Origin of the sequence: Aquabacterium sp. (assembly GCF_016234775.1) — a bacterium.
GTDB lineage: Bacteria > Pseudomonadota > Gammaproteobacteria > Burkholderiales > Burkholderiaceae_C > Aquabacterium.
Window position 1 is genome coordinate 1 of the sequence record NZ_JACRAH010000056.1, and the last position, 57,671, is coordinate 57,671.

The 57,671-nt window shown below is 62.4% G+C and carries 46 protein-coding genes (1 of these 46 running past the window's edge); 29 read left to right on the forward strand and 17 right to left on the reverse strand.

Features of this window, described 5'->3' with window-relative positions; all coding sequences use genetic code 11:
* Positions 1–125, reverse strand: a 125-nt coding sequence (locus tag HY836_RS16915; protein WP_290678597.1) for a thioredoxin domain-containing protein, incomplete at its 3' end; no start/stop codon positions are given.
* A gap of 161 nt (positions 126–286) precedes the next feature.
* Between HY836_RS16915 and HY836_RS16920 the strand changes: the two genes are divergently transcribed.
* The 3 genes from HY836_RS16920 to HY836_RS16930 all read left to right on the forward strand — a co-directional run bounded on the left by HY836_RS16920 (position 287) and on the right by HY836_RS16930 (position 8,383).
* Positions 287–3,142, forward strand: coding sequence for a PD-(D/E)XK nuclease family protein (locus HY836_RS16920; RefSeq protein WP_290678461.1), 2,856 nt, complete (start codon positions 287–289; stop codon positions 3,140–3,142).
* Positions 3,139–6,462: an exodeoxyribonuclease V subunit beta gene (locus HY836_RS16925; protein WP_290678464.1), complete on the forward strand. Its 3,324-nt coding sequence runs from the start codon at positions 3,139–3,141 to the stop codon at positions 6,460–6,462. Before HY836_RS16920 ends, HY836_RS16925 begins: the two co-directional genes overlap by 4 nt.
* A gap of 151 nt (positions 6,463–6,613) precedes the next feature.
* Positions 6,614–8,383: an HDOD domain-containing protein gene (locus HY836_RS16930; protein ID WP_290678466.1), complete on the forward strand. Its 1,770-nt coding sequence runs from the start codon at positions 6,614–6,616 to the stop codon at positions 8,381–8,383.
* Here the strand turns inward: HY836_RS16930 and HY836_RS16935 are convergent.
* Positions 8,370–9,407, reverse strand: a complete 1,038-nt coding sequence (locus HY836_RS16935; protein WP_290678469.1) for a quinone-dependent dihydroorotate dehydrogenase — start codon at positions 9,405–9,407, stop codon at positions 8,370–8,372. The genes HY836_RS16930 and HY836_RS16935 overlap by 14 nt on opposite strands.
* Before the next feature lie 139 nt (positions 9,408–9,546).
* Here HY836_RS16935 and HY836_RS16940 point away from each other — a divergent pair, with 139 nt between their 5' ends.
* Complete coding sequence (locus tag HY836_RS16940) at positions 9,547–11,898, forward strand: Tex family protein (protein ID WP_290678472.1); 2,352 nt, start codon at positions 9,547–9,549, stop codon at positions 11,896–11,898.
* An 11-nt stretch (positions 11,899–11,909) separates the two neighbouring features.
* Here the strand turns inward: HY836_RS16940 and HY836_RS16945 are convergent, their stop codons facing one another.
* Positions 11,910–14,228, reverse strand: a complete 2,319-nt coding sequence (locus HY836_RS16945) for a heavy metal translocating P-type ATPase (protein ID WP_290678475.1) — start codon at positions 14,226–14,228, stop codon at positions 11,910–11,912.
* A gap of 135 nt (positions 14,229–14,363) precedes the next feature.
* On the opposite strand from HY836_RS16945, the gene HY836_RS16950 reads away from it, so the two are divergent.
* Together HY836_RS16950 and HY836_RS16955 are read left to right on the forward strand one after the other, a co-directional pair.
* Positions 14,364–15,434, forward strand: coding sequence for a phospholipase (locus HY836_RS16950; protein ID WP_290678478.1), 1,071 nt, complete (start codon positions 14,364–14,366; stop codon positions 15,432–15,434).
* A gap of 27 nt (positions 15,435–15,461) precedes the next feature.
* Positions 15,462–16,814 carry a hemolysin family protein gene (locus tag HY836_RS16955; RefSeq protein WP_290678481.1) on the forward strand — a complete coding sequence of 451 codons (1,353 nt, stop codon included), beginning with the start codon at positions 15,462–15,464 and terminating at the stop codon, positions 16,812–16,814.
* On the opposite strand, the gene HY836_RS16960 is transcribed toward HY836_RS16955, so the two are convergent.
* Positions 16,784–17,920: an iron-containing alcohol dehydrogenase gene (locus tag HY836_RS16960; protein WP_290678484.1), complete on the reverse strand. Its 1,137-nt coding sequence runs from the start codon at positions 17,918–17,920 to the stop codon at positions 16,784–16,786. The two genes, HY836_RS16955 and HY836_RS16960, sit on opposite strands and share 31 nt — an antisense overlap.
* A 370-nt stretch (positions 17,921–18,290) precedes the next feature.
* Here HY836_RS16960 and HY836_RS16965 point away from each other — a divergent pair, with 370 nt between their 5' ends.
* From HY836_RS16965 to HY836_RS16990, 6 genes are all read left to right on the forward strand, one after another.
* Positions 18,291–19,064, forward strand: coding sequence for a TetR/AcrR family transcriptional regulator (locus HY836_RS16965; RefSeq protein ID WP_290678487.1), 774 nt, complete (start codon positions 18,291–18,293; stop codon positions 19,062–19,064).
* A 181-nt stretch (positions 19,065–19,245) separates the two neighbouring features.
* On the forward strand, positions 19,246–20,655 hold the full coding sequence (locus tag HY836_RS16970) for a 3-oxoacyl-ACP reductase (RefSeq protein ID WP_290678490.1): 1,410 nt from the start codon (positions 19,246–19,248) through the stop codon (positions 20,653–20,655).
* Positions 20,656–20,675: 20 nt separating this feature from the next.
* Entirely contained in the window at positions 20,676–21,536 is an 861-nt protein-coding gene (locus tag HY836_RS16975; protein WP_290678493.1) for a MaoC/PaaZ C-terminal domain-containing protein, read from the forward strand.
* A gap of 63 nt (positions 21,537–21,599) precedes the next feature.
* Entirely contained in the window at positions 21,600–22,895 is a 1,296-nt protein-coding gene (locus tag HY836_RS16980; RefSeq protein WP_290678498.1) for an acetyl-CoA C-acetyltransferase, read from the forward strand.
* Positions 22,896–23,052: 157 nt separating this feature from the next.
* Positions 23,053–24,795 (forward strand): AMP-binding protein, encoded by a 1,743-nt coding sequence (locus HY836_RS16985; protein WP_290678503.1) that lies wholly within the window; start codon positions 23,053–23,055, stop codon positions 24,793–24,795.
* Between the two features lie 77 nt (positions 24,796–24,872).
* Positions 24,873–25,739 carry a YbgC/FadM family acyl-CoA thioesterase gene (locus HY836_RS16990; protein ID WP_290678506.1) on the forward strand — a complete coding sequence of 289 codons (867 nt, stop codon included), beginning with the start codon at positions 24,873–24,875 and terminating at the stop codon, positions 25,737–25,739.
* Here the strand turns inward: HY836_RS16990 and HY836_RS16995 are convergent.
* The 3 genes from HY836_RS16995 to HY836_RS17005 all read right to left on the reverse strand — a co-directional run bounded on the left by HY836_RS16995 (position 25,729) and on the right by HY836_RS17005 (position 28,143).
* Positions 25,729–26,727 (reverse strand): NRDE family protein, encoded by a 999-nt coding sequence (locus HY836_RS16995; RefSeq protein WP_290678509.1) that lies wholly within the window; start codon positions 26,725–26,727, stop codon positions 25,729–25,731. The genes HY836_RS16990 and HY836_RS16995 overlap by 11 nt on opposite strands.
* Before the next feature lie 11 nt (positions 26,728–26,738).
* Positions 26,739–27,077, reverse strand: a complete 339-nt coding sequence (locus HY836_RS17000) for a DUF4936 family protein (RefSeq protein ID WP_290678512.1) — start codon at positions 27,075–27,077, stop codon at positions 26,739–26,741.
* Between the two features lie 109 nt (positions 27,078–27,186).
* Positions 27,187–28,143, reverse strand: coding sequence for a folate-binding protein (locus HY836_RS17005; protein WP_290678515.1), 957 nt, complete (start codon positions 28,141–28,143; stop codon positions 27,187–27,189).
* A 25-nt stretch (positions 28,144–28,168) separates the two neighbouring features.
* Here HY836_RS17005 and mltG point away from each other — a divergent pair, with 25 nt between their 5' ends.
* The 6 genes from mltG to HY836_RS17035 all read left to right on the forward strand — a co-directional run bounded on the left by mltG (position 28,169) and on the right by HY836_RS17035 (position 32,701).
* Complete coding sequence (gene mltG / locus HY836_RS17010) at positions 28,169–29,233, forward strand: endolytic transglycosylase MltG (RefSeq protein WP_290678600.1); 1,065 nt, start codon at positions 28,169–28,171, stop codon at positions 29,231–29,233.
* Positions 29,230–29,853 carry a dTMP kinase gene (gene tmk / locus HY836_RS17015; protein WP_290678518.1) on the forward strand — a complete coding sequence of 208 codons (624 nt, stop codon included), beginning with the start codon at positions 29,230–29,232 and terminating at the stop codon, positions 29,851–29,853. Before mltG ends, tmk begins: the two co-directional genes overlap by 4 nt.
* Positions 29,850–30,908 carry a DNA polymerase III subunit delta' gene (gene holB, locus HY836_RS17020; protein ID WP_290678521.1) on the forward strand — a complete coding sequence of 353 codons (1,059 nt, stop codon included), beginning with the start codon at positions 29,850–29,852 and terminating at the stop codon, positions 30,906–30,908. Before tmk ends, holB begins: the two co-directional genes overlap by 4 nt.
* Positions 30,909–31,083: 175 nt before the next feature.
* Complete coding sequence (locus tag HY836_RS17025) at positions 31,084–31,464, forward strand: PilZ domain-containing protein (RefSeq protein ID WP_290641497.1); 381 nt, start codon at positions 31,084–31,086, stop codon at positions 31,462–31,464.
* Between the two features lie 81 nt (positions 31,465–31,545).
* Positions 31,546–32,331 carry a TatD family hydrolase gene (locus tag HY836_RS17030; RefSeq protein ID WP_290678523.1) on the forward strand — a complete coding sequence of 262 codons (786 nt, stop codon included), beginning with the start codon at positions 31,546–31,548 and terminating at the stop codon, positions 32,329–32,331.
* A 139-nt stretch (positions 32,332–32,470) separates the two neighbouring features.
* Entirely contained in the window at positions 32,471–32,701 is a 231-nt protein-coding gene (locus tag HY836_RS17035) for a hypothetical protein (protein ID WP_290678526.1), read from the forward strand.
* Positions 32,702–32,788: 87 nt separating this feature from the next.
* Here HY836_RS17035 and HY836_RS17040 read toward each other — a convergent pair whose 3' ends face one another.
* The 5 genes from HY836_RS17040 to HY836_RS17060 are packed head-to-tail and all read right to left on the reverse strand — an operon-like array spanning position 32,789 to position 36,689.
* Complete coding sequence (locus HY836_RS17040) at positions 32,789–33,838, reverse strand: amino acid ABC transporter permease (protein ID WP_290678529.1); 1,050 nt, start codon at positions 33,836–33,838, stop codon at positions 32,789–32,791.
* Positions 33,835–34,695 (reverse strand): ABC transporter permease subunit, encoded by an 861-nt coding sequence (locus tag HY836_RS17045; protein ID WP_290678532.1) that lies wholly within the window; start codon positions 34,693–34,695, stop codon positions 33,835–33,837. The genes HY836_RS17040 and HY836_RS17045 overlap by 4 nt, the downstream gene beginning before the upstream one ends.
* Before the next feature lie 45 nt (positions 34,696–34,740).
* On the reverse strand, positions 34,741–35,766 hold the full coding sequence (locus tag HY836_RS17050; protein ID WP_290678535.1) for an amino acid ABC transporter substrate-binding protein: 1,026 nt from the start codon (positions 35,764–35,766) through the stop codon (positions 34,741–34,743).
* A gap of 57 nt (positions 35,767–35,823) precedes the next feature.
* The gene (locus tag HY836_RS17055; RefSeq protein WP_290678538.1) at positions 35,824–36,240 is read right to left on the reverse strand and encodes a DUF6691 family protein; all 417 of its coding nucleotides are present in this window, start codon (positions 36,238–36,240) and stop codon (positions 35,824–35,826) included.
* Between the two features lie 11 nt (positions 36,241–36,251).
* Entirely contained in the window at positions 36,252–36,689 is a 438-nt protein-coding gene (locus HY836_RS17060) for a YeeE/YedE thiosulfate transporter family protein (protein ID WP_290678541.1), read from the reverse strand.
* Positions 36,690–36,847: 158 nt separating this feature from the next.
* Between HY836_RS17060 and HY836_RS17065 the strand changes: the two genes are divergently transcribed.
* From HY836_RS17065 to HY836_RS17075, 3 genes are all read left to right on the forward strand, one after another.
* Entirely contained in the window at positions 36,848–37,792 is a 945-nt protein-coding gene (locus tag HY836_RS17065) for a 3-hydroxyacyl-CoA dehydrogenase NAD-binding domain-containing protein (RefSeq protein ID WP_290678544.1), read from the forward strand.
* A gap of 3 nt (positions 37,793–37,795) precedes the next feature.
* Entirely contained in the window at positions 37,796–38,644 is an 849-nt protein-coding gene (locus HY836_RS17070) for an SDR family oxidoreductase (protein ID WP_290678547.1), read from the forward strand.
* A 1,035-nt stretch (positions 38,645–39,679) separates the two neighbouring features.
* Complete coding sequence (locus HY836_RS17075) at positions 39,680–41,032, forward strand: hypothetical protein (protein WP_290678550.1); 1,353 nt, start codon at positions 39,680–39,682, stop codon at positions 41,030–41,032.
* Between the two features lie 739 nt (positions 41,033–41,771).
* On the opposite strand, the gene HY836_RS17080 is transcribed toward HY836_RS17075, so the two are convergent.
* Genes HY836_RS17080 through HY836_RS17090 form a run of 3 tightly spaced genes read right to left on the reverse strand, consistent with a single transcriptional unit; the run spans position 41,772 to position 44,384 of the window.
* On the reverse strand, positions 41,772–42,440 hold the full coding sequence (locus HY836_RS17080) for a glutathione S-transferase family protein (RefSeq protein ID WP_290678553.1): 669 nt from the start codon (positions 42,438–42,440) through the stop codon (positions 41,772–41,774).
* Positions 42,441–42,463: 23 nt separating this feature from the next.
* Positions 42,464–43,585 (reverse strand): ABC transporter substrate-binding protein, encoded by a 1,122-nt coding sequence (locus HY836_RS17085; RefSeq protein WP_290678556.1) that lies wholly within the window; start codon positions 43,583–43,585, stop codon positions 42,464–42,466.
* Positions 43,586–43,598: 13 nt separating this feature from the next.
* Positions 43,599–44,384, reverse strand: a complete 786-nt coding sequence (locus tag HY836_RS17090; RefSeq protein ID WP_290678603.1) for a sulfite exporter TauE/SafE family protein — start codon at positions 44,382–44,384, stop codon at positions 43,599–43,601.
* A gap of 205 nt (positions 44,385–44,589) precedes the next feature.
* Here HY836_RS17090 and HY836_RS17095 point away from each other — a divergent pair, with 205 nt between their 5' ends.
* The 3 genes from HY836_RS17095 (at position 44,590) to HY836_RS17105 (ending at position 47,755) form a co-directional block, all read left to right on the forward strand.
* A complete protein-coding gene (locus HY836_RS17095; protein ID WP_290678559.1) occupies positions 44,590–44,904 on the forward strand; it encodes a hypothetical protein in 315 nt (104 codons plus the stop codon).
* A gap of 217 nt (positions 44,905–45,121) precedes the next feature.
* A complete protein-coding gene (locus HY836_RS17100; RefSeq protein ID WP_290678561.1) occupies positions 45,122–46,453 on the forward strand; it encodes a diguanylate cyclase in 1,332 nt (443 codons plus the stop codon).
* Between the two features lie 12 nt (positions 46,454–46,465).
* The gene (locus HY836_RS17105; protein ID WP_290678564.1) at positions 46,466–47,755 is read left to right on the forward strand and encodes a diguanylate cyclase; all 1,290 of its coding nucleotides are present in this window, start codon (positions 46,466–46,468) and stop codon (positions 47,753–47,755) included.
* On the opposite strand, the gene HY836_RS17110 is transcribed toward HY836_RS17105, so the two are convergent.
* Together HY836_RS17110 and ribA are read right to left on the reverse strand one after the other, a co-directional pair.
* Positions 47,744–48,658, reverse strand: a complete 915-nt coding sequence (locus tag HY836_RS17110; RefSeq protein WP_290678567.1) for a cation diffusion facilitator family transporter — start codon at positions 48,656–48,658, stop codon at positions 47,744–47,746. The two genes, HY836_RS17105 and HY836_RS17110, sit on opposite strands and share 12 nt — an antisense overlap.
* A 6-nt stretch (positions 48,659–48,664) precedes the next feature.
* Positions 48,665–49,315: a GTP cyclohydrolase II gene (gene ribA / locus HY836_RS17115; protein WP_290678569.1), complete on the reverse strand. Its 651-nt coding sequence runs from the start codon at positions 49,313–49,315 to the stop codon at positions 48,665–48,667.
* Between the two features lie 462 nt (positions 49,316–49,777).
* Here ribA and HY836_RS17120 point away from each other — a divergent pair, with 462 nt between their 5' ends.
* From HY836_RS17120 to HY836_RS17140, 5 genes are all read left to right on the forward strand, one after another.
* Positions 49,778–50,110, forward strand: a complete 333-nt coding sequence (locus tag HY836_RS17120; protein WP_290678571.1) for a transposase family protein — start codon at positions 49,778–49,780, stop codon at positions 50,108–50,110.
* A 103-nt stretch (positions 50,111–50,213) separates the two neighbouring features.
* Positions 50,214–51,050 carry a translesion DNA synthesis-associated protein ImuA gene (gene imuA, locus HY836_RS17125; RefSeq protein WP_290678574.1) on the forward strand — a complete coding sequence of 279 codons (837 nt, stop codon included), beginning with the start codon at positions 50,214–50,216 and terminating at the stop codon, positions 51,048–51,050.
* Positions 51,001–52,581, forward strand: a complete 1,581-nt coding sequence (locus HY836_RS17130) for a DNA polymerase Y family protein (RefSeq protein ID WP_290678577.1) — start codon at positions 51,001–51,003, stop codon at positions 52,579–52,581. The genes imuA and HY836_RS17130 overlap by 50 nt, the downstream gene beginning before the upstream one ends.
* A 12-nt stretch (positions 52,582–52,593) precedes the next feature.
* Positions 52,594–55,797 carry an error-prone DNA polymerase gene (locus tag HY836_RS17135; protein ID WP_290678579.1) on the forward strand — a complete coding sequence of 1,068 codons (3,204 nt, stop codon included), beginning with the start codon at positions 52,594–52,596 and terminating at the stop codon, positions 55,795–55,797.
* A gap of 112 nt (positions 55,798–55,909) precedes the next feature.
* Positions 55,910–57,671, forward strand: the 5' portion of a protein-coding gene (locus HY836_RS17140) for a hypothetical protein (RefSeq protein ID WP_290678582.1). 44 nt of this gene lie beyond the right edge of the window; 1,762 of the gene's 1,806 nt are visible here — the first part of the coding sequence; the start codon lies at positions 55,910–55,912; the stop codon falls past the right edge of the window.

Genomic DNA, 57,671 nt, shown 5'->3' on the forward strand with positions numbered 1-57,671 from the left:
GGGGCGATCATCTTGCAGGGGCCGCACCATTCGGCCCAATAATCCACCAGCACGGGCTGGGCAGATTGCAGGACGTCGGCATCGAAAGAGGCGTCGGAAATGTGTTTGATCAGGTCGCTGCTCATTTAACTATCCTTCAGTATGCTGGCGCGATGGCGACACCCTAGGGTGATTTCTCCAGCAGGAATGCAAAGATTCTGACACAGAAGATGTGGCCGTTCGGGCGCATTCCAAGAGACCTTCTTCAATGACCGCGATAGCCAGAACCTTTTTTGAATCCCGCAGCATGGCCATGGAGCCCCAGCACTGGCGCTGGGCGCCTCAGGACAGCGCAGAGACGTGCTGGCAGGCCTGGGCCATGGAAACGGCGGCGTGGTTGAAAGCCCAAGGGGCGGATCCTCGTGATGCGCTGATCGTGCTGCCCGTGGGCGCGGTGCTGTCGCCGGCGCGTCAGGCCTGGATGGTGGCAGTGGGGGGCTGGTTGCCCCGCATCGATACGATCGCGGCGGTGTCGGAAGGGCTTGTCTGGTCCTGGTCGCCAGACAGTTCGGCAGGCGAGGCGGGCTTGCCACCGGTCACCCTGGATGCCATCGTGGACCGCCTGCAGGCGGGGCGCAGCCTGGGCAGCGAGGCCTGGGGCAAGGCCTGGGCGCAGCGAGATCGGCGTGGATTTGAATTTGCCCTGGACCAGGTTGTTGCTGCGGCACACACCTGGGTGCGGCGCATGCAGTCCATTGCGCCCGCACAACGTGCCGCCTATCTGGAACTGGCTCGGGCGACGATGGGCGGCAGCGTCACGCAAGGCCCGGGTGGGCGAGAAAAGCTCCTGTTGGCCTGGGCACTGGAGTGGGCGGCATCCACCGTGGCCGGCGGGTTGCTTGTGGACCCCTTGTATGAACTGCGGCCATCCGCGCTGGTGGTGGTGACCGCGGGCGAGGCTGTCTCGCCAGGTACGGAAATCCACCTGACCCTGGGGTTGATGGCGCATCTGGCGGAGCAGGGCGTGCCCGTCTTGTGGCGCAGTGCCCTGGGCGGCGCCGAGCAAGTGGGGCAGAGCAGGGCGCGGCCACCTGTGGCCTGTGCGTGCCAGAACGCCGAAGAGGAGGCTCAGCAGGCCGCAGCCCAGGTGATCGCGGCGGTCAATGACGCCCGTCAGGGCAACTCGGGTCAAGTCGGTTTGCCCGTGGCCCTGATCGCACTGGATCGCAGCCTCATCCGCCGTGTGCGGGCCATGCTGGAAGGCGCCGGCATCCAGATGGCGGACGAGACGGGGTGGTTGCTGTCAACCACGCGCGCCTCTGCTGTGGTGACGCGCATGCTGCAGGCTTCGCATCCTCGTGCGTCCACGGATGATTTGCTGGATTGGTTGAAGTCCGGCTGGCTGGATTGGGTGAGTGGTGAAGGTGAACACGCCAGGCCCGATAGCGTGCAACTCAGCCGCGCCGTGGGTGAACTGGAAAGCTGGTGTCGCCGCCACGGGATGCTGGGTGCCTGGGGCTTGCAGGTGCCGCCTGCCAAAGATCAGGATCTGTCGGACGAGCTTGCCGCGCAAATCGTGCCAACCGGGCGCCAGGCCATGCCGCCCGCAGCCGTGCTGCTATGGCATTGGGCCGTGCACGTGGTGGCGCCCCTGCAAAGCCTGTGGTCGGGCAAACGCCCTTCGCTGAAGGAGTGGCTGCTGGGTTTGCTGGAGGCCTTGTCGCGCGCCGGAGCCTTGACGACCTTGCAAGGCGATGAAGCGGGCGAGCTGGCCTTGCAGTCCTTGCGCTTTGATAGCTTGAACGGCGCAGATCAGGCTGCGGGACTTTGGGCCGGACTGTCCAATCAGACCAGGCTGGACGGCCCTTCTTTCGTGCGCTGGGTGGGCACGGTGCTGGAGGCCACCACCTTTCGCCCGCCGGCCCCTGACGTGCCCGCCGATGTGGTGATCACCCCGATGGCGCGGGCCGTGTTGCGCCCCTTCCACGCGATCGTGCTGCCCGGTGCAGACGAGCGGCAACTGGGCGCCATGGGCAGTCAGTCCGGCTGGTTGAGCAGCAAGCTGTGCGAGGCCATGGATCTGGCCACGCCGGTGACGCAACGCGCAGCCCAATGGGATGCCTTCAACCTGCTGATGAGCCGCCCGGGCGTGGTGTGCCTGCACCGCCATGCTCAGGGCAGTGAGCCCCTGGAGCCCAGTGCCTGGCTGGAGCGCTGGTCGGCCCAGGAGGGTGTGCGCATCGAGCAGGTAGGTGATGTGCGCGAAGCCGCAGGCGTAGAGGTTCAATTCGTGCGCACGCCCTTGCCCACACTGCGCGATGCAGGCTGGGCTTTGCCCGAACAGGTCACGGCCACATCGTATGAGGCGCTGCGCCAGTGTCCCTATCGCTTTTTTGCGACCAGCGTACTGGGCTTGCGCGAACAGGACGAGCTCGAAGAAGGGCTGGACAGGTCGGACTTCGGCATCTGGTTGCACGAGGTCTTGCGCAACTTTCATGCTCAGCGCCAAGGCCAGCTCGCCATCAGCACGCCAGACGAAGACGTGCAAGCCTGGCTGGAATCTTCGCAACGTGTGATCAAGGAAATGGGGCTGGACAGAGACAGTCAGCGCCCGTACTTTTTGCCCTTTCAGGCTGATCTGGACAGACTCGCCCGCGCCTACGTGAGCTGGTTGCGTGAGCATGAAGAAGGCGGCTGGGCCATGCTGGATGCCGAGCGCATCGAGCAACGTGAACTGCAGATCAGCGATGACTTGAAGGTGCGCCTGTACGGGCAACTTGACCGCATCGATGTGCGTCATCACGAAGGCGCCAGGCAGCACCTCGTTCTGGATTACAAGACGGGCAGCCTGGATGGCCTCAAGCGCAAGATCGCCACGCCGCTGGAAGACACCCAACTGGCTTTCTATGCGGCCTTGTCCGACCCCCAATGGGCCGTACAAGCCTCCTACCTGCATCTGGATGTGCAGGACGTGAAGCAGCTGGATCATCCCGATGTGGAGCGCAGTGCGCAGGTACTGCTGGAGGGCCTGGCCAGAGACTGGACGCGGCTGCACGCCGGCGAGGCCATGCCCGCCTTGGGCGAGGGCATGGCGTGTGGCTTCTGCCAGGCGCGAGGGCTGTGCAGAAAAGACCACTGGACCATGCAGGAGGAGCAGGCATGAGCCAGGCCGCATACGAAGTCAATGGCCAGATCGTCGCCAGCGATCTGTTCTACCAGGTCGCGTGCGATCCGCATCGCAGCGTGGTGGTCGAAGCCTGTGCCGGCGCGGGCAAGACGTGGATGCTGGTGTCGCGCATCCTGCGTGCCCTGCTGGATGACGTGCCGCCCAACCAGATCCTGGCCATCACCTTCACCAAGAAGGCCGCCGGTGAGATGCGTGAGCGCCTGCATGGCTGGCTGCGTGACTTCGCGCTGGCCAGTGAAGAGCGGCGCGAGATGGAGTTGCGGATTCGCGGTGTCCAACCTGCTCAGATCGCCGCGATGGTGCCCAAGCTGCAGCAACTGTATGAGCGCTGGCTGGACGAAGGGCGGGGCGTGGACATCCACACCATCCACGGCTGGTTCTCCAGGCTGGTGAAGGCCGCGCCGCTGGACATCCTCAACGAACTGGGCCTGCCGCCTGAGTTGAACCTCGTCGAAGACACCAGTGAGCATTGGCCTGAGTTGTGGGGGCGCTTCCTGCGCCGGGTGGATGCGCAATCACCCGGCAAGCGCACCGGCGACGAAGCCGGCGGCGATTACCTGGCCTTCATGTCCATCGTGCGCGAGGTGGGCCGCTTCAATACCGAGGCCTGGTTGAGCACGGCCTTGAGCAACCGGCTGGAGTTGAGCCTGGCTGACAAGGCTGGGCATCTAATCGATGGCGTGGAGACGGCCGCCGACTGGTCTCTGCAATGGGCTGGGCTTGCACATCCGTGCGAGGCCTTGAGCCGTGCCAGCGTGCAGGATCAATTCTGGTCGCTGGCCAGGCAGCTTGCCACGGGCAAGACCGCCACGCAGCAAAAGGCCGGCGTGGCCATCGAGCAGGCCATGGGCCTGACCGATCTGCAGGCGCGCCACAAGGCTCTACGCAAAGTCTTGCTGACGGACAAGGGTGAGCCGCGCAAGAAGATGGGCGAGCTGGCGGATCTGGAGTGGGCGCAAGCCTGGCTGGTGGATCTGCAATTGGCCATCACACAGCAGGAAGGGCACGTGCTGCATGGGCACATGGTGAGTTTGTCCCGCCTGCTGTTCGAGGAATACGCGAAGTTCAAGACGGAGCGAGGCCTGGCAGACATGGTGGACCTGGAGTTGGCCGCCGCCCGTCTCCTGGGTGATCCCGAGCTGTCAGGCTGGGTGCAGGAGCGGCTGGACAGCCAGGTGCGCCAGTTGTTGATGGACGAGTTCCAGGACACCAGCCCTTTGCAATGGCAGACGCTCAAGTCATGGTTGTCCGCTTATGCCGGCGCGGGGGGCGGGCAGAGTGGTCGTCAGCCCATCAGCGTCTTCCTGGTGGGCGACCCCAAGCAAAGCATCTACCGATTCCGTCGCGCGGATCCGCGCGTGTTCAGCGCGGCCAAGGATTTCGTGCTGGAGGCGCTCGATGGCGACCTGCTGGCCTGCGATCACACGCGCCGCAACGCACCCGGCATCATCGACGCGCTCAACAAGGTCATGGGGCAGGCATGTGCGGAGGGCAGCTTTCCAGGCTTTCGGCCGCACACGACGACTTCCGAAGACGTGGCGACGATCCGTGTCCTGCCATCGGTCATGCGCACGACCGCTGCCAAGGACGAGCCCGAGGCGTCGTGGCGAGACAGCCTGATCACGCCGCGTGAGCAGGCGCACACCACCATCAAGGAAATCGAAGCCGAGCAAGTGGCGCAGGCGATTGCCGCCATGGTGTTCAACGATGGGCTGGCGCCCTCCGACATCTATGTGCTGAGCCGCAAGCGGGCCACGCTGAGCCTGGTGGCCCAGGCGCTCGACGAGCACGGGGTGCCCCACATCGCACCGGAGGATACGCGCCTGATCGACACGCCGGAGGTGCGCGATCTGGTCGCGGTGCTGGACGCGTTGGTGTCACCGCAACATGACCTGGCGCTGGCGCACGCACTCAAGAGCCCCTTGTTCGGGGCCAGCGATGCGGATCTCCTGGGCCTGGCCTGGCAGGTTCGGCAGGCAAAACGCAAGACCTCGTGGTGGGATGCCTTGATGCAATGGGGGGGGGATGAAGCTTGCCCCACCACCTTGGCGCGCGCTGCGACCTTGTTGCAGGCCTGGGCCGAGCTGGCGCGTGTGGCGCCGCCCCATGACTTGCTGGAGCGCATCGTCACCAATGGGGCTTACCGTGCACGATTGCTGAGCTGTGTGCCGGCCAGTCGGCGCGTGCAGGCCTTGTTCCATGTTGATGCGCTGCTGTCGCAAAGCCTGGAGATGGACGCGGGCCGTGACGCAACGCCCTACCGTTGGGTACGCGCGCTCAAGCGCCTGCCCTTGAACCTGCCGCCGCGCGCACAGGCCGATGCCGTGCAGTTGCTGACCATCCACGGTGCCAAGGGCCTGGAGGCCAAGGTGGTGTTCATGGTCGATACCGATCCAGAGCCCTCGCGCAAGGACAGCTATGCGTTGATGGTGGACTGGCCCGAGAGCGATGAGCGCCCCAGGCGTTGTGCCTTCATCCGCTCGCAGAGCAACCCGCCGCCCAGCCTGGCCCGCACTCTGGAAGAGGACCACGCGGCCAATCTGCGCGAGGAGTTGAACGCGCTTTATGTGGCCTTGACCCGTGCCCGCGAGCAACTGGTGTTCAGTCGCACGCAGCCGCGTGGCTCGCCAGAGGGCAGCTGGTGGCAGCGCCTGGTCAGCAGCGGGGCCATGGACCCCGAACAGGTCTGGCAACCTGCCACACCATTACGCCGCAGCGTGCCTGAAGATGAGGCATCAACCACGGTGCGGAGCCTGAATCTGCCCGCCTTGCAGCCTTTGACGTCTGCGCCCGACGAAACGAGGCGAGTGGTCGAAGAAAGCAGCGTCCAGCAGTTGCTGGGGCAGGTGGTTCACCGCACCCTGGAGTGGCTCACCCCTCTGCCGCTGCATGCGAGAACGGCCGAGCGCGTCGCAAAGGCCACGCAAAGTGCGGCCAAGGCCTTGCAACTGGCGCCTGAACATCACGATGCTGCACTGCATCTGGCGACCACCATCCTGAAGTCGCCGAGTCTGCAGCCTTGGCTGGATCCGGCGCTGCTGGATTGGGCAGGCAATGAGGTCGCCCTGCATGATGGCGAGCAGGTCCTGCGGATCGACAGACTGGTGGCGGTTCGCCGTGAAGCCGGGCGCGAATGGTGGGTGCTGGACTACAAGCTGCAGCACAGGCCGCAGGCCCTGGCGAGCTATCGCGCGCAGATGCAGCGCTATGTGGCAGCGGTGGAGGCCCTGCAGCCCGACGAGCCGGTTCGGGCTGCCTTCATCACCGGTGCGGGGGAGTGGGTGCCCCTTGACTGAGGGGGCGGCACCGCGGCCAACCCGGACTGTGTGAAAAAGGACCGGGTTTCGGCCCCTAGACGGGGTTTTGCCAATGGCGCCACTGTAGTGCAATCAAGGTGTTTACATGGGGATACACACGTCCCCGAGGAATCACCGCCTGCACACCAACATGGCCGCAGTCTCGCCTCCCACGACCACGGCGCCCCGCTATTTCGGGCGCTTCGAGCTGCGACAGATGCTCGGGCGCAGTCACGCCTCCGGCATCTGGCTGGCCCTGGACCCGCGCTTGCAGCAGGAGGTAATCCTGTGCGTGCCCCGTGCTCAGCCCCAGAAAGGCAAGGAGCTGGATGCCTGGACGCAAGAAGTGCAGGCCGGCACACGCCTCAAGCACCCCCATCTGACCGAGGTCCTGGAAGTGTCGGCGCACGAGGGCTGGCCCTTTGTGAGTTACGGGCGTGGGCAGAGCGTCTCTTTGTTCGAGCGGGTCTCTGTCGGCCCGCAGCTGACACCGCTGGAAGTGGTGGTTATCCTGTGCGACGTGCTGGATGGGCTGGCCTATGCTCACGAAGCTGGCGTGGCCCATCAGGACATCGCCTTGCACAACATCCTGATCGACAAGAGCGGGCATGCAGCGATTGCCGGTTTGAGTTGCGGCCTGGCCCCTTTGGCGCCGGGGCAGTACACACGGCCCCAATATGGGCGCCAGCAAATCCGGCAAGCGGCCGAGCGCGATGTGCTCATGGTCGGCCTGCTGGCTTACAGGCTGCTGGTCAACAGCCCTGCGCTGGATGAGCCTGATCTGGGCAGCGCTGCAGCGCGCATCGGCACGGAAATCGTGCGCCTTCCCTGGACGACGCCGCACCCCGTGCCGGAGACCCTGCGCGCCATCGTCAACCGGTCGACCGATCGGCAACACCGGCAGCGCTACCTGAATGCGCGGACCTTGCTCAGTGCCCTGCAGGGCTGGATCAAGACCAACGCTGAAGATTCAGGCGGCCCCTTGGCCTTGCTGCTGGATCGGCTGAATTCGGTGGGCGCCTTGCCCGGCCGGCCCCATACGGAGCGAGCACTGATCGGCACCCTGTCGCAGGAAACACTGCGGGTGGATGACTTCGTCGACATCATCGTCAAGAACCCCGCGTTGTGTTGGGAGATGCTGCGCGCCGTCAATGTGGCCTCCTACCAGAGCCAGAGCGCAGACGATGGGGTGACCACGCTGTCGCGAGCCGTGATGTTGCTGGGCCAGCAAGGCCTGCGCAAGGTGGCTGGCAGCGTGCGCGCATGGCCCGGCGCACTGGGTGCCCAGACCAGCCTTTCCGGCGATGAGGGCAGCCAGGCCATTCTGGACATGGGCAAGGAATTGCGCCTGACCTGCCTGGCAGGGCACATTGCCCGCCTGATGGCGCCGTTTTCGATCAGCGACGAGGAGGCCTCGATAGCAGCCATGTCGCAGCGACTGGGCTGGTTGCTGGTGCTCTACCACTTCCCGGAAGAGAGCATACAGATCAAGCGCTTGATGCTGCCAGGCCCCCCGGCCGATGCCGAGAGCGCTGCGCCAACACCTGGCATGACGATCGAAGCAGCGGCAGGCGCGGTATTGGGTGTCAACCTGGATGACCTTACCGCAGCGGTGCTCAAGCACTGGGGCATGCACGAGCGCCTGATCCAGGCAGCGCGGCCCTTGAATCGCAGCACGCCGGTGCGCACGCCGTCCTCACCAGAAGACACCCTGCGCAGCGTGGCCAGTCTGGCCAACGAGATCGTGCAGACACTGGAGCTGGAGACGCAAAAGGCCAGCCACGCGCTGCATCAGGTCTATGTACGTTACGCCCGGGCCCTAGGCCTTACAGCCAAAGAATGCGGCCTGACGCTGGAGCAGGCCATGCGGCTGGTGGATGGCAAGGTGACTGCGCCACCCAAGGCTGTCAGCCCAGCTTGAGCGCCTGCGCGCACTCCTTGACCAAGGCGGGGCCCTTGTAGATCAGGCCGGTGTAGATCTGGACCAGATCGGCGCCTGCATCCAGCTTGGAACGGGCATCGGCACCGCTCATCACGCCACCCACGCCGATGATCGGATAGCGCGGGCCCAGGGCCGCACGCAACTGACGGATCACCTGGTTGCTGGCTTCGAGCACCGGCGCACCACTCAAGCCCCCCGTTTCTTCCGCGTGTTTCATGCCCTTGACGGCTTCACGCGAGATGGTCGTGTTGGTGGCGATCACGCCATCGATGCCGTTTTTTTGCAGCGTGGCGGCGATCACGCCCACCTGGGTCTCATCCAGATCTGGCGCGATCTTCACGAACATGGGCACGGTACGGCCATGGCGTTTGATCAGTTCCTGACGGCGGGCTTGCAGCTTGCCCAGCAGGTCATCCAGCGCTTCATCGCTTTGCAGGGCGCGCAGGTTCTTGGTGTTGGGCGACGAGATGTTGACCGTGACGTAATCCGCGTGGGGATAAACGCCTTCCAGGCAGATCAGGTAGTCGTCAACAGCATTTTCGATGGGCGTCGCGGCGTTCTTGCCGATGTTCAGGCCCAGGATGCCGCCTTTCTGGCGGAACTGAGCACGCTTCACGTTGGCCAGGAAGCTGTCCAGGCCTTCGTTGTTGAAGCCCAGGCGATTGATCAGTGCATTGGCCTCGGGCAGGCGGAACATGCGGGGCTTGGGGTTGCCCGGCTGGGCCTTGGGTGTCACCGTGCCCACTTCCACAAAGCCGAAGCCCATGGCACCCAGGCCATCGATCACGCGACCGTTCTTGTCCAGGCCTGCCGCCATGCCGATGCGGTTCGGGAAGGTGATGCCGGCCACCTCGACGGGGTCGCTCACCCGGTCTGCGCCCCACAGGCAGGCCAGCGGCGTGTTCTGGAAGCGGGCCAGGCCGGCCATGGTCAGATCATGTGCGGCCTCCGGGTCCAGGTTGAACAGCACGGATTTGGGCAGGGAGTAGGGCAGCAGGGCCATGGCAGGCTGAGGTGGTCAGAAATGGACAATCGAACCTCGTATTGTCCCTGATCCGCTGGTGTTTTGAACAGCCTCGTTTCAGCCGGGCACTGTGGCAAACTGCGCCCCCTCCCATAGTCTTATCGAGAAGGTCATTCTCTTGGACAAGATCCTGATGCAACTGGCGGCCGAACTGAAGGTTCGCCTCGCCCAAGTCAAAGCTGCCGTCGACCTGCTGGATGGCGGTGCCACCGTGCCCTTCATCGCCCGTTACCGCAAGGAGGCCACCGATGGCCTGGACGACACGCAACTGCGTGATCTGGAAGCGCGTCTGGGCTATCTGCGCGAACTCGAAGATCGCCGGGCTGCCGTGCTCAAGAGCATTGAAGAGCAAGGCAAGCTGACGCCCGAGCTGCGAGCTGCCATTGAAGCCGTGCCCACCAAGCAGGAGCTGGAAGACCTCTACCTGCCATTCAAGCCCAAGCGCCGCACCAAGGGCATGATCGCCCGTGAAGCAGGGCTGGAGCCCCTGGCCGACAAGCTGTTTGCGGATCCCTCGCTGGATCCGCAGGCAGAGGCCGCAGCCTTCATCAACGCGGAGGGCGGCTTTGCTGACGCCTTCGCGGTGCTGGATGGCGTGCGCGACATTCTGTCGGAACGCTGGGCCGAAGACGCCACCCTGATCGGCAAGATGCGTGACTGGTTGTGGTCCGAGGGCCTGTTCAAGTCCAAGCTGATGGATGGCAAGGACCAGAACAACTCCGATGTGGCCAAGTTCCGCGATTACTTCGACTACGACGAACCCATCCGCACCGTGCCTTCGCACCGCGCCCTGGCGGTGTTCCGTGGCCGCACGCAAGAGATCCTCGATGCCAAGCTGGTACTCGATGAGGAAGTCATCCCCGGCAAGCCGACCATGGCCGAAGGCCGCATCGCCGTGCACCTGGGCTGGAGCCATGCCAAGCGCCCCTCGGATGACCTGATCCGCAAGTGCATCGCCTGGACCTGGAAGGTCAAGCTCTCGCTGAGCCTGGAGCGCGACCTGTTCACCAAACTGCGTGAAGCCGCTGAAGCCACCGCCATCAAGGTGTTCGCCGAAAACCTGCGTGATCTGTTGCTGGCGGCGCCCGCTGGCAAGCGCGTGGTGATGGGCCTGGACCCAGGCATCCGCACCGGCGTCAAGGTGGCCGTGGTGAGTGACACCGGCAAGGTGCTGGACACGTCCACTGTGTACCCGCACGAGCCCCGCAAGGACTGGGAAGGTTCCATCCACACCTTGGGCCGCCTGTGCGCCGCACATGGCGTCAACCTGATCGCCATCGGCAACGGCACGGCCAGCCGCGAGACCGACAAGCTGGCCGCCGACCTCATCAAGCGCATCCAGCAGATGGCGCCTGGTACGCCGATTGAAAAGGTCGTGGTGTCGGAAGCCGGCGCCTCGGTGTATTCGGCCTCCGAGTTCGCCAGCAAGGAACTGCCCGATCTGGACGTGAGCCTGCGTGGCGCCGTGTCCATTGCCCGTCGCTTGCAGGACCCCTTGGCCGAACTGGTGAAGATCGATCCCAAGAGCATCGGTGTGGGCCAGTACCAGCACGACGTCAACCAGAGCGAGATGGCGCGCACGCTGGACGCTGTGGTGGAAGACTGCGTGAACGCCGTCGGGGTGGACCTCAACACGGCTTCGGCGCCGCTGCTGTCTCGCGTGTCGGGCTTGAGCACGGCCGTGGCCAACAGCATCGTGCGCTGGCGTGATGCCAATGGGGCCTTCCGCAACCGCAAGCAGTTGATGGACGTGGCAGGCCTGGGCGCCAAGACCTTCGAACAGGCCGCAGGTTTCCTGCGTATCCGTGATGGTGACAACCCGCTGGACATCTCCGGCGTGCACCCCGAGACCTACTCGGTGGTGGAAAAGATCCTGGCCAAGACGGGCAAATCTGCCGCAGAGCTGATCGGCAAAAGCGACGTGCTGCGCACGCTCAAGCTCGAGCTGTTTGCCGATGACAAGTTTGGCGTGATCACCGTCAAGGACATCATCACCGAGCTGGAAAAGCCCGGTCGTGACCCTCGCCCTGACTTCAAGGTGGCCCGCTTCAACGATGGCGTGGAAGACATCAAGGACCTCAAGGAGGGCATGATCCTGGAAGGTACCGTCAGCAACGTGGCCCAGTTCGGCGCCTTTGTGGACCTGGGTGTGCACCAGGACGGCCTGGTGCACGTGAGCCAGTTGTCCAACAAGTTCGTCACCGATGCCCGCGAGGTCGTCAAGACGGGCGACATCGTCAAGGTGAAGGTGGTGGAGGTAGATCTGGCTCGTCAGCGTATTTCGCTGACCATGAAGCTGGATGCGGCCACGGGCCCGAAAGCCGCAGGTGGCGCGCGTGATGCCAACAGCTTCAAGCCGGCTGCGCGCAACGAGCGCAGCGGCGGTGGTGGAGCAGGGCGCGGTGCTCCTCAGCCTCAAGGCCAATCCGCCATGGCGGCAGCCTTTGCCAAACTGCAGCCCAAGCGCTGAGTCGAGGGGGCTCAGGCTTTCAGGCGCAAGAGCCTCAGCCCGTTGAAGACGACCAGCAGGCTGGCACCCATGTCGGCAAACACGGCCATCCACAAGGTGGCGTGATTACCCAGTGCCAACGCGAGGAAGACGGCCTTGATGCCCAGCGCCAGGGCGATGTTCTGTTTGAGCACACGGCTGGTGGCCTGGCTGAGGCGAATGAACTGGGCGACTTTGCGCGGGTCGTCGTCCATGATGGCCACATCGGCCGTCTCCAGTGCGGTGGCGGTGCCTGCCGCCCCCATGGCGATGCCCACGGTGGCCCGCGCGAGTGCCGGCGCGTCATTGACACCATCGCCCACCATGCCTACTGCGCCATGCACTTGAACAAGCTGGTTGATGGCATCGAGCTTGTCGGCGGGCAGCATGTTGCCACGCACCTCGGAGATGCCAGCCTGCCTGGCAATGTGCTCGGCGGTGGCCTGGTTGTCACCCGTGAGCATCACGGCCTTCACATGCAGTGCATTCAATGCCTCGATCGCTTGTCGGCTTTCGGCTCGCAGCGTGTCCGCCATGGCCAGGATGGCCACCGCGCCCTGTTCATCGAGCAGCACGAAGGCGGTCTTGCCCTGGATCTCCAGGGTCTCCAGGCGGGCTTCCAGCTCTGGCGAGCACAAGCCCAGCTCCTCCACCAGGCGATGGTTGCCAAGCTGCCAATGCTGATCCAGCAGGCGGCCTTTCACCCCGCGGCCAGCCAGCACATCGAAGTGCTCGACCGGGGCCAGGGCACCATGCGGATCACGCTCGCGCCATGCGGCGACCAGCGCCTGTGCAATGGGGTGGCTGCTGTGTTGATCCAGACTGGCGGCAATGCGCAGGGCGTTCTGTGCGTTGTAGCGTTGGAGCGTGATGACGTCGGTCAAAGTAGGGCGCCCTGCGGTGAGGGTCCCTGTCTTGTCCAGCGCAACGGCCTTGATCAGGCGGCCTTGCTCCAGATGCACGCCGCCCTTGATGAGGATGCCCTGGCGTGCCGCGTTGGCCAGCCCGCTCACCACCGTCACAGGCGTGGACACCACCAAGGCACAAGGGCAGGCGATCACCAGCATCACGAGAGCCTGATAGACCCAGTGCATGGCGCCGCCACCGGCCAGCCAGGGGCCCAGCACGGCCACCAGCAGGGCCAGCACCACCACCGAAGGCGTGTAGTAGCGCGCGAACTGATCGACAAAGCGCTGCGTCGGCGCTCGCTGGGCCTGCGCTTCCTGAATCGCCGCAGCAATGCGCGCCAGCGTGCTGTGGCCCGCCGTGGCGGTGACCTGCGCCTCTACCACGCCATCCACCACGATCGAACCTGCAAACAGCAGGTCACCGGTCTGCTTGTCCACCGGCATGCTTTCGCCCGTGATGGGCGCCTCGTTGAGCGCAGCAGGGCCCTTGAGCACGGTGGCATCCAGGCCAATGCGCTCGCCAGCGCGCACCATCATGCGTTCGCCTTCCGCCACGGCCTCAACTGGCACGCTTTGCCATTGGCCTTGTCGCCAGACGTTCACCGTATCCGGGGCAAGCGCACTCAAGGATTGAATGGCCTTGCGCGCGTGTTCCAGCGACGCCGCCTCGATGGCCTCCGCGACCGCAAACAGGAAGATCACCATCGAGGCTTCAGACCACTTGCCGATCAGGACGGCACCCACCACCGCCAGCGTCATCAGGAAGTAGATGTTGAGCGTGAAGTTGCGCAGGGCGATCCAGCCCTTCTTGAGCGTCGGGCCACCAGACAGCGCGACTGCCAGGCTCGCGGCCAGCGCGACGCCCCACAGCGGCGCCTCCCGCCAGTCCAGCACCTCGGCCACCAGGGCGGCCACGCCAGCCACCGCCAGTTGCAGCTTCATGTGCAGGGGCACGGCCTGGGGCAGCGGCGCCGCCTTCTGGCCGACCTCCAGCAGGGTGGGCGCCATGTCCAGTTCGGTGAGCGCCACCGCCAGGGTGGATGCGTCCTTCAGTTGGTGAAAGACGGTCAGTTCACGCGCGATGAGGTTGAAGTCCAGCCGCACCACGCCGGCCATCGGCTCCAGGCGGTTGCGGATCAAGCGCTCTTCGGTCGGGCAATCCATCTTGTCGATCCGAAAGCGGACCCTGTCAGCTCCCTCCGGTGCGGCCTGGGCGCTTGCAGTGTTGACCGGAACGGTCACATCGCCTGGCGCGCAGCAATCGTCATGGCTGCAGCACGCAGAGGCGTCCTCATGTGCGGCGTGCTCGTGATGATGCGGATGCGCACCCGTCGGGGCTGACTTGGGCGCAGCCACCTCCACGCGAATCGGGATGTTGATGGGGCGACGAGTAGGGTTGCTCATACAGATGAGGCGAGCAGGATTCAGATCATTCTGGCATGTTGCAGGTGTTCTCGGTGCGCTTGAATGCAAGACCCTTTCCGAACGCGCCAGATGCAACACGTAGCATGCGGGCTTGCTCGGGTATTCTTGGCTCCCATGAAGGCATTGCACATTCACGTTGGCGAACGCGCCCGCCGCCATATCGCAGCACACGGTTTGTCCCCACAGGACGTCCGGCTGGTGCCAGCTGCGGCAGGTGGCCCCAAGGGCCTCATCCTCAACCATCTGGATCAACATCTCTTTGGTCACTGGCTGCCGCAAGGCGGTCACACGGTGCACCTGGTGGGGGCGTCGATTGGCGCCTGGCGCATGGCCACTGCGGCGATGGCCGACCCGCTCAAGGCCTTCAAGGACCTGGCCAGCGGCTACATCCAGCAGAACATCGAGCCCGAAGTGGGCCGCAAGATGCCGAGTTCCAAGCGCATCACGGCGGGCTTCATCGAGACACTGCGTGACTTCTTTGGCGACAGCGTGCCGGGCATGCTGCAGCACCCCAGGTACCAGTTGCATGTGCTGACCTCGCGGGGGCGCCAGGTGCTGCGCAAGGGCACGCCGTCGCGCACGGTGGCGGGCTTCACCGGGCTGGCGCTGGGCAATGCCATGTCCAGAAAAGCGGTGGGCCTGTTTCTGGAACGCACGGTTTTCTCCACCGCCGGCGAAGCCTTGCCCGTGCCTTTGAATGATCTGCCCACCGGTCGCGTCGAGCTGGACCGCTCCAACTTCATGCCCGCCATGCTGGCCTCATGCAGCATCCCCTTCATGCTGGAGGCCGTCAACGACATCCCTGGTGCCAAGCCGGGTTCGCACTGGGATGGCGGCATCGTGGACTATCACTTCCACTGGCATTACTCGGCCATGAACCAGGGTCTGGTGCTGTACCCCCACTTTCAGCAGGGCGTGGTGCCTGGCTGGCTGGACAAGGCCTTGAAATGGCGCCACAAGGCCAGTCCTTGGTTGGACAACATGGTTCTGCTGGCGCCAAGCCCGCAATGGGTGGCGTCTCTGCCGGGCGGCAAGCTGCCAGATCGCAATGACTTCGCGGGCATGAGCTACGAGCAGCGTGTGAAGGCATGGACACAGGCCGTGGTCGCCGCAGAAGCCTTGTCCGATGAATGGCAGGACTGGTTGCGTCGCGGTTGCCCGACGGATGAGCTGCGCCCGATCTGACGCACGGCTTGTGGCTACACTGGCTTCATGGATTCACTCTCCAGCCTATTGTTGATCGCAGCCTTGATTGCTGCCAGTGCCTTTTTCTCTGTCGCCGAGATGTCCGTGGCGGCGGCGCGCCGTCTGCGCTTGCGCCAGATGGCCGATCTGGGCGACCAGCGTGCGCAGCGTGTGCTGGCTGTTCAGGCCGAGCCAGGCGACTTTTTCACGGCCATCCAGATTGGCATGAACACGGTGGCCATCCTGGGTGGTGTAGTAGGTGAGCAGGCCTTTGCGCCCCTGATTCAGCCCTTGCTCTTGGGGCTGCAGGTTCCCGCTCCTCTCGCGCAGACGCTGGCCTCCGTGGCCTCGTTCGTGATGGTGACCAGCCTGTTCATCCTGCTGGCAGACCTCTTCCCCAAGCGCCTGGGCATGAGCGCACCTGAACAGGTCGCCGTCAGGGTCGTGGGCCCCATGCACTTCGTGCTCGGCTTGCTCAAACCCATCGTCTGGTTGTTCAAGCGCCTGACCGATGCCCTGTTCAAGCTGCTTGGCCTGTCCGATCACCGCGACGAAGCGGTCACACCAGACGACATCCTCGCCATGGCGGCGGCCGGTGCCGAGGCCGGGGTGCTGGCCGGTGCCGAGCACCGCGTCATCGAGAACGTCTTCGAGCTCGACACCCGCCTGGTCACCAGCTCCATGACGGCGCGTGACCACGTCATCCACTTCTTGCTTGACGACAGCGAAACCCTGATCAAGGCCCGCATCGACCAATACCCGCATTCCACCTACCTGGTCTGCGATGGCGACATCGACCATGTCGTGGGTTATGTGGATTCGAAGGACTTGCTCAGCCGCGTGCTGAACAACCAGCCCATCGCCTTGCATTCGGAAGGGCTGATCAAGAAGGTGTTGATGGTGCCCGACCGCATCACCCTGTCGGAGATGCTCACGCAATTCAGGCAGGCCTTCGAAGACTATGCCGTCATCGTCAACGAATACAGCCTCGTGGTGGGCATCATCACCATCAACGATGTGATGAGCACGGTGATGGGCAGCCTGATGGCCCCGCTCGATGAAGAGCAGATCGTGCAGCGCGATGCCGACTCGTGGCTCATCGACGGCATCACGCCCATCGAGGACGTGCTGCGCGCACTCGATCTCGACAGCCTGCCGTATCAGGAAGACTACGAAACCATTGCGGGCTTCATGATGGTCATGCTGCGGCGCATCCCCAGGCGGACTGATTCGGTGTCCTGGGGCGGCTTCCGCTTTGAGGTGATGGACGTCGACAGCTACAAGATCGACCAGATCATGGTGACGCGCGAGGCGTCGCCGGGCGAGGGCGCCTCACCCGGCCTGGGTGATCACATCGAGGCAGAGAGCAAGTCCATGTAATCGTCCGCCGTGGCGATACGGGGATTGGTCTTGTGGCAGTGATCGGCCAGCGCGCCCGTCACGATCTTGTCGAACCACTCACGCTGCACGCCCAGTTCGGCCAGGCCCTTGGGCAGGCCCAGGCGGGCGTTCATGTCGCGGATGGCCTCAGGGATGTCTGCCGCGTTGCGCAAGCCCATGGCATGGGCCATGCGTTCCAGTCGGCGTTCCTTCTGGATGGATTCGGCCGCCGCGTTGAACTTGATGACTTCAGGCAGGAACATGGCGTTCAGCGTGCCGTGGTGCAGCTTGGGGTTCACGCCGCCCAGGCTGTGGCTCAAGCTGTGAACGGCGCCGAGGCCCTTCTGGAAGGCCATCGCGCCCTGCATGGAGGCGCTCATCATGTTGAGGCGGGCTTCCCGGTCGCTTCCATCTTTGGTGGCACGCTCGATGTGGTGCCAGGCGCGCTCCAGACCATCCAGCGCGATGCCATCGGCAGGCGGATTGAAGGCCGGCGCCATGAAGGTCTCCATGCAATGGGCGATGGCGTCCATGCCGGTGGCAGCGGTCAGGGCCGGGGGCAGGCCGAGGGTCAGTTCAGGATCGCAGATGGCGGCCTTGGGCATCAGGTTCCAGGAGTGGAAGCCCAGCTTGCGCCCGTCGTCGACGATCACGATGGCCCCGCGTGCGACCTCGCTGCCCGTACCCGCTGTGGTCGGCACCGCGATCAGCGGCGCAGCTTGTGCGGTGATCCTGGGCGAGCCACCCAGAATGGTCGCGTACTCGGTCAAGGGACCTGGGTGCGTGGCCATGATGGCCAGGCCTTTGGCCAGGTCGATGCTGGAGCCACCGCCCACGGCAATCAGGCCATCGCACAGGTTGGCCTTCCAGGCCTCGTGGGCCGCACGCACCGAGGCCTCGGTTGGATTGGGCGGCGTCTGATCGAACACGGTCACGGGCAGGCCAGTCAGCGCATCCAGGGCCTTTTGCAGCACCCCAGCAGCGCGCACGCCGGCGTCCGTGACGATCAGGGGGCGGCGGATGCCCACGCGTTCGCATTCGGATGCCAGCAGCTTGATCGCGCCGAACTCGAACTGGATCTGGGTGAGGTACAGGATGGTGGCCATGTTGATGTCTCTCTCTCGCTGTTCGTTTAACTCAAGCGGGAGCAACTTTAGCGTGTTTGGACTGAGGTTTCTTTCAAGATCTTCGCTGGCTCAAGCCAGTTGGTGCCGAGAATTTGCAACATGTGCTGAAACGCTCAACGCGGGGACCTTGCTTGCGCCCGCATCGCGCTCGCCGGGCAGGACCTAACGGCGACACGGCGGGAATAAATCACGCCTCACGCCATGGCCTGCCCCCGGGGATTGGGGGAATTGACAATTTTCTATGGCCAGGGCTGCCGCAAAGGCGCTGGTCTGACATACCATACGCACCCAACGATAAAACGGACGTTTGAAACGTTCGTACTGTGTGTACCGTGGAGACCCGTTGACCATGCCCCAGGCCTCGACCCGTCTGTCGCCTGCCGATACGAAAACGCGCATTCTGGATGCTGCGGAGACGCTGTTCGTCTCTGGCGGCTTCGAATCCATGTCGATGCGCCAGATCACCAGCGCAGCTGGCGTCAACCTGGCCGCCGTGAACTATCACTTCGGCAGCAAGGACGCCCTGATCCAGGCCGTGCTGTCTCGGCGCCTGGATCCGCTCAACGAGCAGCGTGTGGCCATGCTGGATGCCTTCGAGGCCAACCTGGGTGACAAGCTCGCCTGCGAACACATCCTGGTTGCCCTGTTCCTGCCTGCTGTACGCATATTCCGCAGCGACGAACCTCAGGCTGACCGCTACCTGCACTTTCTGGGGCGCTCGTACACCGACCCATCGCCCGTCGTGCGCGACTTCATCAACACGCACTACATCCAGACGCTCGGGCGCTTCTTCTTTGCCTTTCAGCGCGCCTTGCCCGACCTCAGCCGCGAAGACCTGGGCTTTCGCCTGAACTTCGCCATGGGCGCCTTGTCCGGCATCCTGGCGGGTGGCAACACGCAGAGGCTGATCCGCGAATTCACGCAACAGCAGGGCGATCACGAGGCTGTCATTCTGTCGCGCCTGGCTTCATTGATGGTCGCCGCGCTCAAGGCGCCGCTACCAGGCCCCAATGATGCGATTCAGTTTGGCGCGATGGCCAATCTGCCAGGTGTGGCCGGCATTGGTCCGGGCGCAGCAGCCCCAGCCACCGATGCCCAGGCGCCCGCGCCGGTCAACGCCTGAACGACAAGAGTCGCCTGACCATGCACCCGATTTCTTGTCTGTCCCCCGGCCTGACAGGAAGGTCCACACCGATCTGGGGTGGACTTGATCAGATGGTTTGCCGTTTGAGCAAGCCACGTTTTCAACCAGCCAAGGCAGGACTGTTCACGTCCGCTGGCTCAACCACCGAAGAGTGTCTCGTATGAAAGACGGTTACCTTGACTTTGCCAACTCGCCCATGGGCGCCAAGCTCATCAATGCCCTGGGGCTGCCCAAGCCGTTGCAGCTGGAGCGTTACAAGGCCGGCCAACCCGTCATTCAAGGCACGGTTCTGATCGGTGGTGGTGGCGAGCCTCAGTTGCTGGAGGCCCTGGCTGCCTTCTTCAAGAGCGTCGGCGCACAGAGCCTGGCGCATGAAAAGCTGCCTCAGTGGGTCTCGGTGGCCAACAAGGCTGGCCTGACGACAGGTCGTTGGGGCAGCAACGGCCAACCAGGCGAAAAGGTCAAGTGCCTGGTGTTTGATGCAACCGGTCTGGACGACAGCACCCAGTCCGACGCCCTGTACTGGTTCTTCCACGACGCCGCCCGCTCGGTGCTGCCTTGCGGCCGTGTGGTGATCCTGGGTCGCCCACCCGCAGAATGCAAGTCGCCCCGCAAGGCCACCATTCAGCGTTCGCTGGAAGGCCTGACCCGTTCGCTGGGCAAGGAACTCAAGAAGGGCATCAACGCCAACCTGGTGTACGTGTCTGAAGGCGCCGAAGGCAACATCGAGTCCACCCTGCGCTTCCTGCTGTCGCCCAAGTCGGCCTATGTGTCGGCTCAGGTGATGCACGTGGGCAAGCCCGTGGGCGACCTGGTCGTGCCCAAGGACTGGAACCTGCCGCTGGCCGGCAAGAAGGTGCTGGTGACCGGTGCCTCGCGTGGTATCGGTGCCGCGATCGCCGAAGTGATGGCCCGTGACGGCGCCCAGGTGATCTGCCTGGACGTGCCTCAGGCTCAGGAAGGCCTCAACGAAGTGGCCAAGAAGCTGGGTGGCACCGCGCTGGCGCTGGACATCGGCGCTGCAGACGCGCCCCAGAAGCTGGTGGATGCAGCCAAGGCGCAAGGCGGCTGGGATGTGGTCGTGCACAACGCCGGCATCACCCGCGACAAGACCATCGCCAACATGAAGGAACACCTGTGGCAGCTGGTGGTGAATGTGAACCTGTCGACTCAGGAACGCATCAATGAAGCCCTGGTGAGCTCCGGTGCCCTGAAGGCCGGTGGCCGCATCGTGTGCGTGTCGTCCATTTCCGGTATCGCCGGCAACATGGGCCAGACCAACTACGCCGTCTCCAAGGCCGGCGTGATCGGCATGGTCAACAGCAGCGCCCCCGTATTTGCCGAACACGGCATCACCATCAACGCCGTGGCGCCTGGCTTCATCGAAACCCAGATGACCGCCGCCATCCCGTTCGCCATCCGCGAGGCCGGTCGCCGCATGAACTCCATGAGCCAGGGCGGTCAGCCTGTGGACGTGGCTGAAGCCATCGGCTGGTACGCCAGCCCGGCCTCCGCAGGTGTCACGAACAACGTGATCCGCGTATGCGGCCAGAGCCTCATTGGCGCTTGATCCACGACGACGACCAGATCATGAAGATCATCGAAGTCAACAAGCTGCCCAGTGCCATTGCGCTGAACCTGGGTGCCTTGCGCTCCAGCAGCAAGCGCTCCGGCCCGGTGGATGCCTTGCCAGAGGTCACCTACGTGCGCCCGCGCGTGGTGGTCGATCCCAAGAAGGTCGCGGCTTACGCCAAGGTGTGCGGCTTCAGCAAGGCCCATGGTGTGCCCATGCTGTTTGCGCACATGGAGGCCTTCCCGCTGGCCATGATGTATTTCGGCAGCAAGGCCTTCCCATGGCCCGCCATGGGGACCGTGCACCTGGCCAACAGCGCCAAGCTGATCAAGCGCATCCATGCCGGCGACGAGTTGCGTATCGAGATGCGCTCGGGTGAGCTCTACGCACACGACAAGGGCCAGGTCTTCACGCTGCACGCCCGCGCCCTGCGCGCCGGCGAAGCGGTGTGGGAAAGCACCTGGACCTTGCTGCGCATGGGCGTACGCAATCCCAAGGGCACACCGTACACCAGCGCACTGGTTGACGAGACGCCCGTGTCTCATCAAGCCGATTTCTACGCTGGCGGCGGCATTGGCCGTGCCTACGGACGTGTCTCGGGTGACATCAACCCGATCCACCTCTCTGCATTCACAGCGAAGTTCCTGGGCTTTCGCAAGGCCATCGCACACGGCATGTGGACCAAGGCTCGCGCCCTGGCCATGTTGATGCCTCGCGAAGACGTGGACCACGCCGAAGTCATCGTCGAATTCAAGACCCCGTTGTTCCTGCCAGCTCGTGCCTCCTTGTGGGCCGCGCGTCAGGAGGGCGGTGCCTTGTTCGAAGTGCGCAACGCCAAGGGCGACAAGCCCCATCTGCGTGGTCGCGTGACCTACTGATCTGCTGCCTCATTGCCACCGTCAGCCATTCAACCCAATCAAAATCGAGAAGGACACCCTCTCATGAACACAACCGTCCGTCGCGTCGCCATCATCGGTGGCAACCGTATTCCTTTCGCCCGTTCCAACACGGTCTACTCCCACGCTTCCAACCAGGAAATGCTGACTGCCACGCTGCAAGGCCTGGTGGACCGCTTCAACCTGCATGGCAAGCGCCTGGGCGACGTCGCCGCCGGCGCAGTGATGAAGCACTCGCGTGACTTCAACCTGGTGCGCGAATCCGTGCTGTCCACGACGCTGTCGCCTGAAACACCGGCCTACGACCTGCAACAAGCTTGCGGCACGGGTCTGGAAGCCATCATGCTGGTGGCCAACAAGATCGCCCTGGGTCACATCGAGTGCGGTATCGGCGGCGGTGTGGACACCACGTCTGACGCCCCCATCGGCGTCAACGAGAAGATGCGCAAGATCCTGATGGAAGCTAACCGCGCCAAGGGAACGGTCGCGCAACTGAAGGTGATCTCCAAGATCCGCCCCAGCATGCTGGTCAAGCCTGCGATCCCCAAGAACGGCGAACCCCGCACCGGCTTCTCGATGGGTGAACACGCCGAACTGATGGCCCGTGAATGGGCGATCCCTCGCGAAGAGCAGGACCAGTTGGCTGTCAACAGCCACGCCAACCTGGCCCGCGCTTACAAGGACGGTTTCTTTGCCGACCTGATGACCCCGTTCAAGGGCGTGAACAAGGACAACAACCTGCGTGAGGGCCTGACCATCGAGAAGCTGCGCTCGCTCAAGCCTTGCTTCGACAAGAAGGTCGCCCCTGGCCAAGGCACGCTGACTCCAGGCAACTCCACGCCGCTGACCGATGGCGCCTCCGCCGTGCTGCTGGGCAGCGAAGAATGGGCCAAGGCCAACAACCTGCCTGTGCTGGCCTACATCACCTTCGCCGAAGTGGCGGCCGTTGACTTCTTCGGCCCCAAGAAGGAAGGCCTGTTGATGGCGCCTGCCTACGCCGTGCCACGCATGCTGGCTCGCGCCGGCATCAGCCTGCAGGACTTCGATTTCTATGAAATCCACGAAGCCTTTGCCGCTCAAGTGCTGTGCACACTGAAGGCCTGGGAAGATCCCAAGTACTGCAAGGAAAAGCTGGGCCTGGACAAGGCGCTGGGCAAGATCGATCGCAGCAAGCTCAACATCAACGGCAGCTCCCTGGCTGCTGGTCACCCCTTTGCTGCAACCGGTGGCCGTATCGTTGCCACGCTGGCGAAGATGCTGTCGCAAAAGGGTTCCGGCCGTGGCCTGATCTCGATCTGTGCAGCCGGCGGCCAAGGTGTCGTCGCGATCATCGAGCGTTAATTTTTTTCCTGATTTCCCGGGGCGGAAAACCCTTAAAGGGTGCCCCGGGATTGATACACTCCGTCACCTGACCAGGCGACCCGCATCAACCTCAGGTTAGATGTGGGCACAAAGCCATCCTGCCGCCAGTCCAGGCAGGCACATGAGGAGATTCCGGATGAACCAATCAGCCGCTGCGTCGGCTTCGCCCGCACAGTCCATCGTCAACCCTGATGGCTCGACCAACCGCATCTGGTTGTCGTCCTATGTGGCTGGTGTGCCGCACGACATCGATGTCAACAAGTACAGTTCGTTGAACCAGTACTTCGATGAGTGCATCAACAAGTACCGCAACCGTCCGGGCTTCGTGAGCATCGGCACGGAGATGTCGTACGACCGACTGGACCGGCTGGTCAACGCCTTTGCGGGCTGGTTGCAAAGCCAGGGTGTGAAGAAGGGCGATCGCGTGTCGATCATGCTGCCCAACACCTTCCAGTATCCGGTGTGCCTTTTCGCCGTGCTGAAAATCGGCGCCGTGGTGGTCAACGTCAACCCGCTGTACACCCCGCGTGAACTGAACCACCAGCTCAAGGACTCTGGCGCAGAAACCATCATCGTGATGGAAACTTTCGCCAAGACCTTGCAGGAAGCGCTGCCTGGCACCCAGGTCAAGCGCATCGTGCTGACCCAGATCGGTGACCTGCTGTCCGATGGCTTCATCAACCTCAAGGGCCGCGCGCTGAATTTCGTGCTGCGCAATGTACAGAAGATGGTGCCCGAATACAGCCTGCCAGGTGCGGTCTGGATTCGTGAAGTGCTCAAGGCTGGCGCGAAGGTCAAACTCAAGCCCGTGGACGTCAAGCAGGAAGACCTTGCCTTCCTGCAGTACACCGGCGGCACAACCGGTGTGGCCAAGGGCGCCATGCTCACTCACCGCAACGTGCTGGCCAACTGCCAGCAGGCGCTCGCTTTCGCCGAAGGCCAGCTGACGGGTGACACCGAGACCGTGGTCACGCCGCTGCCGCTGTATCACATCTTCTCGCTGACCGTGAACTGCCTGATCTTCATGGCGCTCGGCGGTCGCAATATCCTGATCGCCAACCCGCGTGACACCAAGCGCGTGATGATGATCCTCAAGAACGAGAACTTCAGCGGCATCACCTGCGTGAACACGCTGTACTCGTCCTTCCTGGACGATCCTGATTTCCGCAAGCGCGACTTCTCCAACCTGAAGCTGGCCGTGGCTGGCGGCATGGCCCTGCAACGCTCGATCGCAGAGCGCTGGAAGGAAGTCACCGGCAACTCCATCGTCGAAGGTTATGGCCTGACCGAGTGCTCGCCCATCGTGACGCAAGCCCCGGTGGACATCAGCAAGCCTGGTCCTGCCTTCACAGGCTCGATCGGCGTGCCTGTGCCCTCGACCGAAGTCCGCAACCGCCGTGACGATGGCACCTGGGCCAACATCGGCGAGCCCGGCGAGCTGTGCGTGCGTGGTCCTCAGGTGATGAAGGGTTACTGGCAGCGTCCTGAAGAAACCGCCAAGGTCATCGACAGCGAAGGCTGGCTGGCCACTGGCGACATCGCCGTGATGGACGAGCAAGGCTTCCTCAAGATCGTGGATCGCAAGAAGGACATGATCCTGGTTTCCGGCTTCAACGTGTACCCCAACGAAATCGAAGACGTTGTGGCCATGCACCCTGATGTCAAGGAATGTGCGGCTGTGGGCGTGCCCGATGAAGTCGCTGGCGAGCGCGTGAAGATCATCATCGTGCCGCGCAACCCTGGCCTGACCAAGGAAGCCATCATCGAGCACTGCCGCAAGAGCCTGACGGGCTACAAGATCCCCCGCATCGTCGAGTTCCGCAACGAAGAGTTGCCAAAGACGCCTGTGGGCAAGATCCTGCGCCGCGAACTGCGCTGAGCCCCCTCAGTTTCAGCTTCGCCACACCCCAACCCGCCCGGTTCGCCGCGCGGGTTTTTTCATGCACGATGACAGCCATGACACGCCCCGCCGATTTCAGTTTTTCCCACCGCCTGCGCGTGCGCTGGATGGAGGTGGATGCACAGCAAGTGGTCTTCAATGGCCACTACCTGACCTATCTGGATGTGGGTATATCGGAGTACTGGCGCGCCGTTGGCCTGCCTTACCCGGAAGGCGTCAAGCACGAGCAAGGCGATATCTTCGTGCGCCGCAACACGCTGGAATACCACGCACCGGCTCGACTGGACGACTGGCTGGACATCGGCGTGCGCTGCGAGCGCATCGGCAACTCGTCCATCACCATCGCCTGGGCGATTTGGGCCCAGGGGCGCTTGCTGGTGACCGGTGAAACCGTCTACGTGCACACCAGCTTGCTCACCGGCAAATCTGCCCCCGTTCCCGAGTCGATCCGACTGCAGATCGAGCTGCATGCGCAGCAGCAGGGCGTGCATCGGATCGTGTGTGGCACGTGGAAAGACATGGCCGACGCCGCCCGGGCCGTGCGGATCGCCGTGTTCGTGCAGGAGCAAGGCATTGACGAATCCGAAGAATGGGATGACGACGATGCGGGTGCCATCCACGCGGTGGCGAGCAACCTCGCTGGATTGCCCCTGGCGACCGGGCGCCTGATCTTCATGGGTCAGCAGGCTGGTCATGCCAAGATCGGCCGCATGGCCGTGTTGCGCAGTACCCGCGGAATCGGGCTGGGAGATCAGGTCCTCAAGACGCTTATGGGCGAGGCGCGCTCACGTGGCGTCGGTCATCTCAGTCTGAACGCCCAGGTTAGTGCGCAAGCTTTTTATGCCCGCCACGGTTTCACGCCAGACGGGGAGATGTTCGACGAAGTCGGCATTCCACATCAGCGCATGTCAATCACACTTTGAGTGGCCGCACCCGGCTGCTCTTGATCAAGCTGCGTGCACGCGACTTGCGGATTGGCTCCACCTCTGGCAGTGCGTGGTTATCTATCTCAGAAACGGGGCTGCTTTCGAATGCATCTTCGTGGCGCATGGAAGGCGGCGGCAATGTGGCATCCAGCTTGGCCACTTCGGCTTCGGCCATCGTGTGGCGTGGAGGCCAGTTCTTGAGCGTGACGCGGCGCAACAGCGCCATGCTCGATGTCGGCGTGAACGTGCGCTCCAGCACATGCGTCACCAGGCGCTTGTTGACGCGTTCGGTGATGACCACTGTCGAACAACGCGTCCCATACAAGCCGTTTTCCGACTTGATGAACGCGGGCGACAGCAGGCGCTCCCATTCTTGTGACACGCCGGTGTGAGGCAGTTGTTCATCAGGTGCTGGCGTGGGGTCGGCCAGTGCCTCGAACAGGCTGTTGATCAGCACCTCGGTATCGCCAGCCTGTGACACGGCCTGACGCATCTTTGCCTTGAGCTGCTGGACCTTGGGCCAGGGTGTGTTGAGGATGGCGTTAGAGAGCCCGAACACGCCGCGCTGCAAGCGCTCGGGAAACAGCTTGCGGTTGTTGACCCAAAAGCACTCGCCGGCGGCGAAGTCCAGCGCCAGCATGTTGAAGCCGTTGTAGCCCGAAATCGCCAGACGCGGCCACAGCATGGGCATGGTCGTGTCGCCCTTGAGCCACTGGGGCACGATCTGTCCGCGCGAAGGCGCTTGCGGATCCATGTCCTGCGGATTGCGGATGTTGGTGATCAGGCCCAGGCGCCCATGGGCCGTCAGCCCCAGCCAGGTGCCACCGGCATGCAGGTCGCGGCCCCCCAGGATGGGCGGACCGCCGTCCTCCGGCTCCCACCAGCCAAGGCGGGCAGCAGCACGGTCATAGAACTCGTCCCGATTTGCGGCCAGCACAAAAGGGAAACGGCTGCTTTGGTCGAGAGCCAGGGCTACCAGGCACATCGGGAACCTCTTTAATCGGGTCTGGCAGGCTCGCCACGAGGGCTCGCTGCCATGGGGCAAAACACTTCCGTGTGACGCGGTCCGATCAGGTCCGGCGGCAAGGCTGCGACCAGCGCAGCCAGACTTTGCTCACACGCCAGGCTGATGCCGGATGGGTGCTCGTAGACTTCCATCCAGGTTTGCGCTTGTGCATCCATCGCCATATCGGCGCGCTGCATCAACCGCGCGTTCAGGCCAGGATACGCCTCGCGCAGCTGGGCGTGGATGGCATCCACGGCACGGCGAGAGGCATCCTGCTGGCGCACAGGCACACGGTAATACACGAACAGTGATCGGGGCGCGTCAGACATATTGAACTTGTCACTGGAAGGCAGCGTAACCGATGATGCAGCGCCGCAATGTGCCCCAAGGTAACAAGGCCGCAGAAACGCGGCCTTGTAGCGTTAAGGAATTGGCGGCTCAGGCGGCTTCTTCGGCCTGCGGCACTTCGTAGGGCAGGGCGCCCATGGTCAGGGCCACGCCTTCAGCCGAGCCTGCGCGCAGATCGCTGCCCAAGGCATTGAGCTTCAACTCCACCAGCGCGCTGTGCACACCGTTGGCCGAAGCAGTGTTGACCACCAGACCAGCGGGTTGCGCTGGGTCCGCCGAGCTGAAAACTTCTTGCCCCGGCTGGAGCGCTGCAGCGGCATGCACCACGAACGCGCGGCGCTTGGTGGTGCCACGGTATTGGCTGCGCGCGACCACCTCCTGGCCGGGGTAGCAGCCCTTCTTGAAGTTCACGCCGCCAATCAGCTCGAAATTGATCATCTGGGGCACGAACTGATCAACGGTGGCGGCTTCGATACGGGGCAGCCCGCTCATCACGTCCAACCACTGCCAGGCACCTGCGTCCAGGGCAGGCAAGGCGTCCACAAGGGCCTGCGCATCGGCTTTAGGGCCAACCCAGTACCAGCGTCTGGCGCCGAGCACCGCAGGCAGACCGACCAGCCATCCGTTCAGAACAGGCTGAACACCCCATGGCGCGCCGGCCGCGGCATCACCGAGATGCGCGGCAGCGGGCTCACCCAGCAGGCCGACCACAGCCATCGAAGCGCCCGCATCGCTGAGCTTGACCTTGGAGCGCATCACGAACATCGACAAGCGCTTGAGCAAGCCTGGCAGCACCTGGCTGTCGGTCAGCATCAGAATCTGCTCAGAAGCGGGGCGCAGGTTCAGCAAACTCGCCAGCATGCGGCCCTTGGCCGAACAGTAGGCAGCCAGGCGTGCCTCCTGGGCAGTCTGGCCATTGATGTCCTGGCTGAACTGGCCGTGCAGAAAGTTGGCGGCATCGGCGCCGTCGGCCGAAATGATGCCCAGATCGGACAAAAGCAGGGCGCCGCCCCACGAAGTTGGATCAGGAAGTTGGATGGAGCTCATGGGCCTCATTATCATCACGCCCGTCATGCATCAGAAATCACACCGCGTGTATCCCACTTCCTCCGTACGGCAAAAGGGCGGCGTCTTGCGCGCGCTCCTGGGCTTGCTGATCGTTGCCGCCCTGTCGCTGGGCGGTGGTGCGTACTGGTGGCTGAACCAGCCCCTGCGCTTGTCCAGCCCGTCGATCGAGCTGTCGGTCGAGACCGGCGCCACGCCCCGTGACATTGCCCGCGACTGGGTGGAGGCCGGTGTGGACGCCTCGCCATGGATGCTCTACCAGTGGTTCAAGCTGTCGGGCCAATCGCGCCAGATGCGCGCCGGCAGCTACGAACTGGCACAAGGCAGCACACCCCGCGACCTGTTGCGCATGATGGTGCGCGGAGACGAGCGCCTGTCCGCCGTCAGGCTGATCGACGGGTGGACGTTCCGCCGCTTCAGGGCCGAATTGGCACAGGCGGACGGGCTCAAGCAAACCACCGCGGGTCTGAGCGACGCCGAGATCATGGTGCTACTGGGCGAGCCAGGCGCGCCGGCCGAAGGGCATTTCTTCCCCGATACCTATTCCTACGCCAAGGGCAGCACGGACCTGGCCGTGATGAAGCGCGCCCTGCACGCCATGCAAAAGCACCTGGATGCAGCCTGGGCACAACGCCAGGCCAATACCTCGGTCAAGACGCCGCAGGAGGCGCTGACGCTGGCCTCCATCGTGGAAAAGGAAACCGGCCGGGAGTCCGATCGCCCGATGATCTCGGGTGTATTCAACAACCGCCTGCGCATCGGCATGCCCCTGCAGACCGACCCCACCGTGATCTACGGCCTGGGCGAGCAGTTCGACGGCAACTTGCGCAGGGTTCATCTCCAGACGGACACGCCTTTCAACACCTACACCCGCACCGGTCTGCCACCCACACCGATCGCCATGCCGGGCAAGGCCGCCTTGCTGGCCGCCGTGAGGCCCGCCGACACCAAAGCGCTGTATTTCGTGGCACGCGGTGACGGCAGCAGTGCCTTCAGCGCCACATTGGCTGAGCATAATCGGGCAGTCAACCAGTACCAGCGTGCACAACGCAATCCCGGAAAGAGTCCATGAGCATCCATAAGGGCCGATTCATCACCTTCGAAGGCATCGACGGCGCCGGCAAGACCACGCACATGGACGCACTGGAGCAAGCCTGGCAACAAGCTGGCCGCGAGGTGGTCCGAACACGCGAGCCCGGCGGCACGCCTCTGGCTGAAAAGCTGCGCGGCCTGTTTCTGCACGACGCGATGGACCCGCTTACCGAAGCGCTGCTGGTGTTCGCCGCCCGGCGCGACCACATCCAGACGGTGATCCAGCCCGCACTGGCTCGTGGCGCCTGGGTGCTGTGTGATCGCTTCACCGACGCCACGTTTGCCTATCAGGGCGGCGGCAGGGGCTTCGATCAGACGGTTCTGAGTACGCTGGAGGGCTGGGTGCAAGACGGCTTGCAACCAGATCTCACCTTGCTGTTTGACCTGGACCCTGCCATTGCGGCGGCGCGCCTGAGCGCTGCCCGGCAACCGGATCGTTTCGAAGCCCAGGATCAGGCCTTTTTCGAGCGCGTTCGTGGCGCTTATCTCGCGCGTCAACAGGCACAGCCCGCGCGATTTGCCGTGATCCATGCTGACCAGACCCAGGCCGACGTGGCCGCGCAGATTCAGTTGGCGCTGGCGCAGAGAGGCTTGCTGTGAGCGAACCTCGCGCGGCCTTGTGGCCCTGGCTGGAAAAGCCGCTCGAAGCCGCCCTGGCGCAACTCAGCAGCCACGCGGCGCTGTTGCATGGCCCGGAAGGTGTCGGCCAGTTCGAGTTTGCGCTGGCGCTGGCACGCGCCTGGCTGTGTGAAAGCCAGCCTGCGGGACAGGCCTATGCGCCCGCCTGTGGGCGTTGCGCCAGTTGCCGCCTGATCGACGCCGGATCGCACCCGGATCTGATGGTGATCCTGCCCGAGGCCTTGCAGGCCAGCCTGGGTTGGCAAGCCGCGGGGGAAGAAACCGACAGCGGCAGCGAGAAATCCGGCAAGACCAAAAAGCTGAGCCAGGAAATCAAGGTGGATGCCATCCGCGCCGTGGTGCAGTTTTCGCAGAACACGGCCTCACGTGGCCGAGCCAAGGTGGTGCTCGTGCATCCGGCCGAGCGCATGAACCTGATTTCGGCCAACACGCTGCTGAAAACACTGGAAGAGCCTCCCGGGCAGGTGCGATTCGTCCTCAGCGGCGCGACGCTGGATGAACTGCTGCCCACGGTTCGCAGCCGTTGCCAGGCCTGGCGCTTGCCGCTGCCGGCGCCGGATGTCGCCGCATCCTGGTTGCAGACACAAATACAGGGCGTGTCCCCGGAAGATGCCAGGATCTTGCTCGACGCGGCTGGCGGCCAACCTTTGACAGCTCGTGATCGCCACCAATTGGGGCTGGATGCCCGATATTGGCCACAGATACCCAAAGATCTGCTCAATGGTGCGGCCACTGCGTTGACCCAATGGCCCCTGACGCTGGTGGTGGAAACGCTCCAGAAAGTGTGTCACGACCTGGCCTGTGTCGCGGCAGGGGCGTCTCCCCGCTACTTCCCCACCCACAGCCTGCCCGCCGTGACCGACCTCCATCTGCTGACAACCTGGGGCCAGGAGTTGCGCAAGACCGCGCGCCACGCGGAACACCCCTGGAACCAGAACCTGAAGGTGGAGGCCTTGCTGCTGCAGGCCCGTGCCGTGATGCGCCCACGGCCTGTCAGGGCCAGGCCTACCGCCTGATTGAGGGTGCAACAGGATTATTTCTGGCTCAGGGTGTTTCCAGAAGTAAAGCCAGCGCAAGGTGAGGGCAATTTCACAGTCTTTCTCAAGGCCGTGGCGGTACACTTCGTCCACGATGAGTGAGTTCCAGACTACAGCCCTGCCTTCTGCCTTCGCCCCGTCCGGGCCCGGTCGGATGGGTGCCCCGCTTGGCGCGCCAGGGGCCGCTGCCGCATCAACGCGTCCCAGCGTCATCCAGCTCGTGTTCCGCGAGAAGGGCGCGCTGTACGCCGCTTACATCCCCGCCTTCACCGAGGGTGGCCTGTTCGTGCCAACCACGCGTGAGTACACCCTGGGCGACGACATTTACCTGCTGCTGTCGCTCCCTGAGGACAACCAGCGCTACCCCGTGGCCGGCAAGATCGCCTGGATCACGCCCGCCAATGCATCGGGTGGCCGCACTCAAGGTGTGGGCGTGCGCTTCCCTGGTGACGACAAGACCCGTCTGCTGCGCGTGAAGATCGAGCAGATTCTGGGCACCAATATTTCCTCCAGCAAGCCAACTCAGACCCTGTAAAGCAGCGTCGAGCTCTTTGCGGCAACAATAGCGGGTTGACACCAGTCAAACCCGCTTTTTTGTTTGCCCGACGCTGCCGCCATGTTTGTCGATACGCACTGCCACCTCAACTTCCCGCAATACGCCGAGACCATCGACCAGATCCGGGCTGACATGCACGCCAGCGGCGTGGACCGCGCCCTGTGCATCAGCACCACCCTGGAAGAGTTTCCGCAAGTGCATGCACTCGCGATGCGCTTCGACAACTTCTGGGCCACGGTCGGCGTGCATCCCGATAACGAAGGCGTTCTGGAGCCCACGCTGCAGGACTTGCTGGACCGCGCGGCCTTGCCACGCGTGGTCGGCATTGGTGAAACAGGCCTGGACTACTACCGACTGGGTGAGCGCAGTGTGGCCGACATGGCATGGCAGCGCGATCGCTTCCGTGTGCACATCCAGGCCGCGATCAAGACCGGCCTGCCGCTGGTGATCCACACCCGCGAAGCCTGTGCCGACACCCTGGCCATCCTCAAGGAAGAAGGGCAAGGCAAGGTGCGCGGTGTCTTCCACTGTTTCACCGAAAACGAGATGGTCGCCCGCGCCGCGCTGGACATGGGCTTTCACATTTCCTTCTCCGGCATCCTCACCTTCAAGAACGCGGCAGACATTCGAGATGTGGCTCGCATGGTGCCCATCGACCGCTGCCTGATCGAAACCGACAGCCCCTATCTGGCGCCCGCACCCCACCGAGGCAAGCTCAACTCGCCCGCCTATGTTTCGCTCGTTGCCAAGCAACTTGCCGAGCTCAAAGGCATGGATGTGGAAGAGCTGGGGCGCATGACTTCTGGCAACTTCGAGCAATTGTTCTCGCTCGTTCAATCGCACTGAGGGTTAGCCCACACCACGAAGAAAACCCTTGTCAGACAATTTCTGACAGGCGGTTTGGTTGTTCGGCGACTACCGCCTCCAGCCCGAGATGCCTACAGTGAACACATCACGACGACATCTCTCACACCCGGAGGCCCTTATGCAAAAGCAAAGTCTGTATGCCAACCCGTTTGCCCTGATGATGGACCCGCAAGCTGTGCTGGAAGCGATGGAGCGCTCGGAGCGCCTCAACCGCCTGCAAAGCCGCGTTTGCCGTCCGCTGGACAAGCCGCTGATCCCGCTGGTTGCCAGCGACGAGCAGGCATACGACAGCGAAGTGGATGCCTCGCCCGATATCGAACTGGAAGAAAGCGCTGAAGACCAGGTCTGAAGCGGTTTCTCGAACCCTTTCTTGCGGCGCTTAGCAGCGTGTAATGGCCCGTCCTCGTGACGGGCCATTTTTCTTGGGTGCGCCCAATCAGTGCGAGCCTTTGACCCAGCTTTGCTCCAGCGACCGCCCCATGCGAGACAGGCCCAGGCACATGGCGGCGTACACCAGCCCGACAGCCAGATAGGCCTCGAAGTAGTAGGGGCGCCACAAGGGATCGCCGCCCAGGCTCAACGAGAGCCCACCGGTGAATTCGTGCAAGCCGATCACCATCACCAACGAGCTGTCCTTGAGCAAGCCAATGCCGTGCCCGACCAGGGCGGGCAGCACCGACCGCAAGGCTTGCGGCAACACCACCATCCATTGCGTCTGCCACCAGGTCAGACCGAGGATGGCCGCGGCTTCGCTTTGATCCTGCGTCACGGTCTGCAGACCACCGCGCACCACCTCGGCCATGTAGACCGCAGAGAACAAGGTCAAGGCCAACGTGGCGCGCCAGACCAGCGGGACGGGATGCTCCAGCGGGATCAACACAGGCAACATGAAGGCGGCCATGAAGAGCAAGGTCACCAATGGCACACCGCGAACCACTTCGATCACGGCGGTGGCAGGCCACTTCAACCAGATGCGCTTCGAGCGGCGGGCCAGGGCCAGCGCAATGGCCAGCGGTACGGACACCAGCCAGCTCACGGCGAACAGCCACAAGGTCAAGGGCAGACCACCCCAGGCATCGAAAGGCACCACAGGCAGCCCGGCGATGCCGCCATGCATCAGCACGGTCGCGGCCAGCACCGCTGCCACCAGCGTCATCAAGCCTTTGGCTGAAGCCACGCCACGCCAGCCGGCCAGCCATGCCAGCAGACACAAGAGCAGATTGCCAACCAGCACGCTGATCGGCCGCCACTGTTGTTCAAACGGATAGTGGCCCAGCAGGATGGGGCGCAGCTTCTCGGGGACCACACCCCAGCAGGCACCTTGATGCTGCAAGGCCTGACATGCCTGAACATCTGGCCGGAACACCGCGCGGATCACGGCCCAGTCCAGCAAGTGCCACACCAGCCAGGCACCCAGCAGTATGGCTGCCGCCGACAACACACGTGCAGGCCAGCTCATGGCCGCGGTGCGAACCACGATGCTCATGCCGGCCCCTTGACGGCATGCCGCGCATTGAACCAGTTCATGAACGCGGCCGTGCACAGCGACATGAAGAGGTAAACCGACATCATGACCAGCACGCATTCGGTCACCCGGCCGGTCTGGTTCAAGGCCGTGTTGCCCACGGACACCAGATCCGGGTAGCCCACGGCCACAGCCAGGGACGAGTTCTTGATCAGATTGAGGAACTGGTTGGTGGCCGCAGGCACGATGGTGCGCAAGGCCTGGGGCAGCAGGACCTGCGTGATCTGTTGCCAGCGCGTGGCGCCCAAGGTCTCTGCGGCCTCCATCAGGCTGGCGGGCACCGCCTCGATACCGCCGCGAATTACCTCGGCCAGAAAGGCGCCGGTATACAGGCTCAGTGCCAGCGCCAAGGCCAGGTACTCGGGTGACACGGCTGCACCACCCACAACGTTGAAGGTGTCTTGCTGCGGCCAGCTCCACGCCCATGCGCCGCCATCCTCTGCAGGCCCCAACCAGGGAAAGGCCAGCCCGCCCTTGCTCAGCCAGATGCCGGGCAGTACTGCCAGCGCCTGCGTTGAATCGGGCAGCCACTCGATCAGCAGGAAGTACCACATCAGAAGTTGCAACAGCAGGGGCGTGTTGCGGATGGTGTCCACATAGATGCCGGCCATGACGCGCCAGCCAACAACACGAGAGGTGCGGCCCAATGCCACGGTCAGGCCGATGGCCACCGCCATGATCAGGGCGGGCAAGGACACCCGCAAGGTGTTGCCCACGCCGACCAGCATCGCTCGCCATAAGGGCTGCGCCGAGTCATACAGCAGCAGCCCGGTTTCGCCGATGTCAAAGCCGGCCGGTTGGGTCAGAAAGTCCAGCATCGCAGCTTGTCTTGCAGGTCAGTGCAGTGGCAGGTCAGCCGCAGCTCAGCGGATGGGCGGCGGATAGATCAGACCGCCCTGGTTCCACAAACGGTTGGCCCCGCGCGGCAGCTTGAGCTGCGACTGCCCCCCCACATTGCGCTCGAAGATCTCGCCGTAATTCCCGACTGCTTTCACAGCCTTGTAGGCCCAGGCTTTGTCCAGTCCCAGCAACTTGCCCGTGTCTTCGCCCGTGCCCATCAGCCGCTGGATGGCCGGGTCTGCGGAAGCCTTCATCTGGTCCGCATTGGCTTGCGTGATGCCCAGTTCCTCGGCTTCCTGCAGCGCGAAGATGGTCCACTTCACGATGGCAAACCAGTCGTCGTCACCACGGCGCACGGCAGGACCAAGCGGCTCCTTGGAGATCAAATCGGGCAGCAGCACATAGTCGTCCGGATTGGGCGCTTCCTTGTTGCGGATGCTGGCCAGTGCGGACGAATCGGCGGTGTAGGCCTGGCAACGGCCTGCGAACAGGGCCTTGAAACCCGCCTCATAGGTATCGAACACCACGGGCTTGATGACCAGCTTGTTGGCGCGGGAAAAATCAGCCAGGTTCTTCTCGGTGGTGGTGCCGGCCTGCACGCAGACCTGCGCATTCTTCAACTGCTTCGCACTGTTGACCTTGAGCTTCTTGGGCACCAGAAAGCCCTGGCCGTCGATGTAGGTGATGGCGGTGAAGTGCAGGCCCAGGGAGGCGTCACGGGTGAGCGTCCAGGAGGTGTTGCGCGACAGAATGTCGATCTGGCCGGACTGCAAGGCCGTGAAGCGCTGCTGCGCATTGAGCGCCGTGTAGGCCACCTTGTCCGGGTCACCCAGCACGGCAGCGGCCACGGCGCGGCAGAAGTCCACATCGAATCCGAACCACTTGCCTTTGGCATCCGGCGCTGAGAACCCGGCCACGCCGGTGCTCACACCACATTGCACCTGGCCCCGCTGTTTGACGGCATCCAGGGTCTTGCCTGCGTGGGCTTGCGGCACCAGAACGGCGCAGGCGAGGGCGATCAAGGGCGCCAGGTAGGAACGTGCTTGCATGTGACCTCTGATCTCGCTCTGAGAAGACATGAGGCAAGCATACGTGAGGAAGGACGCTCAAGCCCGGCGCGCGAACTTTCTGTGCAAAAACCCACCAAGCAACATGGCAGGTACGAACAGATAAGCCTCGACATTGCCCGACAGCAGGGTGGCCAGGGCAGGGCCCGGGCAGTAGCCGGTCAGACCCCAGCCGATCCCGAACAGGGCCGAGCCCAGCAGCAGTTGGCGATCCACGTGCACCAGCGTGGGCAAATGAAAGCGCTCACCCAATAACGGGGCCTTGCGCCTGAGAACAAGTCGAAAGCCAACCAGGGTGATCATCACCGCAGCACCCATCACGAAAGCCAGGCTGGGATCCCAGGTTCCGGCCACATCCAGAAAGTTCAGTACCTTCAAGGGGTTGGTCATTTGCGCAATGGCCAGGCCCAGGCCGAAAACGGCGCCAGCCAGCAGGCAGCTCATCCATTTCAACATGACTACGCCTCTCAACCCTGCACCACGTGGCGCATCACAAACACCGTGAGGCCGCCTGTGGCCATGAAGCACAAGGTGGCCACCAGCGAGCGCACGGACATGCGCCCCAGCCCGCAGACACCGTGCCCACTGGTGCAGCCGTTCCCCATGGACGTGCCGTAGCCCACGAGCAAGCCGCCCAGTACGAGCAACCCGGCAGGGAAATGCTGACGCGGGTTCACCACCTCGCCCGACCACCTGAAATACGCCCAGGTGCTCAGGATCATGCCCAGCAGGAAGGTCACTCGCCAGCCGGACTCCATCCACTTGCCTTGCCGCAAGCCATCCACCACGCCATGGGCGATGTTGCTGATGCCGGCCAATCTGCCGGAACAGGCCAGCAAGATCACGGCCGAGGTGCCGATCAAGGCCCCGCCGATCAGACCGGCGACGGGGGTGAAATCGTTCATCGAGGTACTCCAGAACTGTCGAGGGCGGGAGCTTACCAAGGGAATGGGTACCTGGGGGCGTATCTAGCTCACGACAATTTGACGACACATATCTTCAGTTATAGACTGCCGCACCTCACATACTCAACGATCAAGCAGGTCGATTCGGAGCCCTTGTAATGACAGAGTGGAACATCACCGTGATAGGCGGAGGGCTGATCGGCGCGTCCTGGACGGCGCTGTTCCTGGCACATGGCCACACGGTCTGCCTGCACGACCTGGCCCTCGACGCCGAAGCGCGTGTTCGCACGGAACTGCGGCGTGTTCAGCCTTTCATGAGCGAGCTGGGTTTGCCGCTGGATCCGGACTCCCGCCGGCTGTCGTTCGAATCCGATCTGGGCAAGGCAGTGAAGGGCGCGGACGTGGTCCAGGAATGTGGTCCGGAGCGGCTCGCCTTCAAACAGCGCTTGTGGGCAGATGTCGAGAAGCACTGCAGTGCTGAAACGCTGTTGCTCTCGTCCAGCTCCGGCATGACCGCGTCCATGCAGTCCAAGGCCATGAAGAGCCCGCAAAGAATGCTGGTGGGCCATCCCTTCAATCCGCCGCATCTCATTCCGCTGGTCGAAGTGGTGCCTGGCGGCAAGACCTCGGACTCATCGACCCAACGCGCCAAGGCCTTCTACGAATCGCTGGGCAAGCGGGTGGTGGTCTTGCACAAGGAGATCCCCGGTTTTGTCGCCAACCGCATTCAGGCGGCCGTGATCCGCGAATCAGTGGCGCTGGTCCGCCAGGGCGTGGTGTCAGCTGAAGACCTGGATGTGGCCGTGACCCAATCTCTGGGCCTGCGCTGGGCCACGGGCGGCCCGTTTCTGTCTGCGCACCTCGGCGGCGGGCAAGGCGGCGTCCGCGCCTTCTTCAAGCAGTTCGCCAACGGGCTGCAACTGCTCTGGCTGCACACCAGACTCAGGCCGGTCTTTCTGTCGGCCGCCACGCAGCGGGCCCTGGCCAAAGGTGTGGAACAGGCTTACGGCAGCCAGACCATCGATCAACTGAGCACCCTGCGGGATCAACAACAGATCGCCATCCTTCGCGCCTTGAACAAGGCACCTTCCAGCGAGATGTAAACCATGAAGCTTTCATCCAACGAAGTCGTGCTGATCACGGGTTGTGGTTCCGGTATTGGCAAGGCCCTGGCCAGAGCCTTTCACCAGCGAGGGTTTCAGGTGTGTGCCACGGCGCGGCGGCCGGACACGATGCGTGATCTGCAAGCTGAAGGCATCATGACCATGGCGCTGGACGTCACCAGCAAGGACGCCATCGCCAGCGTCATCGAGCAGCTGCAGGCCAAGGGCCTTCATGCGGGCGTGCTGGTCAACAACGCGGGCTATGGTGCGATGGGGCCATTGATTGATGTACCCGACAGCGAATGGCAAAAACAGTTCGACGTCAACCTGTTTGCACCAATGGCGCTTACCAGAGCCGTGGTGCCAGCGATGATCGCGCGCGGTAGCGGCATGGTGGTGAACATCAGCAGCGTTTCTGGCGTGATGACCACGCCGTTTGCCGGCCCCTATTGCGCGAGCAAGGCAGCGTTCAATTCGATGTCGGACGCCTTGCGCATGGAGCTGGCGCCATTGGGCATCCGCGTGTTCACCGTGCAGCCCGGCGGCATCCAGTCATCCTTTGGGGACAGCGCTGCCGGCCAGGTCAGCCTGGCGCCGGATTCGCCATACCAGGCGATTCGAGATGGTGTGATGGCCCGTGCCAATGAAAGCCAGAGCAAGGCCATGCCGGCGGAGGTGTTCGCTGGCTTGTTGATGGATCAACTCAAGCGGCCCGCATGCCCGCCAGTGATCCGTCTTGGGGAGAAAAGCAGCTTGTTGCCGTTCCTCAAACAATGGGTGCCAGCGCGGCTGCTGGATCGCGTGTTGAGCAAGCGGTTTCAGTTGGACAGACTGGTTGGGCGCAAGGGTTGAGTTGCCGGCCTGCGGGGCCGACGGGAGTCCTGAAGGTGCTCTCTTTCACACCCAGCATACTTATCAGAACAGATAGTTAGGGCATGCCACTGTTATTCGATTTCGCCATGTAAAGAGGCCGTATTTTACTGAAGCGTTTTTGCAAAATGCATGTGCTACAAACGTTGCAAATGATTCGCAACGCACATCGGGTCGGCGTTGTGATTGATGACGTAGGCCGGTTTAGGTGTTGCGTTTGCGCAGACGGCTGCCCTACCTCCGAGATGGGACTTATGGAAATCAACCGCGAAGAGCCAGCGGTAGAAAAGCTGTGCGACTTGGGATGAGAGGTAAGACTTGACATTGCGCTGACGTCTGCCTTTGGGGTCTCGCCGCTCCAAATCAGTCGGTCTGATCCGAACATTGGGGATCAGACACTGGGCGTACGCGGCTCAGTCTCGATCGCGGTCGGCGGCATACCATCCCGAGCAGTAGTAGCAGCAGCGGTACTCAACGCCGCGACCATCGTAGGCCCAGGTTTCAAGGTCTCCGGCCGTCATCCGAGCACCACAGCGCGTGCAGAATTGAGGCGCACGAGGGCGGTATCGGGTCCATCGCGCCGACGTGAGCTCCCTCATCGATCCAGCCACCAAACGCACAGCCGAGAAGGAGGCTCGGGCAGATCAGGCGGCGAACACCTTTGAGGCAGTAGCCCGCGAATGACACAAGGCCGTGCACGTCGCCAAGGTGTCAGAGGGCCACGCGGCGCGGAACCTGCTGCGTCTGGAGCAGGATGCCCTCCCTATATCGGCGCCATGCCCATCTCCGAGTTCACGGCGCCAAAGCTGCTGGACACGCTGCGCAGGTCTCGTTCGCCATACAAAACCCCGACTGATCAGCGTAGAGTGAACAGATGACCTGCTGAAGCACTGTCCTTGCAGCCGACACAAGAGATTCATTTTGAGATGGATCAAAACCGCGCAATACCAACATGATCAGGATTGCCTTGCGGACTTCGTCCGCAGATCAAACACAGTCAAAGCAGAGGAAATCGACATGAATTCACCCATCCGAGGAAACGCCCATCCGAGCGATAGCACCATTCAAGCTCGGCCATTCGACCAATGCACAGGTCTTTACTGCATCTCAACGCCAACAAATCCACGCTATCTTTACCCGCTGGTCATCGAGAGTCTGACCGCGATCTACATCGCCAGACAAAAGATCGACTGCCACTACGACGCCGATTCCGCCTCGCTGTTCTTCGATAACCAGACGATTGAAAACAAAAAGAGAAGCGGCTTGTTCAAGTTTTCTGATGCGCCGGACGGCAAGAGGATCTTCACCGGCTACATCACAATTGCCAATCCAAGCTCACGGGACGACGTCACGGGCGTCCAAATCTTAAAAACCCAAGTCTGGGCGACACCTGCCACTTCACAGTCATTGCAGGGTTCCGGTCTGGAGCACACCTGGGTCACCATGCGCGATGCCAGCTGCTGGAGGTCTGGAGGAGGGGGGCCTACTTACTACTGCAGCCCGGACAAATGGGTCAAAGTGGGCAACACGCCGGTCTACTTTCCGCCCGAAGGTCGATTGCTCAACTCCACATCCGCTGGTGACCCCAATAAGGCTAATTGCGTTGGTGGCGAGGAATCCAAGTTCCTGGGGGCATTGGATTGGTTTGCAGGCATCGTTTATGGCTTGAATGGTGTGTGTCACCAAATGGCCAATCGTCTTCTCCTGGCCGCAGACAAGCTAACGGTATCAGGCGCGCAGGGCTACACCCTATCCTGCATTCAGTTCGGGCGTTACGGCACGATAGGCTCCATCGAATTCGTCCTGTCCTATTTCGGCTGGGCTGCGCTGCCGGCTGTAATCCCTGCGCTGGCGGCCTTTCTCGCCGGCGCACAGGTTGAGTTCGGCGTACGGTGCGGTAAATGCGAGGTGCCCTACCCGGGACCTGTCTTGCTCAATCAAAACACCGACGATGTGCTTCAAGAGATGCGCAGGATGTCGGTAGATGAACTCCACTCATTCTGGCTCGACCTTTATGAGTGCCACCTTGCAGATCTTAAAGACCTGTTCAAAGAAAAGGTGGGCGAACGCATCAACAACGTAACACTCGGTGCACTCATTGCGCTGTATAGGGAGATGCTGTCGCCATCTAGGGTGGTCATTGAGCACCTGCACAGCATGATTCAGCCACCGCTAGATCTCCAGCAATTTGAACAAATCCACCTCGATACCCATCATTGGCTGGCGTTCGCCCATCAGTTCAATGAAAGGGTCAATGCGCAGCAACGCCGGGTCGCCACGCTCTTGTCCCGGGATGATTACATGGCGCTGTTCGACGCTGCGCCCGAGCAAGAGCTCGTATTGATTGATCCGCAGATCATGGCGAAGTGAATTGGACAAGCAATGACGACGGCAGCATCTTCCTTCTCAGCTGCAGCGTGCAGTACCAGCTCTGATTAGATTGATCTTCCGCTGATCGAAAAGGCAACCAGGCAGTGCGTGTCAATACGCTGGACGCACAGCTGAAGGCTTGAGCACAATGCCTCGCAACGAGAGTTGCGGGGCATTGCTACTTATGGGGTAAGCCGTCAATTGAACACGGCCTTGCGTGCAGAGCCGCGCCTGCTATAGGCAAGGCTGAGCACTTTGCGGACTTGGATCAATTTCTTGAGTGAATTCATGCGCGGACCATCCGGATCGAGCGACTTGCCGCAAATTATGCGAGGGACAAACGGCTGCCCAGTAGCTTGGTACAGCATTCGCCTCGATGAGAACGGGACGACGCCGGTCCGAGACGTACAGCATGAATCGGAATGGCGCTGGGCCATCAGTTCAAAGGCTGCAAGCTTAAAGCGTCGACGCATCAGCGGTAGTTGATCTCCATACGCAACGTATTAAAGTACTTAAAAACACAGCCGCGTTGCCTTACTCCTTGGTAACGCAACGCCTGCTCAACTACCGTAAATTGCCACGATGTATATTATGTAAACTCACATATCGAATTGAGGCAACAGACCAAACACGGCCGGCATCCATCCTCCATCCATTGAATGAATCTCGCGAGCACAGCACACCTTCTGGCTCGCCCCACCAGTTCAAACGCGGCTGCTCTTGCGTGAATGAGTGAGGCTCATGGCCTCATATCGGGCGCTGCGACTTCAGGCGCGCCCTGCTCTTTAGCCGCCTGCCATTGCACCGCTTGAGCCTGCTGATAGGCCGAACGCTCCTGCAAGCGAGCCCAATAAGCCGCAACATGATCAGGGAATTGCGCAGACAACCCCAGATGCTGGGCGAGCAACAAGGCATAACCCACTGACACATCGGCAGCCGTGAACCGGCCTGCGCACAGGTAGGGCTTGTCCGCCAAGCGTGCGTCCAGCGTTTTCAACCTGGCCAGGAACCACTTGGCGTAGTCTTGGGTCACCTGAGGTTGGCGTCGTGCTTCGGGTTCGAAATACGAGTACCGCAACACCAGGGTCTGCGGGAACGTGAGTGTGGCCTCGCCGAAATGCAGGTAGTTGAGGTAATCGCCGTAGGCGTCCTCATTCACGGCCACATCGAGCTGGCCAGGGCTGTGACGCGCAGCAAGGTACTGGCACATGGCGGCGGACTCGCTCATGCGTGTCTGGCCATCCACCAGCAAAGGAATCGTACCCAGAGGATTCAGCGCCAGAAAGTCCTTGCGGTGCACCCGTGGCGGAAACGGCAACACATGCAACTCGTAGGGCAAGCCCAGCTCTTCAAGCAACCACAAGGGCCGAAATGATCGCGCACTGATGCAGTGAAAAAGTTGAATCATGGGCGCGTCAAAATGTGGTCAGGTCAATGAATGAGTCTGCCACGCTTGTCCAGGGTCACAAGATCGACAAAATTGCTCCCCTGGTGATCGCCCTTTGAATAGCGAACCACGATGCCCCCCAGGTCCTGGCGCTCCATGCCTTCCAGTGCGCTGTGAATGCCACGCGCACTGATGGTCGGGGCTTGTTCGAGCGCGCGCACCAGCACCTTGGCCGACACATACCCCTCAAGGGTGCGGTAATTGACCACCAGCCCTGGCTTGCGAGAAGCCGTGGCCATGAACTCCTTGGTGATCGGCAAATGGATGCGATTGGGGTCCGGCAAGATCTGGCTGTAGGGATTGCCACCGACCACATCAGGACCCAACTTGGCGAACTGGGCGTAGATATCGGTGATGGACGTCTGATAGATGGTCGGACGTGAATGCCCAGAGGCACGAGCCAAGCTGAACATCTCTCTCGAAAACGATTCACACGAAGACGGGTTGCACAGTGCGATCACGGTTTGTGCATCCAGGTTCAATATCTGTTGCGCCTGAGGCTTCAGGTCTGCAGACTTGCGCTCGAAACTGACCTTCCCCACCAGGTTGATATTGGGGTAGGTCTTCTTGGTGCGCTCGACAATGTACTGGTAGAGCGGGTCTCCAAACTTGTCATGCTGAACCAGCACCGCCAGTTTGACCGGCGAGATCGACATGTGCTTGAGCATCTCGTCGACCTCAGACCGATAGCTCGCCCGCACGGGGAAAACAACTCCGCTGGCACGCACACTGTCCGCCCCCGTAATGGGTGCGATCAGTGGCACGTCGTTTTCCTGCGCGACCTTGATCACGGCTTCGGTCGGATCCGTACCCCGCGTCCCGAACAAGGCTACGACCTTGCGATCCTTGATCAGGGTTCTGGCGTTGCCTGACGCCTTCTCGGCCGAAAAGGCGTCATCCAGGCTGACCAACTTCACGGGCCGGCCACGGATGCCGCCGGCTGCGTTCACACGCTCCAGATACGCCAACGCACCCGCATTGAAATCTCGCATTTGCGTGGCTGCCACGCTCGAAAAATCGGCCGTTTGCCCGATGAGGATGTCTTCTGCGGCATAGGCAGCAAAAGAAGACCAGCCCACGAGCGTAGCGAACAACAAATGCTTCATTCCTGCAAACTCCTCAAGACATCATCAACCTCAGTGATGACATGATCAAAGCAAATATCAAAATCTGACGCAAGGTTTTGGTTGAAAACTTTGCGGACAGACTCACACCGATTGGCGCGAAGGCCAGCCCCCCCACAATAACGGCCGCCATACCTGCTGCAGACAGCAGAGGCGCGCTTTCTGGTGATGAATCAGAAATCAATGCGTGCGACAGAACATAACCTGTCACTGACAGAAATCCCACCGTGGAGCCAATGATGTTGGCTGTCGCGATGGCATCTTTGAAACGCACCCCTGCCCCGTACACAAAATACGCAATCGTATAAGTACCGCCCCCCACGCCAATCAATGCCGAGACACCGCCAATGGCCCCACCGAAGGAGAGGTCGCGCAAGCGCGAAGGATCCCGCCTTTCCGTCAGCTCTTTGATCGGCCACAACATGACCATGGCCAGGCACAATTGCAGCACGGCAACCATCTGGGGGCTGATAAAGGACTTTGAACCACCTGCGAGACATGCCACCAACGGAGTAATGAAGAACACCCCGATGATGAAATACCTGGCCCCCGACAAAAGCACCAATCGCTCCTGATGCGTTCTGATTCGCAACTGCTTGACGGTGGCGCCAATTGAATTGAACAGAACCGCAAACCATGACACGACGATGGCATCGTGAATCACCGGCGGGCCATAGAGCCATACCAGAACTGGGACAATGACAATGCCCCCAGCCAACCCCACCAGACCCGCGATCAGGCCAGACAGCGCCCCCGCTACGAGCAGCATAATAACATCCATCTTCTTCACCCCGTTTGTTAAATTGATTGAACTCAATACCCTTGAGTCAAGGCTTGCACATTCGGCGCCATGCTGATAAATGGTCCGGAAATCTGATAATCAAGAAATGCCCCACCCATTCGCGGCTTGCGGGGCGGGCAATGCAATGCTTGCAAAATCGCAACACACCCCATCACATGAGGGGTTACGGTTAACGTGGGCTCGCATGACAATGCAGGCACTGCAGCGCAAATGGCTTGACCGACGGTATACAAAGCTTCACCTGCTTGACATTCAGTATCGTGACGGCGGAAGGCAATGTCAGGCACAGATGCGCCATACCCTTATGGAATACTACCCATTCGGGTTAACAGATCTGTGGCAGTTGCTCGCGGCCTCCTTCGTTGCGCTGATCCCACGCCTGATCCTTGTCAATACAGATCGCCGCCTGGCCTGGGTTTCACTCGTGCAGAACCTTTTTGATCCAAAGGTAATCCAGCACGTGAACACAATCATACATCTGCAACATGTGACAGATTAATGCGCAATACCTGCATGGATATGCGACATCAATGGCCTGACGGTGTTACCAGCACACACAAAAAGGGCCCTTTCCTAGGGAAACCGACATGAAGACGAGCCACCTGGAATGGCTTGAATCGCTTACGATTTAACACAACTGCGATGTAGGCTTGCGGCAAAAGCAACGCTCAAGGATTTCACGTACTTCAACGGCCAACCGAAAGACACCGGTAGTCATGCTGAACGGTCTCAAGCACCTCACGGTTGGATTGATCGAAGTGCCCTCCATTCCAAACCCCCTACTGGATCTGCGCCGACCAGGCTTTGACCTGACTGCGCCGACTGAGCTTGACCTGTCTCCAGTGCAGGCGGAAGAGTCGCGCGAGATCGACCGCTTACTTGAAAAGGGTTTTCGTGACCTGAAATTCCCGGACGCACTGGAGAGACGTTACGCGCAAGACCACGCTGAACAGCGACTGAAGACGCTGGTGTCCAGCGGCATGCTGGTCACGTTGCTTTTTAACTGGTTTCTGATGTCAGACAACCTGATGGTGCCTGACGTGTTTGAGTTGTCGCTCAAGTTGCGACTCTTCATCTTCACGCCCTGCACGATCCTGGGCATCTACCTCATCACCAAGTTGCCATCACCTCAGTTGCGTGAATGGCTGGCGATGGGGACCGGGCTGATTGCCTCGGCGCTCAATTTATTTATCTGCCTTTCGAGCAAGGATGTCCTAGCTGGAGCTTATCTCGTAAGCATGGTGCCCATCGTGATGTTCAGCAACGCGGTGGCGCAGATGCGTTTCTCCCCTGCCCTCGTGATGGACAGCATGATCCTGCTCATGTTTGGGTACGGCGCCTGGATACTGGCGGCCCCACACAATTTACCCATCCTCCTGTCAGCGGGATTCACGCTTTTGTCGGCCTCCGTGTTCACGCTGTACGGGTGCTACACCCTGGAGCGAGACGAGCGCCAGAACTGGTTGCTTCATCTGAGAGAGAAGGTGCTGCTGCAGGAGCTGGAACTGGCGAACCAGCACCTCGATACCGTTTCGCGCAGCGATCTGTTGACCGAGGTGGCCAATCGTCGGCACTTTGATGAACACATGCAATTGGTGTGGGAGCGTGCCCGACTTGATGGCAGCGACATCTCGCTGATGATGATCGATGTGGATCACTTCAAGTCCTACAACGATCGTTATGGACACCCTGAGGGTGATGAGTGCCTCAAAGAAGTCGCCGCAACCTTGAAGCGCCGGCTGCGGCGCCCCGGCGATCTGATAGCCCGGTTCGGGGGCGAAGAGTTCATTGCAGTACTCGCCGGTACGCCCTTGACCACCGCTGCCAGCGCTGCCGAGCGCGTTCGCAAAGGCGTGGAACACCTCAATCGGCTGCATGCCGGTTCGCCCACGCACGCGGTGGTGACTGTCAGCATTGGCGTAGCGTGCTTGCGCCCCAACGCACCTCATGCCAGCCCCGCACAGTTGATCGCGGCGGCGGATGAGGCGCTCTATCAAGCCAAATCTCGCGGTCGCAACCGTGTATTCGCTTTCGGTACCAACGACTGAACCTGGTTTGTGATGTCTTCCTTTCCGCCAAGCTCCAGTCCTGATATTTCCAAGCTGGCTGCAGGCTTGAACGATCCATTGATGGTCAGGATCAACCAGTTGCTGGACAAGGGCTTTCCATGGATGCGCTTTCCCGGCTCGCTGGAGCAACAGTTCCTGCTGGACGTGGCAGAAGCCCGCCGCAAACACTTCGTGATCAGCAGCGTCATAGCCTTGCTGATCTACAACGGCTTCCTGGTCGCGGACTACTTAATGGCCCGTGACGTGTTCTGGCTGGCCGTGCAGATCCGGATCCTGTTTTTCACGCCGTTGGCCCTGTTCTTCATCTACTTGATTCAAAGGCAGCGCGGGGCTTTCATCCACAGCTTGCCAACGGCTTCTCTGGAGGTCATTGTGGTGAGCGGTGGCCTGATTGCGGCCACAAGTCTGGCCTTCATCCTGTCGGAGACCCGAAGCCCGCTGGCGCCCTACTATCACGTGGGCTTCTGTGTGGTGGTCCTGTATGGCAATGTCGTTCAACGGCTGAGGTTCTGGTATGCCGCGGTCTTTTCCGTGGCGCTGCTTGGCATCCATGTGGCTGGCATCGTGCTGCTGGGCAGCTTTCCTCCTCGTCTGCTGTGGCCGATTGTCTCCATGGTTCTGTCGTCGATCGTGTTCTCGCTGACGGCCAACTACGTGATGGAACGCGACGAGCGCAAACGCTATTTGCTGACCCTGAGAGAACGGGGCGTGGTGCGGGAGTTGACCCGTGCGCATGAACGCCTGCAGGAGTTGTCTCGCGTGGATGCATTGACAGGACTCTACAACCGCCGCCACTTCCAGGAGTATCTGCAGCAGGTGTGGGAGCGAGCGCAATACGATGGCTCGTCCGTCAGCATCCTGATGGTGGATGTGGATCATTTCAAGAAGTACAACGATCGCTACGGCCACCCGGTTGGCGATGAATGCCTCAGCCAGATTGCCAGCGTGCTGCAGAGCACCTTGCGACGGCCTCAGGATCTGATTGCACGCTACGGTGGCGAAGAGTTCATCGCCGTGCTGCCCACAACAGATGCAAGTTACGCCATGGCGGTCGCCGAGCGGGTGCGCGTGGCGGTAGAGGCCTTGCAGATGCGGCATGAGAGTTCATCTGCATCCCACTTTGTGACGGTCAGCATCGGCGTGGTGTCATGCAAGGCCGACTTTTTGCTGAAGTCTTCGGCACTGGTTTCAGCGGCAGATCAGGCTCTGTATCAGGCCAAACACGAAGGCCGCAATCGGATCTGCGTGCTCGATGCCAAGGCGGCAGCCTCAGCGCACTGAGACGGGATCCAGGTGAGTCATCACGTCCAGAACAGGCAGCTTCTTCATCACGCGCTCGCGAGCTGAACTGGCGATATCGTGACCTTCTTTGACGGTCAGTTCACCATCGACTTCCAGATGAGCATCCACCATGATCATGTCACCCATCTTGCGGGTACGCAGGTCATGAACACCTTGCACGCCGGGGGTGTCCGTCAGGACCAGCCGGATCTCATTGATCTGCTCATCTGAGACTGAACGGTCCATCAGGTCGTTGAGGGCATCCCAGCCGAATTCCCACCCCATCCTGGTGACCATGAAGCCCACGATGAGGGCGGCGACCGGGTCCAGCAAGGGATAGCCCAGCAAGTTGCCGATGATGCCCAGCGCCACGACCAGAGAAGATGCTGCATCGGAACGGGCATGCCAAGCATTGGCCACCAGCATGCTGGAGCGCACACGCTCGGCAGCGGCCAGCATGTAGCGAAACAGCAGCTCCTTGGAGACCAGTGCCACCAGGGCCACATACAGCGCCACAGGTTTGACCTTGGGGATCAACTCCGGATCGCCCAGTTTGTACACAGCGCTCCACAGCATGCCGATGCCCACGCTGAGCAGCAAACCGCCCAGCACCAGCGAGGCGGCCGTTTCGTAGCGGTGGTGGCCGTAGTGGTGGTCTTCGTCGGCTTCCTTGCGGCTGTGCTGGTTGGCCAGCAGCACCACGAAGTCGGCGATCAGGTCGGACAGCGAGTGGATGCCGTCTGCGATCAGGGCTTGCGAGTGCGCAAACACACCCACCAGCACTTGAACCGTCGTCAGGACGAGGTTGACCACCACGCTGACCAGCGTGCTGCGCTTGGCCACGGCGTGGCGTTCGGGGGTGTCCTGTTCAGGATCGTCTTGCGGCGTCAGATCCAAAGCCATGCGTGCTCAACCCAGCCAGTCGATGTGGTGCCCCAGCTTGCGGGCCTTGGTGCCCAGGTAGCGCTCGTTCTCGGCCTGCACGTCACTGCGAACCGGCACGCGTTCCTCGATGTTGACGCCATGCTGCGTCAGCGTATCAACCTTGCGCGGGTTGTTGGTCATCAGCTTGACCGAGTTCACACCCAGGTAAGACAGGATTTCGGCGGCGGCATCGAAGTTGCGCAGGTCTGGTGCAAAACCCAGATGCTGATTGGCTTCCACGGTGTCCATGCCCTGATCTTGCAATTGGTATGCCCGCAGCTTGTTGGCCAGGCCGATGCCACGGCCTTCCTGGCGCAGGTACACCACCACGCCACTGCCCTTCTTGCCGATTTCGCTCATGGCGAAGTGCAGTTGGGGGCCGCAGTCGCAGCGCAGGGAGCCAAAGACATCCCCTGTCATGCATTCGGAGTGCACGCGCACCAGGGCGCTGCCCTTGACTTCACCCATGACCATGGCGACGTGTTCGGCACCGGTGGCCTTTTCACGAAAAAGCTTCATGGTGAAGCTGCCATGTTCGGTGGGCACGCGCGCTTCGGCCAGGAATTCCACCAGGGCGGTGGTCACAGGCGTCAGGGCTTCGGCTGGGGTCTGGCTCGCGGAATCAGGGATTGACATTCATTTTCCTCAGGGGCCCATATTCTGCCAAAAGCCACTGCACTCCACATTTTGAGGAGCAAAAAGACCTGCGTGCGGAAAAAATGGTGAAGTTCTTGACCTAGCTTACCTTTTACATGGAAACTGGCACGCATGAACTGCATCTGGACCTCCCGAACCCGCCGAATTTGGCTAGCGCTAGCTGACAACAGCTGGTGTGTTCGGGTCACACGCGTCTGACGAGTTCATTCTCTCCGCCCCCCAACAACGCCAGCCCAGCCGCTGGCGTTTTGCATTTCGGGGTCGTTGACGAGCAGTAATCAGTCTCCCAGACAACGCCCCCGCGCCAAGCGGCTTTCTTTCAACCTTGAGGAAAGTCACTGTCATGCGCATGCTCACCAACCCCGCCACGAAGTACATCTCTACCTGGTTCCGCCAGTTGCGACTGCGAGCGACGCACGCGTTAGACAAGGAGCGTGCCGCATGAGACACCGCACCGCTTCGACTGGTTTCTGCCCGAGTTGCCAACACCACGGCCTGTTGCAGCGCCATGCCATCCGCCCGAGCTGGTGGCGCGATGTGCCGCAGGATGGCCGCCCGCAAGTTCGACGTGGCGAGATCGTGCGCTGGCGCTGCACGAGTTGCCTCCAGACCCACTCCAGCCAACCGGAATGGGCCTTGCCTGGCAAACGCCTGACTCGCGAACTGGCGGCCTGGGTGAGCCAGGCCTTGCAGGCAGGGCAAAGCGCCCGGGCCGTGGCCCGCAGATGCGGCGTGGATGAAAAAACCGTGCGCACCTGGGGCAATACGGGCTGATGCCAACTGATGCAGGCTGAACCAGCCTGCCCAAGGTGGACTGGACGGGCTGGCTCAAAATCGCTAAAGTGCTGTATATAACAACAGTATTTCAGCAATTGAGATGCATCCGCACGTCCTGCCTGCCGCCCCCCAGAATGGCCAGCCCGCCCTGCCCGAGCACCTGGCTCAGGCCGTTTGGCGCGGCGATGCCATGGGGCGCGTGTGCAGCACGGTCATCCCCAGCGGGCATCACATGCTGGATGCCGAGCTGCCAGGCGGTGGCTGGCCCTGCCAGTCCATGACCGAAGTTCTGCTGCCCCAGTCCGCCCAGGCTGAATGGCGGCTGCTGAACCCTGCCTTGGCACAGATCGTGAGGCAAGGCGGAACGGTATTGCTCATTGCCCCGCCACACACGCCCCACTTACCCGGCTTGACCAAGGAGGGCTTGCGTGATGACCGCCTGATCCGCATTGATGCGTGCACACCGGCCGAACGCCTGTGGGCCACCGAGCAGGCACTCAAGGCCGGTTGTGTCAGCGCCGTATTGAGCTGGTTGCCGCAAGTGCGCCCGGAGCAGATCCGCCGCTTGCATGCCTGCGCAGCGCAACACCCCGGGCCTTTGTTCGTGTTTCGTCCCGCCAAGGCCCAGGCTGACTCGTCTGCGGCGCCACTGCGCGTGCTGCTCGGGCTGGGGCCCTGCCCTCACCCGTTGCAGGTTCAGATCGTCAAGCGACGAGGGCCCATGCTGGATCAGCCCCTGAGCCTGCCGTGCTGGCCGGCCGGGTTGACGCCCCTTCTGCCTGCCGACTCCTTGCCGACCCTGTTGCCCACTTCATTGCCACCCATCACCAGTCCGATATCTGCCACTCACCCCGCCACACCGGACACACCCCAAGCGCCATCACACCATGCTGCACTGGATCGCCTTGCTACCCGGGAGTCCCGCGCCTTGTCATGAGGCAGAAGGGGCGGATCAGCTGCGACCTGAGCATGTTGAAGACAAAGCTTCACCCGCTTGCATCCCGCTGGTGCTGGGGCCCCTGCACCTGGGTTGGTGGGCCTTGCAATTCACACCTCGGGTGGCCTGCCTGGAAGACGCGGTTGTGCTGGAGGTGCAGGCCAGCGAGCGATTGTTTGGCGGGGCTGCAACCTTGCGCGAGCGCATCATGAATGAAGCCCGGGCGCATGGCGTGGTGGCTGCAGCCCATGCCGGTACGGCACTGGCTGCGGTGGCCCTGGCTCGCCATGCCGCCACATGCGCACCAGACAAGGCCCTTGCTACCGAATCCACCACACGCCTGGCAAAAAGCCAGACCCGACACCAGCGACAAAATGCCCAGGATAAAGGTGAAGACACCGATACACGCAAGGAACTGGCCGCGCGCCTGAATCAACTCCCTCTGGATGTGTTGCCTGGCGTGGCCACCCATGCGCCCACCCTGGCCAGACTGGGGTGTCGCAAGCTGGCCGATGTGCGCGCCCTGCCGCGCGGTGGTCTGAGCCGGCGTTTCGGTGCCGGCATCCTGCAGACACTGGATCAGGCCTACGGCCACAGCCCTGAAGCCTTCGAGTGGCTCACCCTGCCGGCGGTGTTTGATGCCCGGCTGGAGTTGCCTGGCCGTGTCGAATCAGCCCCCGCCTTGCTGTTTGCCGCCAGCCACCTGCTGCAACAACTGTGTGCCTGGCTGGCGGGGCGCCAGGCCGGCGTCATGGCCTTCACCTTGCGCTGGCTGCATGACTGGCACCGTCGCGACAGCAGCCACGAGGGCGAATGGACCGTGCGACTGGGCAGCCCGACGCGCGACTACGCCCGCCTGAGCCGGCTTCTGGCCGAGCACCTGCAACGCATCCAGTTGAGTGCCCCGGTGGGTGACATCAGCCTGCACGCCGATGAGATCGAAGCCCTGCCCCTGAGCAGCCAGCAACTCTTTCATGAGCACCGCGAAGACCAGTTGAGCGCCAGCCCCGATGCCTTGCTCACACCTGCCGCCCAACGCGCACAACGCGATGCCCTGCTGGCCTTGCTGGAAAAGCTCAGTGTGCGCCTGGGGCCCGAGCGCGTGCTGCAAGCCCAGGTACAGGCCGATCACCGGCTGGAATGCGCTCAGCAGTGGCACCCCGCCGTGCCAGCCTTGTCCACCGCATCCCTTCACCATCCAGAGGCCCCTGCGACGCATGCAGCCCGAACAGCCCGCGCCGTCCCTGTCGCCGACATGCCGCAACCCTGCTGGGTCCTGCCTGAACCCATGCCGCTGGCGCTGGACGCGGTACTGGGCCAACACCCCATCTACCAAGGCAAGCTGACGCTGCTGGCCGGCCCGCATCGTATCGAGGCCGGCTGGTGGGACCCAGGCACCGAGCACACCCGCGTAACCCGCGACTACTACCTCGCCAGCAGCGCCCACGCCGGCCTGCTGTGGATCTACAAACGCCAGCAGGCTGCAGACGACACGCGCAGCCCCTGGTACCTGCACGGCTTCTTTGCCTGATCGAGCGCTGCCATGCTTCTCCAGCCAACTCAGTTCGCGCTACCCGATTACGTCGAACTGCATGCGGTGTCGAACTTCTCGTTTCTGCGTGGGGCGTCGCATGCGCAGGAAATGGTGCAACGCGCGCTGGCCCTGGGCTACCGCGGGCTGGCCATCACGGATGAATGCAGCATGGCCGGGGTCGTGCGTGCGCATCTGGCCCTGCGAGAAGCACGTCAGGCCAGGGAACCCGGCGCGGACGATTTCAAACTGCTGATCGGCAGTGAGTTCCAGGTGTTCGAAGATGAACACGATGCGCAGCCCATGCGCCTGATCGTGCTGGCCTGCCATCGCCTGGGCTACGGGCTGCTGTGCGAGTTCATCACGCGCCTGCGCCGGGCCACCGAAGGCAAAGGCCAGGCCAGGTTGATACGCAGCGAGATTCGCCAGGAGGCCTTGGGCGACTGCGTGGTGATCATGGCGCCGCACCGCCTCGGCCCGGCAGCCACCATCGAGGCCCAGGCGCAGTGGCTCAAGCAGCACTTTGGCGGCCGCTGCTGGCTGGCGCTCGAACAGCATCAGCAACTGGATGACGCCATCTGGCTGCGCACCCTGCGCCATGTGAGCGACACCGTGCGCGTGCCCCTGGTGGCTGCGGGCGATGTACACATGCATGCGCGCTCCCGCAAGCCCTTGCAGGATGTGCTCACCGCCATCCGCATCGGCAAACCCCTGCCTGAATGCGGGCTGGAGCTGGAGCGCCATGCAGAACGCCATCTGCGCAGCCGCCTGCAACTGGCCCAGCTTTATCCGCCAGACACCCTGGCTGCCACCTTGCAGGTCGCTGCACGTTGCGACTTCAGCCTCGATGAACTGAAGTACGAATACCCTGAAGAAGTCGTGCCCGAGGGCGACACCCCCAGCTCCTACCTGCAGCGCCTGGCCTATGAAGGCAGCACCTGGCGTTACCCCAAGGGCGTGCCGGCCCGTGTGCAGTTGCAGGTCGACAAGGAGCTGGATCTGATCGCCGAACTCGGCTATGAAAAGTACTTCCTCACCGTCTACGACATCGTGCGCTTCGCCCGCTCCCGGCACATCCTGTGTCAGGGCCGAGGCAGTGCGGCCAACTCTGCCGTGTGCTATTGCCTGGGCATCACCGAGGTCGATCCGGATCAGACCACCCTGCTGTTCGAGCGCTTCATCTCCAAAGAGCGTAACGAGCCGCCCGACATCGATGTGGACTTCGAGCACGAGCGCCGCGAAGAGGTCATCCAGTATCTGTATGAGCGTTATGGGCGCGACCGCGCCGCCCTGACCGCCACCGTCATCAGCTACCGCACCCGCAGCGCCCTGCGCGATGTGGGCAAGGCCCTGGGCTTCGATGCCGAGCTGATCGAGCGTGTGGGCAACAACCACCAGTGGTGGGACGGCAAGGGCATCCAGGCTGAGAGACTGATCGAGATCGGCCTGGATCCGCAAGACATCCGCCTGCGCCAATGGCAGGACCTCTCACTCACCTTGATGGGTTTTCCGCGCCACCTCAGCCAGCACACCGGCGGCTTCGTGATCGCCAAGGGCGCCCTGTGCCGCATGGTACCGATCGAGAACGCCAGCATGCCCGACCGCAGCGTCATCCAGTGGGACAAGGATGACCTGGATGCCCTCGGCCTGCTCAAGGTGGATGTGCTGGCGCTGGGCATGCTCACCGCGCTGCGCAAGGCGCTGGACTTCATCGGCCAGCAGCGCGGCCATGAGATGGAGTTGCAAGACATCCCCAGGGAAGACGAAGCCACCTACGACATGGTCTGCCAGGCCGACACGGTTGGCGTCTTCCAGATCGAAAGCCGTGCGCAGATGAGCATGCTGCCGCGCCTGCGCCCGCGCGAGTTTTACGACCTGGTGGTCGAGGTGGCGCTGGTGCGGCCAGGCCCCATACAAGGCGGCATGGTCCACCCGTATCTGGAACGGCGCGAGCTTTATCGGCGTGATCCATCTGCCATCACCTACCCGCCTCGGCTGGAGGCCGCTTTGAAACGCACGCTCGGCATCCCCATCTTCCAGGAACAGGTGATGCAGATCGTGGTGCTGGCCGCGGGCTTCACGGCGGGCGAAGCCGATGAGTTGCGGCGCTCCATGGCCGCCTGGCGGCGCAAAGGCGGGGTGCACAAGTTCAAGGACAAGGTCATCAACGGCATGAAGGCCAATGGCTACGACCCGGGCTTTGCCGATCAGATCTTCAAGCAGATCCAGGGCTTTGGCGAATACGGTTTTCCGGAATCCCATGCGGCCAGTTTTGCCTTGCTGGTCTATGCCAGTGCCTGGGTCAAGTGCCACGAGCCTGCCGCCTTTCTGGCGGGCCTGCTCAACGCCCAGCCCCTGGGCTTTTACTCGCCCAGCCAGTTGGTGCAAGATGCGCGCCGCCATGGCGTGAACGTGCGCCCGCCTGATGTGATGACCAGTCTGTGGGACTGCACACTGGAAGATCGCCCAGGGCCTGAAGAAGCCCGACGCCAGAAGCTGCGTCAAGATCAGCCCACCGTTCGCTTGGGGCTGCGCCTGATCGCCGGGCTCTCGCATCAAGCCGCCGAGCGCATCGTGCAGGCCCGGCAGCAAGCCCTGTTCATCAACGTGGATGACCTGGCCCGCCGCGCCGATCTGGATCAGGCCGACATGCGGGCCCTGGCCGCTGGCGATGCCTTGATGAGCTTGTCCGGCCACCGCAGGCAGCAGGTCTGGGAAGCCTCCGCGCTGCACCGTGCCCCCACCTTGCTGCGTGACGCACCGGTGGACGAAGACTGGCTGGACCTGCCCCACGCCCCCGAAGGAGAAGAAATCGTGTTCGACTACGCCTCGCTGGGCCTGACCCTGCGCAGCCATCCGCTGGCCTTGCTGCGCCCGAAGTTAAGGGAGCAGCGCCTGTCCAGCGCACGCGATCTGCGTGATCTGCCTAATGGCCGCCTGGCCAAGGCCTGCGGCATCGTGACCGTGCGCCAGCAACCTGGCACCGCCTCAGGGGTGATCTTCGTGACGCTGGAAGATGAGACCGGCACCGTCAATGTGGTGGTGTGGACGCATGTGCGCGACCGCCATCGCCAGGCCCTGCTGCAGGCGCGCCTGCTGGCGGTCTATGGTGTGTGGCAACGCGAAGGCGAAGTACGCCATCTCATTGCCCACTACCTGCATGACATGACCCCGCTATTGGGCCGGCTGGCCACCACCAGCCGGGATTTCCATTGACATCAGGCCGGCCTGTGTTCTCTCGCTTACACCTCTTGCAAATCGCATGACCTGGCAGCTCGGCCATCCAGGACACTGGCGGGCAAGAAAAACCGGGGAGAGAAAGAACAATATGGCCAGCATCGTCAAGAACAACCACCTTCGTTGGGCCCTTGCACTGAGCACCGCCGTGATGGCGGGATGCGGTGGCGGGCAAGGTAGCACCGATCCATCGAACACCAGCGGCGGTACACAAGCCGCGCCCGCGGCCAGTTCGCCGGACACGGCCGCCAGCAGCGGAACCGGTGGTGGCGCCGGCACAGGTAGCACCACGACCGGTAGCAACACAGAGTCTGGCACGTCAGGTACAGGCTCAGCGGGTACCACGACGGGCGCGGGCAGCAGCAGTGGCTCCAGCAGCAACACCGGCACCGCCCCGGGCAGCACAACCAGCAGCACCGACTGGCCACCGCCACCTCAGGCCTCCCCAGCCACGGCCTGCTCGAGCCGATTGACCGGTAGCCACGCCACTTTTGACGTCGGCCCTGGCAAGCCCTACACCGACCTCACCAACGTGCCCTGGCTGTCACTGCAAGCGGGCGACGTGGTCAACATCCACTACCGTGCAGAGCCCTACCGCACCAAGATCGGCATGCGCGCACAAGGCACGGCAGAAGCACCCGTAGTGATCAACGGCGTCACCAACGACACCTGCCAGCGCCCCGTGCTGAACGCCGAGAACGCCGTCACGGCCACCGACGCACGCACAGCCGGCTTTGGCCGCGACATTCAGAGCGCCGGCCTGATCCAGATCTACAGGTCGCCCACCGATCCCTACGACACCTTCACGCCCAGGTACATCACCATCCAGAACCTGATGTTGACAGGTGCCAAAGGCGGCAAGAGCTTCAAGGACAACGCAGGCGCCAACGCCACCTACGGCACGTTCTCGGCCGCCATCTATGCCGTGCGCGTGCACAACCTGACGGTTGAAAACTGCGAGATCACCGGCAACGGCCTGGGCGTGTTCACCAACACCAAGGGCGACACGCAAGACAGCTACAGCGCCAACATCATCATCCGCCGCAACCGCATCTACGACAACGGCTACACCACAGACGACCACGAGCACAACCTCTACATCCAGGCGCGCCGTGTCCTGTACGAGGGCAATTACATCGGTCAGGCTTTTGCTGGCTCGTCCATCAAGGACCGCAGCAGCGGCACCGTCATCCGCTACAACATGATCCTGGCCAGCGCGCGGGCCATCGATCTGGTAGAGACCGAAGAAGAGTATTTCAGCAATGTCGAGCCGGATCCGCTCTACCACTACGCCTGGGTCTACGGCAACATCATCATCAACGATGGGCAAGCTCCGGGCGGCTCCGCCGTGAACATCGTGCACTGGGGCTTCGACAACAACCAGGCCAAGTCTCGCGCAGGTACGCTCTACTTCTATCAGAACACCCTGATCAACCGCGTGGCGCAGAGCAAATTCTGGTACACGGTGCCCTTCCAGCTTGGCAAGGATGGCCAGGCCCCTGCCGGCATCAAGGTGGAAGCTGCTTCCAACATATTCTGGAATGCAGGCGGCAACGAATGGCGCTTCCTGAGCAATGTCGGTACCTTGCAGTTCATGGGTAGCAACTATGTGCCGTCAAACTGGTGGTCGACTGTGCCGGGTCAGACCGCGGACGTGCGCACCAATGGGGCCACCTTGATCACAGGGCTGGATCCCAAACTCGACACCAACTACGTGCCTCTGGCCGCCTCTCCGATATCGGGACAGATGATCCTGAGCGCATCCACGACACCTGTGGGCGCCACAGCAGCCAATCTCCAGGTCGCGCACCAGTACAAGGAGGGCTCGGGTATCGTGGCCCTTCCCACACGGC

Coding starts and splice junctions, on each gene's coding strand:
- HY836_RS17025 (WP_290641497.1), top strand. CDS start 31,084: ATGGGTGCCCCGCTTGGCGCGCCAGGGGCCGCTGCCGCATCAACGCGT.
- HY836_RS16990 (WP_290678506.1), top strand. CDS start 24,873: ATGACACGCCCCGCCGATTTCAGTTTTTCCCACCGCCTGCGCGTGCGC.
- HY836_RS16980 (WP_290678498.1), top strand. CDS start 21,600: ATGAACACAACCGTCCGTCGCGTCGCCATCATCGGTGGCAACCGTATT.
- HY836_RS17000 (WP_290678512.1), bottom strand. CDS start 27,077: ATGTCTGACGCGCCCCGATCACTGTTCGTGTATTACCGTGTGCCTGTG.
- HY836_RS16945 (WP_290678475.1), bottom strand. CDS start 14,228: ATGAGCAACCCTACTCGTCGCCCCATCAACATCCCGATTCGCGTGGAG.
- HY836_RS16960 (WP_290678484.1), bottom strand. CDS start 17,920: ATGGCCACCATCCTGTACCTCACCCAGATCCAGTTCGAGTTCGGCGCG.
- HY836_RS17080 (WP_290678553.1), bottom strand. CDS start 42,440: ATGATTCAACTTTTTCACTGCATCAGTGCGCGATCATTTCGGCCCTTG.
- HY836_RS16955 (WP_290678481.1), top strand. CDS start 15,462: ATGGATTCACTCTCCAGCCTATTGTTGATCGCAGCCTTGATTGCTGCC.
- HY836_RS17040 (WP_290678529.1), bottom strand. CDS start 33,838: ATGAGCATCGTGGTTCGCACCGCGGCCATGAGCTGGCCTGCACGTGTG.
- HY836_RS17105 (WP_290678564.1), top strand. CDS start 46,466: ATGTCTTCCTTTCCGCCAAGCTCCAGTCCTGATATTTCCAAGCTGGCT.
- HY836_RS17085 (WP_290678556.1), bottom strand. CDS start 43,585: ATGAAGCATTTGTTGTTCGCTACGCTCGTGGGCTGGTCTTCTTTTGCT.
- HY836_RS17100 (WP_290678561.1), top strand. CDS start 45,122: ATGCTGAACGGTCTCAAGCACCTCACGGTTGGATTGATCGAAGTGCCC.
- HY836_RS16970 (WP_290678490.1), top strand. CDS start 19,246: ATGAAAGACGGTTACCTTGACTTTGCCAACTCGCCCATGGGCGCCAAG.
- HY836_RS17065 (WP_290678544.1), top strand. CDS start 36,848: ATGACAGAGTGGAACATCACCGTGATAGGCGGAGGGCTGATCGGCGCG.
- HY836_RS17090 (WP_290678603.1), bottom strand. CDS start 44,384: ATGGATGTTATTATGCTGCTCGTAGCGGGGGCGCTGTCTGGCCTGATC.
- HY836_RS17095 (WP_290678559.1), top strand. CDS start 44,590: ATGACAATGCAGGCACTGCAGCGCAAATGGCTTGACCGACGGTATACA.
- HY836_RS16920 (WP_290678461.1), top strand. CDS start 287: ATGGCCATGGAGCCCCAGCACTGGCGCTGGGCGCCTCAGGACAGCGCA.
- HY836_RS17035 (WP_290678526.1), top strand. CDS start 32,471: ATGCAAAAGCAAAGTCTGTATGCCAACCCGTTTGCCCTGATGATGGAC.
- HY836_RS16965 (WP_290678487.1), top strand. CDS start 18,291: ATGCCCCAGGCCTCGACCCGTCTGTCGCCTGCCGATACGAAAACGCGC.
- HY836_RS16985 (WP_290678503.1), top strand. CDS start 23,053: ATGAACCAATCAGCCGCTGCGTCGGCTTCGCCCGCACAGTCCATCGTC.
- HY836_RS17055 (WP_290678538.1), bottom strand. CDS start 36,240: ATGTTGAAATGGATGAGCTGCCTGCTGGCTGGCGCCGTTTTCGGCCTG.
- HY836_RS17050 (WP_290678535.1), bottom strand. CDS start 35,766: ATGCAAGCACGTTCCTACCTGGCGCCCTTGATCGCCCTCGCCTGCGCC.
- HY836_RS17030 (WP_290678523.1), top strand. CDS start 31,546: ATGTTTGTCGATACGCACTGCCACCTCAACTTCCCGCAATACGCCGAG.
- HY836_RS17075 (WP_290678550.1), top strand. CDS start 39,680: ATGAATTCACCCATCCGAGGAAACGCCCATCCGAGCGATAGCACCATT.
- HY836_RS17135 (WP_290678579.1), top strand. CDS start 52,594: ATGCTTCTCCAGCCAACTCAGTTCGCGCTACCCGATTACGTCGAACTG.
- HY836_RS16935 (WP_290678469.1), bottom strand. CDS start 9,407: ATGGCCCTGCTGCCCTACTCCCTGCCCAAATCCGTGCTGTTCAACCTG.
- HY836_RS16950 (WP_290678478.1), top strand. CDS start 14,364: ATGAAGGCATTGCACATTCACGTTGGCGAACGCGCCCGCCGCCATATC.
- HY836_RS17005 (WP_290678515.1), bottom strand. CDS start 28,143: ATGAGCTCCATCCAACTTCCTGATCCAACTTCGTGGGGCGGCGCCCTG.
- HY836_RS17130 (WP_290678577.1), top strand. CDS start 51,001: ATGCTGCACTGGATCGCCTTGCTACCCGGGAGTCCCGCGCCTTGTCAT.
- HY836_RS16975 (WP_290678493.1), top strand. CDS start 20,676: ATGAAGATCATCGAAGTCAACAAGCTGCCCAGTGCCATTGCGCTGAAC.
- imuA (WP_290678574.1), top strand. CDS start 50,214: ATGCATCCGCACGTCCTGCCTGCCGCCCCCCAGAATGGCCAGCCCGCC.
- HY836_RS17110 (WP_290678567.1), bottom strand. CDS start 48,658: ATGGCTTTGGATCTGACGCCGCAAGACGATCCTGAACAGGACACCCCC.
- mltG (WP_290678600.1), top strand. CDS start 28,169: ATGCATCAGAAATCACACCGCGTGTATCCCACTTCCTCCGTACGGCAA.
- ribA (WP_290678569.1), bottom strand. CDS start 49,315: ATGTCAATCCCTGATTCCGCGAGCCAGACCCCAGCCGAAGCCCTGACG.
- HY836_RS16930 (WP_290678466.1), top strand. CDS start 6,614: ATGGCCGCAGTCTCGCCTCCCACGACCACGGCGCCCCGCTATTTCGGG.
- tmk (WP_290678518.1), top strand. CDS start 29,230: ATGAGCATCCATAAGGGCCGATTCATCACCTTCGAAGGCATCGACGGC.
- HY836_RS17060 (WP_290678541.1), bottom strand. CDS start 36,689: ATGAACGATTTCACCCCCGTCGCCGGTCTGATCGGCGGGGCCTTGATC.
- HY836_RS16995 (WP_290678509.1), bottom strand. CDS start 26,727: ATGTGCCTGGTAGCCCTGGCTCTCGACCAAAGCAGCCGTTTCCCTTTT.
- HY836_RS17070 (WP_290678547.1), top strand. CDS start 37,796: ATGAAGCTTTCATCCAACGAAGTCGTGCTGATCACGGGTTGTGGTTCC.
- HY836_RS17120 (WP_290678571.1), top strand. CDS start 49,778: ATGAGACACCGCACCGCTTCGACTGGTTTCTGCCCGAGTTGCCAACAC.
- HY836_RS17045 (WP_290678532.1), bottom strand. CDS start 34,695: ATGCTGGACTTTCTGACCCAACCGGCCGGCTTTGACATCGGCGAAACC.
- HY836_RS16925 (WP_290678464.1), top strand. CDS start 3,139: ATGAGCCAGGCCGCATACGAAGTCAATGGCCAGATCGTCGCCAGCGAT.